At 66.4% G+C, this 55799-nt stretch carries 55 protein-coding genes and 1 tRNA gene (1 of these 56 cut by a window edge); 21 read left to right on the top strand and 35 right to left on the bottom strand.

Annotation, left to right across the window (positions count from 1 at the left end):
- From ACQ5SA_RS00555 to hisS, 13 genes are all read right to left on the bottom strand, one after another.
- Positions 1-249: the 5' portion of a hypothetical protein gene (locus tag ACQ5SA_RS00555; RefSeq protein WP_025874818.1), read on the bottom strand. Its footprint begins 36 nt before the window's first position; the window shows 249 of its 285 coding nt (coding positions 1-249); its start codon is at positions 247-249; its stop codon lies beyond the left edge, outside the window.
- Between the two features lie 35 nt (positions 250-284).
- Positions 285-1874 (bottom strand): calcineurin-like phosphoesterase C-terminal domain-containing protein, encoded by a 1590-nt coding sequence (locus ACQ5SA_RS00550; RefSeq protein ID WP_499312031.1) that lies wholly within the window; start codon positions 1872-1874, stop codon positions 285-287.
- Between the two features lie 158 nt (positions 1875-2032).
- A complete protein-coding gene (gene hisIE, locus ACQ5SA_RS00545; RefSeq protein ID WP_353099059.1) occupies positions 2033-2653 on the bottom strand; it encodes a bifunctional phosphoribosyl-AMP cyclohydrolase/phosphoribosyl-ATP diphosphatase HisIE in 621 nt (206 codons plus the stop codon).
- On the bottom strand, positions 2643-3419 hold the full coding sequence (gene hisF / locus ACQ5SA_RS00540; protein WP_499312029.1) for an imidazole glycerol phosphate synthase subunit HisF: 777 nt from the start codon (positions 3417-3419) through the stop codon (positions 2643-2645). Before hisF ends, hisIE begins: the two co-directional genes overlap by 11 nt.
- Positions 3413-4147 (bottom strand): 1-(5-phosphoribosyl)-5-[(5-phosphoribosylamino)methylideneamino]imidazole-4-carboxamide isomerase, encoded by a 735-nt coding sequence (gene hisA, locus ACQ5SA_RS00535; protein ID WP_499312028.1) that lies wholly within the window; start codon positions 4145-4147, stop codon positions 3413-3415. The genes hisF and hisA overlap by 7 nt, the downstream gene beginning before the upstream one ends.
- The gene (gene hisH, locus ACQ5SA_RS00530) at positions 4144-4746 is read right to left on the bottom strand and encodes an imidazole glycerol phosphate synthase subunit HisH (RefSeq protein ID WP_312110295.1); all 603 of its coding nucleotides are present in this window, start codon (positions 4744-4746) and stop codon (positions 4144-4146) included. The genes hisA and hisH overlap by 4 nt, the downstream gene beginning before the upstream one ends.
- Positions 4743-5816 carry a bifunctional histidinol-phosphatase/imidazoleglycerol-phosphate dehydratase HisB gene (gene hisB, locus ACQ5SA_RS00525; RefSeq protein ID WP_499312026.1) on the bottom strand — a complete coding sequence of 358 codons (1074 nt, stop codon included), beginning with the start codon at positions 5814-5816 and terminating at the stop codon, positions 4743-4745. The genes hisH and hisB overlap by 4 nt, the downstream gene beginning before the upstream one ends.
- Entirely contained in the window at positions 5813-6907 is a 1095-nt protein-coding gene (gene hisC, locus ACQ5SA_RS00520; RefSeq protein WP_499312025.1) for a histidinol-phosphate transaminase, read from the bottom strand. The genes hisB and hisC overlap by 4 nt, the downstream gene beginning before the upstream one ends.
- Positions 6904-8199 carry a histidinol dehydrogenase gene (gene hisD, locus ACQ5SA_RS00515; protein WP_499312023.1) on the bottom strand — a complete coding sequence of 432 codons (1296 nt, stop codon included), beginning with the start codon at positions 8197-8199 and terminating at the stop codon, positions 6904-6906. Before hisD ends, hisC begins: the two co-directional genes overlap by 4 nt.
- On the bottom strand, positions 8196-9107 hold the full coding sequence (hisG, locus tag ACQ5SA_RS00510) for an ATP phosphoribosyltransferase (protein WP_499312021.1): 912 nt from the start codon (positions 9105-9107) through the stop codon (positions 8196-8198). The genes hisD and hisG overlap by 4 nt, the downstream gene beginning before the upstream one ends.
- Positions 9108-9141: 34 nt before the next feature.
- The gene (locus ACQ5SA_RS00505) at positions 9142-9450 is read right to left on the bottom strand and encodes a YerC/YecD family TrpR-related protein (protein ID WP_230111754.1); all 309 of its coding nucleotides are present in this window, start codon (positions 9448-9450) and stop codon (positions 9142-9144) included.
- Between the two features lie 419 nt (positions 9451-9869).
- Positions 9870-10139, bottom strand: coding sequence for a hypothetical protein (locus ACQ5SA_RS00500; protein ID WP_353101382.1), 270 nt, complete (start codon positions 10137-10139; stop codon positions 9870-9872).
- A 23-nt stretch (positions 10140-10162) separates the two neighbouring features.
- Positions 10163-11560: a histidine--tRNA ligase gene (hisS, locus tag ACQ5SA_RS00495; protein WP_499312018.1), complete on the bottom strand. Its 1398-nt coding sequence runs from the start codon at positions 11558-11560 to the stop codon at positions 10163-10165.
- Between the two features lie 139 nt (positions 11561-11699).
- On the opposite strand from hisS, the gene ACQ5SA_RS00490 reads away from it, so the two are divergent.
- Positions 11700-12452, top strand: a complete 753-nt coding sequence (locus ACQ5SA_RS00490; RefSeq protein WP_230111758.1) for a Crp/Fnr family transcriptional regulator — start codon at positions 11700-11702, stop codon at positions 12450-12452.
- Positions 12453-12553: 101 nt separating this feature from the next.
- Here ACQ5SA_RS00490 and thrC read toward each other — a convergent pair whose 3' ends face one another.
- The 8 genes from thrC to ACQ5SA_RS00450 form a co-directional block, all read right to left on the bottom strand.
- A complete protein-coding gene (thrC, locus tag ACQ5SA_RS00485; RefSeq protein WP_499312016.1) occupies positions 12554-13840 on the bottom strand; it encodes a threonine synthase in 1287 nt (428 codons plus the stop codon).
- Between the two features lie 29 nt (positions 13841-13869).
- On the bottom strand, positions 13870-14784 hold the full coding sequence (locus tag ACQ5SA_RS00480; RefSeq protein ID WP_230111762.1) for a homoserine kinase: 915 nt from the start codon (positions 14782-14784) through the stop codon (positions 13870-13872).
- Positions 14781-17285, bottom strand: coding sequence for a bifunctional aspartate kinase/homoserine dehydrogenase I (gene thrA, locus ACQ5SA_RS00475; RefSeq protein WP_499312014.1), 2505 nt, complete (start codon positions 17283-17285; stop codon positions 14781-14783). The genes ACQ5SA_RS00480 and thrA overlap by 4 nt, the downstream gene beginning before the upstream one ends.
- A 361-nt stretch (positions 17286-17646) precedes the next feature.
- Positions 17647-18597 (bottom strand): DMT family transporter, encoded by a 951-nt coding sequence (locus tag ACQ5SA_RS00470; protein ID WP_499312013.1) that lies wholly within the window; start codon positions 18595-18597, stop codon positions 17647-17649.
- A 70-nt stretch (positions 18598-18667) separates the two neighbouring features.
- Entirely contained in the window at positions 18668-19366 is a 699-nt protein-coding gene (locus ACQ5SA_RS00465) for a helix-turn-helix domain-containing protein (protein ID WP_499312011.1), read from the bottom strand.
- 42 nt (positions 19367-19408) lie between these two features.
- Positions 19409-20461 (bottom strand): linear amide C-N hydrolase, encoded by a 1053-nt coding sequence (locus tag ACQ5SA_RS00460; protein WP_499312009.1) that lies wholly within the window; start codon positions 20459-20461, stop codon positions 19409-19411.
- A 63-nt stretch (positions 20462-20524) separates the two neighbouring features.
- Positions 20525-20938: a DUF6691 family protein gene (locus ACQ5SA_RS00455; protein WP_499312007.1), complete on the bottom strand. Its 414-nt coding sequence runs from the start codon at positions 20936-20938 to the stop codon at positions 20525-20527.
- Positions 20935-21372 carry a YeeE/YedE family protein gene (locus tag ACQ5SA_RS00450; protein WP_499312005.1) on the bottom strand — a complete coding sequence of 146 codons (438 nt, stop codon included), beginning with the start codon at positions 21370-21372 and terminating at the stop codon, positions 20935-20937. Before ACQ5SA_RS00450 ends, ACQ5SA_RS00455 begins: the two co-directional genes overlap by 4 nt.
- Before the next feature lie 87 nt (positions 21373-21459).
- On the opposite strand from ACQ5SA_RS00450, the gene ACQ5SA_RS00445 reads away from it, so the two are divergent.
- A complete protein-coding gene (locus ACQ5SA_RS00445; protein ID WP_499312003.1) occupies positions 21460-21777 on the top strand; it encodes an ArsR/SmtB family transcription factor in 318 nt (105 codons plus the stop codon).
- 3 nt (positions 21778-21780) lie between these two features.
- Here ACQ5SA_RS00445 and ACQ5SA_RS00440 read toward each other — a convergent pair whose 3' ends face one another.
- The 5 genes from ACQ5SA_RS00440 to ACQ5SA_RS00420 form a co-directional block, all read right to left on the bottom strand.
- Positions 21781-22209 (bottom strand): BLUF domain-containing protein, encoded by a 429-nt coding sequence (locus ACQ5SA_RS00440; protein ID WP_499312002.1) that lies wholly within the window; start codon positions 22207-22209, stop codon positions 21781-21783.
- Between the two features lie 82 nt (positions 22210-22291).
- Complete coding sequence (locus tag ACQ5SA_RS00435) at positions 22292-23431, bottom strand: hybrid sensor histidine kinase/response regulator (RefSeq protein ID WP_499312000.1); 1140 nt, start codon at positions 23429-23431, stop codon at positions 22292-22294.
- Entirely contained in the window at positions 23428-24003 is a 576-nt protein-coding gene (locus ACQ5SA_RS00430; RefSeq protein WP_499311998.1) for a chemotaxis protein CheB, read from the bottom strand. Before ACQ5SA_RS00430 ends, ACQ5SA_RS00435 begins: the two co-directional genes overlap by 4 nt.
- Positions 24003-24827 carry a CheR family methyltransferase gene (locus tag ACQ5SA_RS00425; protein WP_230111786.1) on the bottom strand — a complete coding sequence of 275 codons (825 nt, stop codon included), beginning with the start codon at positions 24825-24827 and terminating at the stop codon, positions 24003-24005. The genes ACQ5SA_RS00430 and ACQ5SA_RS00425 overlap by 1 nt, the downstream gene beginning before the upstream one ends.
- Entirely contained in the window at positions 24824-27931 is a 3108-nt protein-coding gene (locus tag ACQ5SA_RS00420) for a response regulator (RefSeq protein WP_499311996.1), read from the bottom strand. Before ACQ5SA_RS00420 ends, ACQ5SA_RS00425 begins: the two co-directional genes overlap by 4 nt.
- Before the next feature lie 151 nt (positions 27932-28082).
- On the opposite strand from ACQ5SA_RS00420, the gene ACQ5SA_RS00415 reads away from it, so the two are divergent.
- Positions 28083-29243 (top strand): two-component system sensor histidine kinase NtrB, encoded by a 1161-nt coding sequence (locus ACQ5SA_RS00415; protein WP_499311995.1) that lies wholly within the window; start codon positions 28083-28085, stop codon positions 29241-29243.
- Entirely contained in the window at positions 29233-29592 is a 360-nt protein-coding gene (locus ACQ5SA_RS00410) for a response regulator (RefSeq protein ID WP_353099819.1), read from the top strand. Before ACQ5SA_RS00415 ends, ACQ5SA_RS00410 begins: the two co-directional genes overlap by 11 nt.
- 132 nt (positions 29593-29724) lie before the next feature.
- Here the strand turns inward: ACQ5SA_RS00410 and ACQ5SA_RS00405 are convergent, their stop codons facing one another.
- Positions 29725-33426, bottom strand: coding sequence for a TonB-dependent receptor (locus ACQ5SA_RS00405; protein WP_499311994.1), 3702 nt, complete (start codon positions 33424-33426; stop codon positions 29725-29727).
- Positions 33423-39599, bottom strand: coding sequence for a CshA/CshB family fibrillar adhesin-related protein (locus tag ACQ5SA_RS00400; protein ID WP_499311992.1), 6177 nt, complete (start codon positions 39597-39599; stop codon positions 33423-33425). The genes ACQ5SA_RS00405 and ACQ5SA_RS00400 overlap by 4 nt, the downstream gene beginning before the upstream one ends.
- A gap of 792 nt (positions 39600-40391) precedes the next feature.
- On the opposite strand from ACQ5SA_RS00400, the gene ACQ5SA_RS00395 reads away from it, so the two are divergent.
- A complete protein-coding gene (locus ACQ5SA_RS00395; RefSeq protein WP_499311990.1) occupies positions 40392-40766 on the top strand; it encodes a hypothetical protein in 375 nt (124 codons plus the stop codon).
- A 536-nt stretch (positions 40767-41302) separates the two neighbouring features.
- On the opposite strand, the gene ACQ5SA_RS00390 is transcribed toward ACQ5SA_RS00395, so the two are convergent.
- The 3 genes from ACQ5SA_RS00390 to ACQ5SA_RS00380 all read right to left on the bottom strand — a co-directional run bounded on the left by ACQ5SA_RS00390 (position 41303) and on the right by ACQ5SA_RS00380 (position 42747).
- Positions 41303-41836, bottom strand: a complete 534-nt coding sequence (locus tag ACQ5SA_RS00390) for a hypothetical protein (RefSeq protein ID WP_499311988.1) — start codon at positions 41834-41836, stop codon at positions 41303-41305.
- Positions 41837-42034: 198 nt separating this feature from the next.
- Positions 42035-42496 carry a RusA family crossover junction endodeoxyribonuclease gene (locus ACQ5SA_RS00385; protein WP_499311986.1) on the bottom strand — a complete coding sequence of 154 codons (462 nt, stop codon included), beginning with the start codon at positions 42494-42496 and terminating at the stop codon, positions 42035-42037.
- The gene (locus ACQ5SA_RS00380) at positions 42493-42747 is read right to left on the bottom strand and encodes a hypothetical protein (RefSeq protein WP_499311984.1); all 255 of its coding nucleotides are present in this window, start codon (positions 42745-42747) and stop codon (positions 42493-42495) included. Before ACQ5SA_RS00380 ends, ACQ5SA_RS00385 begins: the two co-directional genes overlap by 4 nt.
- Before the next feature lie 110 nt (positions 42748-42857).
- Between ACQ5SA_RS00380 and ACQ5SA_RS00375 the strand changes: the two genes are divergently transcribed.
- Positions 42858-43469 carry a hypothetical protein gene (locus ACQ5SA_RS00375; RefSeq protein WP_499311982.1) on the top strand — a complete coding sequence of 204 codons (612 nt, stop codon included), beginning with the start codon at positions 42858-42860 and terminating at the stop codon, positions 43467-43469.
- A gap of 29 nt (positions 43470-43498) precedes the next feature.
- Here the strand turns inward: ACQ5SA_RS00375 and ACQ5SA_RS00370 are convergent, their stop codons facing one another.
- Positions 43499-43738, bottom strand: a complete 240-nt coding sequence (locus tag ACQ5SA_RS00370; RefSeq protein WP_499311980.1) for a hypothetical protein — start codon at positions 43736-43738, stop codon at positions 43499-43501.
- Positions 43739-43857: 119 nt separating this feature from the next.
- On the opposite strand from ACQ5SA_RS00370, the gene bet reads away from it, so the two are divergent.
- The 5 genes from bet (at position 43858) to ACQ5SA_RS00345 (ending at position 45542) form a co-directional block, all read left to right on the top strand.
- On the top strand, positions 43858-44376 hold the full coding sequence (bet, locus tag ACQ5SA_RS00365; protein WP_499311979.1) for a phage recombination protein Bet: 519 nt from the start codon (positions 43858-43860) through the stop codon (positions 44374-44376).
- A complete protein-coding gene (locus ACQ5SA_RS00360; protein WP_499311978.1) occupies positions 44367-44546 on the top strand; it encodes a hypothetical protein in 180 nt (59 codons plus the stop codon). The genes bet and ACQ5SA_RS00360 overlap by 10 nt, the downstream gene beginning before the upstream one ends.
- A 275-nt stretch (positions 44547-44821) precedes the next feature.
- Positions 44822-45037, top strand: a complete 216-nt coding sequence (locus ACQ5SA_RS00355; protein WP_499311976.1) for a hypothetical protein — start codon at positions 44822-44824, stop codon at positions 45035-45037.
- Positions 45038-45039: 2 nt separating this feature from the next.
- A complete protein-coding gene (locus tag ACQ5SA_RS00350) occupies positions 45040-45288 on the top strand; it encodes a hypothetical protein (RefSeq protein ID WP_499311974.1) in 249 nt (82 codons plus the stop codon).
- A complete protein-coding gene (locus ACQ5SA_RS00345; protein ID WP_499311972.1) occupies positions 45285-45542 on the top strand; it encodes a hypothetical protein in 258 nt (85 codons plus the stop codon). Before ACQ5SA_RS00350 ends, ACQ5SA_RS00345 begins: the two co-directional genes overlap by 4 nt.
- On the opposite strand, the gene ACQ5SA_RS00340 is transcribed toward ACQ5SA_RS00345, so the two are convergent.
- On the bottom strand, positions 45532-45765 hold the full coding sequence (locus ACQ5SA_RS00340) for a hypothetical protein (protein WP_499311971.1): 234 nt from the start codon (positions 45763-45765) through the stop codon (positions 45532-45534). The two genes, ACQ5SA_RS00345 and ACQ5SA_RS00340, sit on opposite strands and share 11 nt — an antisense overlap.
- Positions 45766-45993: 228 nt before the next feature.
- Here ACQ5SA_RS00340 and ACQ5SA_RS00335 point away from each other — a divergent pair, with 228 nt between their 5' ends.
- The 6 genes from ACQ5SA_RS00335 to ACQ5SA_RS00310 all read left to right on the top strand — a co-directional run bounded on the left by ACQ5SA_RS00335 (position 45994) and on the right by ACQ5SA_RS00310 (position 49707).
- Positions 45994-46266, top strand: a complete 273-nt coding sequence (locus ACQ5SA_RS00335) for a hypothetical protein (RefSeq protein ID WP_499311969.1) — start codon at positions 45994-45996, stop codon at positions 46264-46266.
- Entirely contained in the window at positions 46259-48007 is a 1749-nt protein-coding gene (locus tag ACQ5SA_RS00330) for a DNA cytosine methyltransferase (RefSeq protein ID WP_499311967.1), read from the top strand. Before ACQ5SA_RS00335 ends, ACQ5SA_RS00330 begins: the two co-directional genes overlap by 8 nt.
- A 75-nt stretch (positions 48008-48082) precedes the next feature.
- A complete protein-coding gene (locus tag ACQ5SA_RS00325) occupies positions 48083-48415 on the top strand; it encodes a DNA cytosine methyltransferase (RefSeq protein WP_499311963.1) in 333 nt (110 codons plus the stop codon).
- The gene (locus ACQ5SA_RS00320; protein ID WP_499311960.1) at positions 48412-48747 is read left to right on the top strand and encodes a hypothetical protein; all 336 of its coding nucleotides are present in this window, start codon (positions 48412-48414) and stop codon (positions 48745-48747) included. The genes ACQ5SA_RS00325 and ACQ5SA_RS00320 overlap by 4 nt, the downstream gene beginning before the upstream one ends.
- Positions 48744-48908, top strand: a complete 165-nt coding sequence (locus tag ACQ5SA_RS00315) for a hypothetical protein (protein ID WP_499311957.1) — start codon at positions 48744-48746, stop codon at positions 48906-48908. The genes ACQ5SA_RS00320 and ACQ5SA_RS00315 overlap by 4 nt, the downstream gene beginning before the upstream one ends.
- Positions 48877-49707 carry a phiTE_015 family protein gene (locus ACQ5SA_RS00310; protein WP_499311954.1) on the top strand — a complete coding sequence of 277 codons (831 nt, stop codon included), beginning with the start codon at positions 48877-48879 and terminating at the stop codon, positions 49705-49707. Before ACQ5SA_RS00315 ends, ACQ5SA_RS00310 begins: the two co-directional genes overlap by 32 nt.
- Position 49708: 1 nt before the next feature.
- Here the strand turns inward: ACQ5SA_RS00310 and ACQ5SA_RS00305 are convergent, their stop codons facing one another.
- The gene (locus ACQ5SA_RS00305) at positions 49709-50572 is read right to left on the bottom strand and encodes a hypothetical protein (RefSeq protein ID WP_499311952.1); all 864 of its coding nucleotides are present in this window, start codon (positions 50570-50572) and stop codon (positions 49709-49711) included.
- Here ACQ5SA_RS00305 and ACQ5SA_RS00300 point away from each other — a divergent pair.
- Both ACQ5SA_RS00300 and ACQ5SA_RS00295 read left to right on the top strand, forming a co-directional pair.
- Positions 50571-52175 (top strand): DNA-methyltransferase, encoded by a 1605-nt coding sequence (locus ACQ5SA_RS00300; protein ID WP_499311948.1) that lies wholly within the window; start codon positions 50571-50573, stop codon positions 52173-52175. The two genes, ACQ5SA_RS00305 and ACQ5SA_RS00300, sit on opposite strands and share 2 nt — an antisense overlap.
- A gap of 8 nt (positions 52176-52183) precedes the next feature.
- Complete coding sequence (locus ACQ5SA_RS00295; RefSeq protein WP_499311946.1) at positions 52184-53023, top strand: tyrosine-type recombinase/integrase; 840 nt, start codon at positions 52184-52186, stop codon at positions 53021-53023.
- Between the two features lie 93 nt (positions 53024-53116).
- On the opposite strand, the gene ACQ5SA_RS00290 is transcribed toward ACQ5SA_RS00295, so the two are convergent.
- Positions 53117-53193: transfer RNA gene (locus tag ACQ5SA_RS00290), tRNA-Arg, on the bottom strand.
- Between the two features lie 185 nt (positions 53194-53378).
- Here ACQ5SA_RS00290 and amaB point away from each other — a divergent pair.
- Both amaB and ACQ5SA_RS00280 read left to right on the top strand, forming a co-directional pair.
- Positions 53379-54911 carry an L-piperidine-6-carboxylate dehydrogenase gene (gene amaB / locus ACQ5SA_RS00285; RefSeq protein WP_191077805.1) on the top strand — a complete coding sequence of 511 codons (1533 nt, stop codon included), beginning with the start codon at positions 53379-53381 and terminating at the stop codon, positions 54909-54911.
- A 23-nt stretch (positions 54912-54934) separates the two neighbouring features.
- Entirely contained in the window at positions 54935-55762 is an 828-nt protein-coding gene (locus ACQ5SA_RS00280) for an SDR family NAD(P)-dependent oxidoreductase (protein ID WP_499311940.1), read from the top strand.
- Positions 55763-55799 lie beyond the last annotated feature (37 nt).

The raw sequence follows: 55799 nt of genomic DNA, 5'->3' as shown, positions 1-55799 counted from the left end.
CACCAGCACCCGCAGGCGCTGCGGACGGAACCCGGCGAACAGCAGCGGCCGGGTCCGCTCCACCAGCACTTCATGGCCGGCGATGTGGCGCTGCCACGACTGTACCAGCGAGAACGAGAAGTGCGTGCCCGGATGCAGCGGGTGCTGCACCCAGACCTTCTCGCTGGCGCTCTGCAGCATCATCGCGCCGGTGAACCAGTGGCGGCTGAGGGTGACCGGCGTGGTGCCGGCCATGAAGCGGATATCCATGCTGCGTCCTTTCGTGATGGAAGCGTGGCCCGCGCTCAGGGCTGCGCGGTCTGCAGGCTGTAGCTGGTGCTGGCGGTGAACACCGCGCCATCGGGCTGGGTGGACCGCACTTCGACCTTGTGGCTGCCCACGGCCAGATCGGTCGGCAACGCGCCACGCCACAGGTGCGGCGAGGCAGTGGCTTCCGGCGAACGGTCGTAGCCGCGCAAGGTGGCGGCCAGATCGTCGGCGACGTTCTCCACCAGCAGCCGCGGATCAGGTTGGCTGACCTGCTTCATCGGCTGCCAGGCGCCGCCATCGACGCGGTACTCGACCACGCTGGCGTCCTCGCCCATGTAGACGTTGGCGTAGATGCCCCATGCCGGGTACGCGCCCTTGCGCAGCACCTTCGGCGCATGCAGGCCGATCTGCTCGCTGGCTGCCGCACCGGCCACGCGGTACTGCAGGCGGTAGCTGCCATTGCCGGCCACGTCCAGCAGTGCATAGCCCTTCGGCGTGCCATCGCTCATGGTGCTGTCCGGCACGCCGGCGACATTCTTCACGCCCGACCAGAATGCACCGCAGTTGGCACCAACGTTGTACTCGTGCAGCGGCCTGGCGCCCTGCCAGCCGTCGGCCTTGCCGTGGTAGACGTGCTGCTGTGTGTGGCTGTGGCCGCTGAGCACCAGCACGTTGCGGAAGTCCTTCAGCAGGTCGAACAGTCGCTGGCGGTCGGCATGGCGGAAGGTCTCGCGCCCCGGTGCCGCATCGAACAGCGGGATGTGCATGCCCAGCACCAGCAGGCGGTCCTTGTGCAGGCCCTTCAGATACGCAGCCAGGAAGGCGAACTGATCCTCGCGCAGGCCACCGACATACTTCGGCTTGGCATTGGGGTCGTACACCACGTCGTCGAGGAACACGAAGCTGGCGCCGCCCTCTTCCACCGCATAGGTATCGGGGCCGTAGATGTTGCGCCAGCTGTCCAGCGAATGCGCGTCATTGGCCGCGTCGAAGTCCAGATCGTGGTTGCCGGGCACGTGGAACCACGGCACACCGAGCTCGGTGGTGACCTTGTTGATCGCCGGATACAGGGTCAGATCATCGTTGACGATGTCACCGAGCGTGGTACCCAGGCGCGCCTTGGTCTGCCCAACCAGCGGCGCCACAATCGACTGCTGGTAGTAGCCGATGTCCTGCAGGCTGGCGGTCTGCGAATCGGTGAACATCAGCATCTGGAAGCCGCGGCGGCTGTCATGCCGGTCGTTCTGCAGGGCGAAGTCCCAGTTGCGGGCAACATCACTGGTGGCCGCGATGCCGCCGTACTTCAGCGTCGGCGAACCGTTCGGCCGGTAGTGCCGCCAGAACGACGGCAGGCCGTCGGCGGCCTTCGGAAACGTATAGGCATCGGGCTTGATGACGAAGACCGTCTGGCCGTCACGCACCGGCAGGCTGTAGCTGCCGTCGGCAGCGGTCTTGACGATGGTTTCGCCATTGGACACCTGCACGCCGGCCAGACCCGGATCGGTCGCACCGCGGCCTGGCTTGGCGTCACGCTCCAGATACACCTTGCCGCTGACCACGGTGTCCGCGGCCCAGGCCGGCGAGGTCAGCAACAGGCAGCACAGCCAGGCGGCAGGCAGTTTCATGGGGGCGGGTCCGGGGAAAAGAGACCGCCTATTGTAGATTCCGCCGATGACATCGCGCACGCGTTGCCGCCTTTCCGGTAGTGCCGGCCGCTGGCCGGCAACCTCATGGTCGTCGGCAACCAGCCGGGTTGCCGGCCAGCGGCTGGCACTACCGCACATCAACGATGGCGCTTTTCCAGCACGTCGCGGGCATCTTCCAGCGACAGCCCGCGCGCGCGCAGCAACACCAGCAGGTGGTACAGCAGGTCCGAGGCCTCTCCGAGCAGTGCATCATCGTCCTGTGCCACCCCGGCCAGTGCCGTCTCCACGCCTTCCTCGCCCACCTTCTGCGCGATGCGACGGATGCCGCCCTCGAACAGGGATGTCGTATAGCTGCCGGAAGGACGCAGCGCCTCACGCACGGCGACCAGCTGGTCCAGGCCACCGAGGAAGTCCTTCGGCGCACCATCGAAGCAGCTCTCTGCCCCGGTGTGGCAGGTCGGGCCTGCCGGTCGTGCCAGCACCAGCAGCGTATCGGCATCGCAATCCACGCTGATCGACTGCACCGCCAGCACATTGCCGGACTGCTCGCCCTTGGTCCAAAGACGCTGCTTGCTGCGGCTGAAGAAGGTCATGTGGCCGATCGCCAGCGTCGCTGCCAGCGACTCGGCGCTGACGTAACCCAGCATCAGTACCTGCAGGGTGTCGGCATCCTGCACCACGGCCGGCAACAGCCCATCACCTTTGTCCCAGTCCAGCGTTTCCAGCGCCTGCGGCGACGGCCGCACATCAATAGACATCTCGTACCTCGATCTGCTGCTCGCGCAGGTAGCGCTTCAAGTCGGCAATGGCGATGGCGCCACTGTGGAACACGCTGGCCGCCAGCGCACCGTCAACGTCGGCCTGGTCAAAGGCCTGGGCGAAGTGCTCCATGGCACCCGCACCACCGGAAGCGATGAGTGGCACCTGGCACAGCGCACGCGCCTGTCGCAGCTGCTCCACGTCATAGCCTCGGCGCACGCCATCGCTGTCCATGCAGTTCAGCACGATCTCGCCGGCACCCCGGCGCTGCGCCTCGACGATCCAGTCCAGCGTGCGCAGCGGCACCGCCTGGGTCTTGTCCGGGTCGCCACTGAATCGGCGCACACGCCACTGGCCATCTTCCTCGCGCACCGAGTCGACACCCACCACCACGCACTGCACGCCGAATTCTTCAGCCAGTTCGGTGATCAGTTCCGGGCGGCCCAGCGCGGGCGAGTTGATCGATATCTTGTCCGCACCAGCGAACAGCACGCGACGCGCCGTCTCCACGCTGTCGATGCCACCGGCCACGCAGAACGGGATATCAATCAGGCGCGCGATGCGTTCGATCCAGGCCACGTCCACCGACCGTGCCTCCGGGCTGGCGCCGATGTCATAGAACACCAGCTCGTCGGCGCCCTGGTCGCGATAGCGCTGGGCCAGTTCGGCGATGTCCCCCATGTCGACGTGGTCGCGGAAGCGCACGCCCTTGACCACGCGGCCATTGCGTACGTCCAGGCAGGGGATGATGCGGCGGCTCAGCATGCCAGCGCCTCCGCCAGGTCCATCCGCTGTTCCAGCAGAGCCTTGCCGAGAACCGCACCACCACAACCGGCAGCCTGTGCTGCAGCCACATCGGCCACATCACGGATACCGCCCGACGCCTGGACGGCCACGCCGGGCAGCAATGCTGCGAGGTGCTGATACAGGCTGATGTTGGGGCCGGCCAGCATGCCGTCGCGGGCGATGTCGGTGCACAGCAGATGGCGCATGCCCGCCTGTGCGTAGCGTTCGGCCAGGGCATCCAGGGTCACCCCCGCGTTTTCGGTCCAGCCATGTACCGGCAACTGCCACTGCCCCTGCGCGTCCTGGCGTGCATCGAGGGCGATGGTCAGCCGCTCCGGGCCGAACTCGGCCAGCCAGCCGATCACCTGCTCCGGCTCGCGCACCGCCAATGACCCGATCACCACGCGGCTGGCGCCGGCATCGAGGATGCGCGCCACGTCGTCGCGGCCACGCACGCCGCCACCGGTCTGCACCTGCAGCGGGGTCTGCGCACGGATCGCCGCCAACAGCGGCGCCAGCGTATAGCCACCGGCACGTGCAGCATCCAGGTCGACCAGGTGCATCCACTGTGCGCCCTGCGCGGCGAACGCCTGCGCACGCGGCAACGGGTCGTCACCATAGTGGGTTTCCTGCGCGTAGTCGCCCTGACGCAGCCGCACGACGCGGCCATCACGGATATCCAGCGCGGGATAGACGATGAAACTCATGCAGCGGTGCCCTCAAGGAAATTGCGCAACATCAGCGAGCCGGTATCGCCGGACCGCTCGGGATGGAACTGGGCGCCGAAGTAGCGGCCCTGCTCGACCACGGCGGTGAACAGGCCACCGTGGTCGCAGGCGGCAACGGTATGACTGTTCAGCGGCGCGGCGTAGCTGTGCACGAAGTACGCACTGGCACGCTCGGGAACCCCCTGCAGCAGCAACGACGGACGCAACGGCAGCAGTCGGTTCCAGCCCATGTGCGGCACACGGATGCCACAGGCCGGCACCAGCTTGCGCACCACCCCGGGGATCAATCCAAGCGTATCCACGCCGGCTTCCTCGGAGCGATCGAACAACAGCTGCATGCCCAGGCAGATGCCCATCAGCGGCACCTGCAGCTGGCGCAGCGGCTCGACCAGTCCCTGCGCATGCAATCGCTGCATGCCGGGGCCGGCCGCACCCACGCCGGGCAGGATCACCCGTTGCGCGCCGGCCAGGCCAGCGGGGTCGCGGACCAGGCGCACCGTGGCACCGAGCCGTTCCAGTGCGTAGCGCACCGAACCCAGATTGGCGCCGCCGGCATCGATCAGCACGACCTCGCTCACAGCGCCCCCTTGGTGGTCGGCAAGGCGGTGCCCTGCCGTGCAAGCGCAGGCCGCAACGCACGTGCCAATGCCTTGAAGCAGGCCTCGACCTTGTGGTGGTCGTTGTCGCCACGCACCTGCAGGTTGAGGTTCAGGCCGCTGGCATCGCACAGCGAGCGGAAGAAGTGCGGGACCAGCTCGGTCGGCATGTCGCCCACACGCTCGCGCTTGAACTCGCCGTCGAATACGAAATACGGGCGGCCACTGAAATCCAGCGCAGCGCTGGCCAGGGTTTCATCCATCGGCAGGGTGAAACCGTAACGGCCGATGCCGCGCTTGTCCCCCAGTGCTTCGCGCAGGGCTTGGCCCAGCGCCAGACCGGTGTCTTCGATGGTGTGGTGTTCATCGATGTGCAGGTCGCCCTCGGCGCGGATGTCCAGCGCGAAGCCACCGTGCTTGCCGATCTGTTCCAGCATGTGGTCGAAGAATGGCAGGCCGGTGTGGATGTGCGCATCGCCGGCGCGATCCAGATCCAGTTCGACACGGATCTTCGTTTCCTTGGTATTGCGCTGGACCAGCGCCGTACGCGGCGCATCGGCCAGAGCGTGGGCGATGCCGGGCCAGTCCCACTCGCCGCCAAACTGTTCAGTGCGCAGCTGGAAGCCACGGATGTTGAGGTTGTCGGCGAACTGCAGGTCGGTGATGCGGTCGCCGACCATACCAGAGCGCGCCCAGTCGATGCTGCGATCCTGCAGGTAGGCGGTCATCAGGCCGATGCCGGGCTTGCGGGTCGGCGCATTCTCGTGCGGCCAACTGGCGTCGACCAGCACATCACGGAAGACGATACCCTGGCTTTCGAAGATCTGCAGCATCAGGTCGTTCGGGCCATCGAAGCTCGCGCGCGGATAGTTTTCGCTACCCAGGCCGTCCTGGTTGGTGACGATCACGAACTGGTAGCCGGCATCGCGCAGTTTCAGCAGCGCCGGGATCACCTGTGGCACGAAGCGCAGCTTCTCGTAGGCATCGATCTGGAAATCCGCCGGCTCCTCGATGAGAGTGCCGTCGCGGTCGATGAACAGGATGGGCGTCATGCCGCAGCCCTCCGTGCCGACAGCGCCGCAAGCACGCGGTCGTTCTCTTCCGGGCTGCCGATGCTGATACGCAGCGCATCGTCCAGCTGCGGCGCAGCACGCTGGTCGCGCACCACCACGCCGGCAGCAAGCAGCGCGTCGAACGCAGCCTGCGCATCGGCGAAGCGGACCAGCAGGTAGTTGCCGGCCGATGCGTACACCCGAAGGACGCCAGGCAGGCCCACCAGCGCTTTGCCCAAGCGCTCGCGCTCGGCAATGACCGTCGCCACGCGTTCGGCGGTGCGTGCCAGCGCGGCCGGCTGCAGTGCCTGCACCGCCAGTTCAGCGCACGGCGTCGGCACCGGGTACGGCGCTTGGCAGCGACGCAGCACGGCAATCAGTTCCGGTGCGGCGATCAGGGTGCCGATACGTGCGGCCGCCAACGCATGTGCCTTCGACAACGTGCGCAGCACCGCCAGGTTGGCGTGTGCGGCAAGCAGCGTGGTCGCCGATGCGCGCTGCGCATACTCGACATAGGCCTCATCCACCACCACCAGCGCCTGCCCACGCAGGGCAACGGCTACGCGCTCAATTTCCGACAGTGCGATATCGCTGCCGGCAGGATTGGACGGCGCGCACAGGAAAACGAGCGTGGCGCCCTGCCCCTTCGCAGCGGCAATCACCGCATCCGGGTCCGTGCGCAGGCCCTCGCCATCGTCAATGAGCGGCACTTCAATCAACGACGCACCCTGCAGGCGCGCGCAGACCGCGTACATGCCGAACACCGGCGGCGTCACCAGCACGCCATCGCGACCGGGCACGCACAGGGCGCGCACCAGCAGATCGATCGCTTCGTCGCTGCCACGGCCTACCAGCAGCTGTTGCGGCTGCACGCCGTACAGCGACGCCAGCGCTTCACGCAGCGCACCTGGCTGCGGCTCCGGGTAGCGGCGGCTACCACCCGTGGCGTCGGCCGGATTGGCCCACGCCGATTCATTCGCGTTCAACCACACCTCACCCTGCACAGCGCTGCTGCGCGCCGAACTGTAGCCGGCAAAGGCCTGCAGGTCTGGCCGTACCAGGGCCAGCACGCCGTCGATGTCCGCGCTCATGCGGCCACCTCCATGCGCAGGGCGACCGCACGTTCGTGCGCATCCAGCCCTTCGGCGCGGGCGATGATGCGCGCGCAGCCACCGATCGCGGCCAAGCCGGCGGCACTGGCGCTCTGCACGCTGATCAGGTTCTGGAAACTGGCCACGCTGACACCGCTGTAGGCACGCGCGGCACCGGCGGTCGGCAGCACGTGGTTGGTGCCGCTGCAGTAATCGCCCAGTGCTTCCGGCGTGTAGTCGCCGAGGAACACCGAACCGGCCGCCTGCACCTCGCCCAGCCAGTCGCGCGGTTCACGCAGGGCCAGGATCAGGTGTTCGGGGGCGTAGCGGTTGCTGATCGCAAACGCATCCAGCAGTGACTCCACCAGGATCAGCTGCGACGCCGACAGCGCCTGGCGGGCGATGTCCTGACGCGACAGCAGGGCTACCTGGCGTTCAACTTCAGCCTCGACGGCAGCCAGCATCGCCGCGTCATCGGTCAGCAGCAGTACCTGCGAATCCGGGCCATGCTCGGCCTGCGACAGCAGATCGGCGGCGACGAAGGCCGGATTGGCGCCGGCATCGGCAATCACCAGCACTTCCGACGGACCGGCCGGCATGTCGATGGCAGCGGCGCCGTCCTGCGCCACCTGCTGCTTGGCCTCGGTGACGAAACTGTTGCCCGGCCCGAACAGCTTGTCGCTCGCCGGGATGCTGGCGGTGCCATAGGCCATCGCTGCGATCGCCTGCGCACCGCCCAGCTTGAACACACGTTGCACGCCGGTCAGGCGCGCGGCCACCAGCACCGCCGGATCGGCCGTACCGTCCGCACGTGGCGGTGTGCACAGCACTACCTGTGGGCAACCGGCCAACTGCGCCGGCACGCCCAACATCAGCGCGGTGGACGGCAATGGCGCACTGCCGGCCGGTACATACAGGCCAACCCGGCCGATCGGCCGCAGCATGCGCTCGCAGACCACACCCGGCGCGGTTTCCACTGCATAGCCTTGGCCCATCCCGGCCTTGTGGAAGCGGGTGATGCGCTCGGCCGCTTCGACCATGGCCTGGCGCAGCGCGGCCGGTACGGCGGTTTCGGCGGCAGCGAACTCGCTGTCGGAAACTTCGAAATCCTGCAGGTCCACGCCATCGAAGCGCGCGGTGATCGCGCGCAACGCGGCATCGCCCTGCGTGCGTACCTGCGCGATCAGCGTTGCCACCGCATCACGGGTCTGCTGCGCCACGGTCTGCACCGGGCGGGTCAGCGCCGCGCTGCGCGCGGCCTCATCAAGTTGCGACCAGATCAGACGATTCATGCCAGCGACCGCTCCACGCTCAATACCATCAGGCCCTGGGCGCCGGCGCGCTCCAGTTCTTCCATGCGCTGCCAGGTCAACGGACCGGGGCACATGGTCTGCAGGCGCAACGCACCGCCATCGGCAGGCAAACGCACCAACGGTTCGGCATCGGCCAGCAGTTGCGCCAGCGCATCCACGCGGTCCTCGCTGGCACGGAACATCAGCAGCTTGCGGTCCTGGCGCTGCACCACACCGTCCAGACGACGCAGCAGCATGCTGCGCAGGGCGCCGCGCGCATCATCGGGAACGCGCACCGCACCGGCCAGCACGGCCTCACTGTCGAGCAGGTTGTGCACCGGGGTGAGCTGGTTGGCACGCAGGGTGGCGCCGCTGGAGACCAGGTCACAGATCAGGTCGGCGGTGCCCAGGCGCGGCGCGATCTCCACCGAACCGGACAGCTCCACCACCTGCGCATCCACACCCTGCGCGGCCAGCCACTGCTTGAGGATGGCCGGGTAGCTGGTGGCGATACGGGTACCGGCCAGCTGTGCCGGCCCCTGCCATCGCCACTCTTCCGGCACCGCCAGCATCAACCGGCACTGGCCGAAGCCCAGCCCACGCAGCGCGTGGTAGGTATCCGGCAGGCCGATCTGGCGACGCGCAGCGGCCTGCTCGTCCAGTTCGTTGCGGCCGACGATGCCGAGGTCGCAGACGCCATCGGCGATCAGGCCGGGGATGTCGTCGTCGCGCACCAGCAACAGGTCCACCGGCAGCGACTCGCCGTAGCAGAACAGCTTGTCGCGGCTCTCGCGCCAACTCAGGCCACAGGCGCTGAGCAGGTTGCGGGCGGGCTCGGCCAGCCGGCCACTCTTCTGTATGGCGATACGCAGCCGGTCTCGCGCCGGCGCTGCCTGGGTTGCACTCATGGGGGAGGTCTCGAAGTTCGGAACGGGGCGCGGATCAGCGCGAAGCAAGGCGGTCGACGGCGGCGGCATAGCCTCGATGGCCATGCTCGAGCGTGCGTGCCACCCGTCCGGTGGTGGTCACGCTGACGCCGGTGCGCTCGTGGATCTCGCGGTATGGCACGCCCTGCTGCAGCAGCGGCACTACCTTCCAGCGGTCGGCCATGGCTTCCAGCTCAGCCGGCGTGCACAGGTCACGCAGGAAGGCGACCACCTGTTCCGGCTCGCGCAGGGCGGCAAAGGCCTGGGCCAGGGCGTCCAGATCAGCGGTGGAGTCTTTGGCGGCGATGTCGGGGCGGGCTTTCACGGGCAGGGCTCTTGCATCAATGTAATAGCGTGTTAGTACATTAACGCATTCTTGCGCAGTGCGTCAAATCGAGGGTTGGGGGAGGTTGCGGCAGGGCTCCCGCCCTGCACCCGCAGAAGCAAGAGCCAGTGCAACAGCAGCAAGAGCCTGCATTCCGCGGGATGACGGGGAGGGTCCGGTGGCAGGGGGCGCCGTAAACCCGTCCATGGGGGCTTGGTCGCGGCATCCATGCCGCTCACACCCCTGCCACCGGACCCTCCCCGCCTTCGACAGCTGGCTGCGATCTGCTGGATCTCGCTGGAAAGCTGATCGGAACCGGCTTTTGTCGAATCGAGCCATGGTCGACTGCTGTTCTCCGGAAACGCAGAACGCCCACCAAAGGTGGGCGTTCTACTTTGAAATCAATACGCTGGCGACGCTCAGGGCTGGCAGTGGACCTCCGCCTGCAGCGCGCCGCGCCGCAGGCATTCGCCGAACAGGCTGCCCTGCCGGCTCGGATGGGACTGCAGGTTCTGCAGCGCCCCGGCCCGGCCGCGGCACGCCCGCGCAGCCAGGACCTGCAGATCCCGCTCAAGCTGCGCCCGGTCGATCACATGGCAGCGATCAACCACCAGCTGGTACTGCGCCGGGCCGATCCGGGTGCTGCGCAGCGCTGGATCGCTCTGGCAGCCCGCCAGCAGGAGCAGCATCAGCGCCCCTGCGGCGGCGGGCTTCACGCCATGACCCGCGACTGCTCCAGCTCTACCTGCAGGGTGCTGGCCAGTTCGTCGCGCGAGATCTCGAACTGCTGCTCGCGCAGCAGGTCCTTCACCGCCACCACGCCGCGCGCCAGTTCGTCCTCGCCAGCCAGCACCACGAAACGGATACCCGCTTTGGCCGCGTACTGGAACTGCTTGCCGATCTTCTTCGGCTCCATCTGCACTTCGGTGTTGATGCCACCAGCACGCAGGCGACGGGCGATGTCCAGCGACTGCGGCATGCCCTGCTCGTCCATCAGCGCCACCAGCGCCTGCACGCTGCTGGACTCGATGCCCTCGATCAGGCCGGCTTCGCGCAACTGCCAGAACAGGCGCGACAGGCCGATGGAAATGCCCACGCCCGGCAGCTTGGACTTGCTGTAGTGGCTCGCCAGGTCTTCATAACGGCCACCGGAACAGATCGAACCGATCTGCGGGTGGTCGGTCAACGTGGTCTCGTACACGGTGCCGGTGTAGTAATCCAAGCCACGTGCGATGGAGAAGTTCAGGCAATACGCGGTTTCCGGCACGCCCAGTGCCTGCACCAGCTGCAGCACTTCGCGCAGCTCGGCCACGCCGGCACGCAGGATCTCCGACGAACCGGCACCAGCTTCCAGTGCCGCCAGCTGCGCCAGCGCATCGGCATGGCCCTGCGAACGCACGGCAACGAAGGCAAGAATCTTCTCGACCTGTTCGGCCGGAATACCGAAGCCCTCGCCCACCAGCGTCTCGCGCACGTAGTCGGGGCCACGCTTGTCCAGCTTGTCCACTTCGCGCAGCACCGCCAGCTGGCGCTCGCCCTCGGCAACACCCAGGCTTTCGAAGAAGCCGCGCAGCAGCTTGCGGTTGTTCAACTGGATGCTGAAGTCACCAATGCGCAGTTCGGCAAACACTGCGTGGATGACCGCCAGCACTTCGGCGTCGTAACGCACGCTCAGGCTGTCCTTGCCGATCACGTCGATGTCGCACTGGTAGAACTCGCGGAAGCGACCGCGCTGGGCACGCTCACCGCGGTACACGCGCTGCATCTGGTAGCGGCGGAACGGGAAGGTCAATTCGTGTTCGTGCTCGGCCACGTAACGCGCCAGCGGCACGGTCAGGTCGAAGCGCAGCGCCATCTCCGGCAGCGAACGGTCACCGGACTCGGCGGCGTTGGCAAGCGCGCCGGTGGACTGCACGAAATACACCTGGCGCTCGGTCTCGCCGCCGGACTTGGTCAGCAGCACGTCGGACAGCTCGAACACCGGCGTTTCCACCGGCAGGAACCCGAAGCGCTCGTAGTTGCGGCGGATGACGTCCAGCATGCGCTGGAACGCAATCTGCTCGCGCGGCAGCAGTTCAAGGGTGCCGGGCGGGGTACGGGGCTTGATCACGGGCGGAGCTCCTGCGGAATCGGGGACGTGGGAGGGGGCGACATTCTAGCGCCCCGCATCGCTCAGCCGCAGATAAGGGGTCGAACGGCCGCTTGAAGTATCATAAAGCCCTCCCCCGCCCGCGATACGCCCACGCAACATGTCCCGGCCTTCCGGCGCTCCGCCCGCCACCAACGACCCCGCCGCGCCGTCCTGCGCCACGCTGGACTGCCTGCACTGCTCGGTACGCCACCTGGCGGTGTGCTCTGCGCTGTCGCCCGATGAGGTACAGGCGCTGGAACAGGTCACCGTGTCGCAGCAGCTGACGATGGGCAGCACCCTCGCCCGCAGCGGCGAAGAGCGCCAGCATGTCTATACATTGACCGGTGGCGCGTTGCGGCTGGTGCGCACGCTTGCCGATGGCCGCCGCCAGATCAATGGCTTCGTGCTGCCCGGCGATTACCTGGGCCTGAGCGGCAGCGACCACCATCGCTACGACATCGAGGCGATTGCCGACAGCCGCGTCTGCCGCGTTGCCCTGCCGCAGATGAAGGGCCTGCGTGCCCGCTATCCGCACCTCGAGCGCAAGCTGCTGCAACGCGCCTGCCAGGAACTGGATGCCGCGCAGGATGCCGCACTGGCGCTGGCACGCCTGCAACCGGCGGAAAAACTTGCTGATTTCCTGCTCCGTCTGGCTGCGCGGGAGGCCAAGCTCGGTGGGGATGGCCTGCGTGTTTCGCTGCCGATGGGCCGCGGCGATATCGCCGACCACCTCGGCCTGACCATGGAAACGGTCAGCCGCACCTTCACCAAGCTGCGCCAGCAGGGGTTGATCGCCCTGCCCCATCTGAACGTCGTCGAGATCCTCGACGAGGATGCGCTGCGCAGTCTGGCCGGTGAAGTGCAGGGCTGAGCGCCTGATCGGTATCGGGTTGCCGGCCAGCGGCCGGCACTACCAGAAGCACGCATCACGGGTAGTGCCGGCCGCTGGCCGGCAACCACCCGGATCTCCGATCAACGCATCAACACCTCACGCAACGCCGCGTAATCGGCCGCCAGTGGCTCGGCATGCGCTGGACGCTGCAGCAGCGCCTCCAATGCAGGCGGCACCGCCACCGCTTCGCCGATCAACGGCTCCACCACCGCCTCGAACTTGGCCGGGTGCGCGGTAGCGACCACTGCCCAGTCGCCCTTGGCGCCGCCCGCGCGCAGGTCCTGCAGCACCTTCACCGCCGTGGCCGTGTGCGGGCAGAACAGTTCGCCATCACTGGCATGGGCGCTGGCAATGGTCGCGCGGATGGTCACGTCATCCACTGCAAAGGCACGGAATGCCGCACGCAACTCGGCATCGTCACCCTGGTACAGCCAGCGCAGCCGCTCGAAGTTGCTGGGGGCGCCGACATCCATGGCGTTGGCCACGGTCGCAATGCTGGCCGCCGGCTGGTACTGATCGCCACCGAAGTATCGAGGCAGCACCGCGTTGGCATTGGTTGCCAGCACGATCTGCCCGATCGGCACGCCCAGCGCGCGTGCCAGCACCGCCGCCATCGCGTTGCCGAGATTTCCGGTCGGCACCACCAGGTTCAAGCGCCGGTGATGCTGCGCGTGGTGGGTCAGCGCCGCATGCGCGTAATAGCTCATCTGCGGCAGCAGCCGGCCCAGGCTGATGCTGTTGGCTGAACTCAGCGGCACCTGCGCCTGCAGGTCGCGGTCGGCCAGCGCTTGCTTCACCATCGCCTGGCAATCATCGAACGAGCCCGCCACCCGCAGCGCCTGGATGTTGTCGCCGAAGCAGCCGAGCTGATGCGCCTGTCGCGGTGACACCCGCCCATCCGGATACAGCACCACCACGCGTACACCGGGCTGCCGATGGAAGGCCGCCGCCACAGCCGCGCCAGTGTCACCGGAGGTGGCCACCACGATGGTCAGATCGCGGTCCTTGCCGGTCTGCAGCCGCGACAGCACACCGGCCAGGAAACGCGCACCGATGTCCTTGAACGCCGCCGTCGGCCCATGGAACAGCTCCAGTACGTGATCACCGTTGCCCAGCGCACGCAATGGCACGGGGAAATCGAAGGCCTCACGGCAGATCGATGGCAAGGCATCGGCCAGCACGTCACCATCGAAGAACGGCGCGAGCAGGTCGGCGGCGGTCTCGGCCAGGCTCGCACCGGCCTGTAGCGTGCGCGGCGCCGGCAGCGCCTGCGGAACATACAGCCCGCCATCAGGAGCAAGACCGGCGGCGATGGCCGCACTGAGTCCAACAGCCGGCGACTGGCCACGGGTCGAAACGAATTGCATGGGATCGATATCCGGTAGAGAGGGAGAATTCAGCACAAGCGGGCTCCGGGTGCATCGAGTGGCGAGACCCAGGCATCGCTGTCGAAACCGGCAGCGGCGAAGGCCGCGCGCACCGGTTCCGCTGCCGCGCGCGCCTGATCGGCATCTTCAAACCAGGCAAATACGCTGGGCCCTGCGCCGGAAATGCCTGCGCCCATCGCGCCTGCGGCCAGTGCGGCATCACGCGCCGCGTCGAAGCCAACGATCAGGCCCGCCCGCCGCGGTTCGACCAGCACGTCGCGCAGGCCAGCGCGCACCAGCGATGCATCACTGCGATGGCAACCACTCAGTACCAGTGCCAGGTTGGCACTCTGCGCAACGAACTCGCTCAGCGCATAGTTGCCCTGCAATGCCTGCCGCGCGCGCCGGGTCTCCAGCACCGCGTGCGGATGCACCAGCAGGCTGTGCCAGCCGGCCGGTACCGGAATCGGCAACACGCGATCGGCGGTGCACAACGCCACGCCGCCCAGCAGCAGCGGCCCGACGTTGTCGCCGTGGCGGCCACCGCTGGCCACCGCTTCGCCATCCAGTGCGAACGGATACAGCGCTTCGCGCGACAGCGGCACATCCAGCAGCGCATTGGCCGCCACCAGCGCGGCAACGCAGGAGGCGGCCGATCCGCCCATGCCGGAGCCGAAGGGAATGCCCTTGTCGATCTCGATGGCAAAACCGAAACCCAGCCCCAACGCTGCGTGCAGTGAGATCAGCGCGGCACCGGCGGTGTTGCCGGCCGCCTCCAGCGGCAGCTCGACTGCACTGCCACGGATGGCGTCGATGCGTACCCGTGGTTCGTCGATGCGGCGCACGCTTACCGTATCGCCGATACCGGCGATGGCGTGGCCCAGGATGTCGAAACCCACGGCCACGTTGGCCACCGATGCGGGCGCGAAGGCGCGTGCGATCACAGCCGCGCTCCTTCGCCGGCCGCCACCCGCAGCAGATCGGCGAACACACCGGCAGCGGTGACTTCCGGACCCGCGCCCGGACCCTGCACCACCAGCGGGTTGTCGCAGTAGCGGCGGGTACGGAACTGCACCACGTTGTCGGTCAACCGCAGGTTGGCGAACGCGTGGTCGGCCGGCAGTTCCTGCAGGCCGACCGAGGCACCGTCCGGCCCCAGCCGCGCGACATAGCGCAGCACTGCACCGCGCTCGCGGGCCTCATGCAACCGCGCCGACAGCGCGTCGTCCGATTCGCTCAGGCGGCCCATGAAGTCGTCCACGCTACCCTCGCGCAGCAGCGCCGGCACCAGACTCTCCACCTGCACCTGCTCCAGGCTGAGCGCGTGACCGGCCTCGCGGGCGAGGATCACCAGCTTGCGCGCGACGTCCACACCGGACAGGTCATCGCGCGGATCCGGCTCGGTGTAGCCCATCGAGCGCGCCTGCGCGACCAGTTCCGAGAAGGGCTGGCTGCCGTCGAAGCGATTGAACAACCAGGCCAGCGTGCCGGAGAAGATACCTTCGATCGCCAGCACTTCGTCACCGGTATCCACCAGATCACGCAGCGTGGTGATCACCGGCAGGCCGGCACCCACTGTGGCCTCGTAGCGGAAGCGCGCACCACTGGCGGCCGCCGCCGCGCGGATGCGCTGGTAGCGTGCGAGCGGCCCGGCGCCGGCCTGCTTGTTCGGGGTCACCACATGGATCCCTGCGGCCAGCCAGCCTTCGTAGCGCTCGGCAACCTCGGCGCTGCCACTGCAGTCGATCACCACCGCGTGCGGCAGGTGGGCGGCCAGCAGGTGCTCGGTGAAGTGATCCAGATCGCTGGTCTGTCCGGCGTCCTGCAGCGCTTGGCGCCAGTCTTCGTGCAGGCCATCGGCCTCAAGGCGCATGCGCGAGCGTGATGCAAGTGCACGCAGGCGCAGATCGACGTTGGCCTTGGCCAGCAGCTGCGGGCGCGCGGCCAGCAGCTGGTCCAGCAGCGCGGCACCGACATTGCCCGGCCCGATCACGCCCACCGCGAACGTCTGCGGCGACAGCCAGAACCCCGCATGCGCGGCACGCAGCGCGCGGGTGGCATCGGCGCTCGCCACCGCCACCGAGATGTTGCGCTCGGACGATCCCTGCGCGATCGCCAGGATGTTCACCTGCGCCCGGCCCAGCGATTCGAACAGCCGTGCGGCCACGCCCGGCTGGCCCGCCATGCCATCGCCGACGGCGGCCAGCACGCTGACGCCCTCGCTGACCTGCACGCGCTGAACCTGGCCAGCAGCCAGCTCGTGCGAGAACGCCTGCACCACGGCATCGCGACCACGCGCCGCTTCGCCCGCACGGACAACACAGCAGATCGAATGTTCGGAAGACCCCTGCGAGATCATCACCACCGAGACCTGCGCCTGTCGCAGCGCGGCGAACACGCGTTCGGCGGTACCCGGCACGCCGATCAGACCGGTGCCTTCCAGATTCAGCAGGGCCAGATCCGCGCTCAGCGTCAGCCCCTTCACCGGGCCGCGTGGCGAGCGCTCGGCGCTGATGCGGGTACCCGGATGGCTGGGGTGGAACGTATTGCGGATGAAGATCGGCAGGCCCAGCCGGATTGCCGGTGACATGGTCTGCGGATGCACCACCTTCGCCCCGAAGTACGCCAGTTCGCAGGCCTCGTCGTAGCTCAGCGCGTGCAGCTGCACGGCCTCCGGCACCAGCCGCGGGTCGGCCGACAGCACGCCGTCGACGTCGGTCCAGATATGCAGTTCATCGGCATTGAACAGCGCGGCAAAGATCGCACCGGAGTAATCGCTGCCGTTGCGGCCCAGCGTGGTGACGCGATCCTGGCGGTCGCGGGCGACGAAACCGGTGGCGACCACGCGCAGCTGCGGATGCTGCAGCCGCCACGCGGCAAGGCGGCCGGCACTGGCATCCCAGTCGACATCCACGCCCAGCTCGCCATGGCCGACCACCAGCACATCGCGCGCATCCAGCACCGCGCAGTCCTCACCCAGCGCACGCAGGTGGGTGCCAAGCAGCTGTGCGGAGAACACTTCGCCCAGGCCCTGCACGCGGTCGAGCACTTCGCGCGGCAGTTCGCCGATCACCGCCAGTGCGGCCAGCACCTCGGCCAGCTGGTCGAAGCGCGCGTCGATCCAGTCCACGGTGTCGCCCACCTGCTCACCCAGCAGCGCTACCGCGGCACCGCGATGGCGTGCGCGCAGTGCATGCCAGGCTTCCTGCCAGCCGGCATCGCCCTGGGCTGCCAGGTGCGCCAGTTCGATCAGCGCGTCGGTAACGCCCTTCATGGCCGAGACCACGCTGACCTGCAACGACTCGGGGCGGGCCAGCAGCAGACCGGCAACATGGCGATAGCGCTCGGCGTCGGCCACCGAAGTGCCACCGAACTTGTGCACGACAGTGGACGGCGCAGCCAGAGCGGACGCAGCAGGCGAATGGGCGGGGGCAATGGAAGACATGCAGACCTCGGTTGGAGGCCCCGTCGCATGCAGGTGGTCGAGTTTCCCCGTCACCTGGATGGTGCGGGGCCGTTGTTTTCGGGAGTTACACGAAGACGACGGGCCGCACCAGGGCAGTGGTGACGGTGGTGGTGGTAATGGTGGTGGTGATGGCGACCGGCGCAGTCGATCGGCCCGCGGTAGCGGGGGCGATCAAACGGGCGTTGGCGGCATCAAGGACCATGGCGTACAGAAAACACCGGCGCGATGGCCGCTGTCAAGTGTTGCGGCGCAATATCCCCTTGCCCCGATCATCGGCCAACGTGCCGGCATTTGGTTGCAATTGAGACAAACCGGTGATCGTCGGCTTCAATGCGTCGATTCAGCCGACATGTTCGGTGATCGCGCGTGGCGTGCGGTGCGCATGCGCGCACAACAGCACGCCGCCGACCAGCAGCACGATCGCCAGCAGTTCCAGCAGGCTTGGCCAACGTCGCTGCCAGGCGAAGGCATACAGCAGCGCGAACAGGGTTTCGAACACGATCATCTGCCCGGTCAGGGTCAGCGGCAGCAGGCGACTGGCGCGGTTCCAGAACGCATTGCCAAGGATCGAAGCGACCACCGCAACGCCCGCACTGATGGCCCAGAACCCACCCCACTGCGCGGTCGTATGAGACCCGGCGTGTCCGATGAACGCCATCGGCACCAGCAACAGTGACAAGCCGCCGGTGGTGACGCCGGTCAACAGCGACCAGTCGTGGCTGGAGAGATCAGGCCGCCGCGCCAACCAGCGGCTGTTGCCGATGGAATACAGCGCCCACGAGAACAACGCACCGAACGCGCACAGCAGGCCGATCAGGCGCTGCCGCCAAGGGGTGCCCAGGTGTTCGGACATCAGCGCTTCCCAGCCCACCATCGCCACCCCCAGCACGCACAGGCCCAGCGCCGGCAGTAGCGGCTTCAACGGCACCGCGCCCTGCTCGCGTACTCCCACCAGGGTGACCACTACCGGAATCAGGCCGACAATCAACGAAGCAGCGGCGCCACCGGCCCACTGCACCGCCGTGGCCAACAGCAGGAAGTACACCAGGTTGCCGGCCAGGCTCAGCCACAACAGGCCGATCCATTCGGCGCGGCCGAGCTTCGGCGCCAAGCGCTTCCAGCGCGGCAGCAACAGAGCTACCGCAATCAGGCCATAGACCAGATAGCGACCAGCGGAGAGCTGCAGTGCGTTGAAGGTGTTCAGCACGGCAGGCGCGAGGAAGACCACGCCCCACAGCGCACCGGCGGCAATGCCATTGGCGATGCCCAGAGCAATCGGGTTGTTGCGCATTACAGGTTCTTGGTGGGAGAGCACAGGCCGCGAAGTGTAGGCGACAGAGAGCGCGGCGTATTGACCGAGGCTACTGGCCGCCCGCCCGCCGCCATGCTGCCGGGGTCTGCCCGCATTCGCGGCGCAGCGCACGGGTCAGTGCACTCTGTTCGGAATACCCAGCGGCCAGTGCGATGTCGCTGATCGAAGCCGGGCTGACCCGCAACTGGTGCTTGGCCCAACGCAGGCGGCTGGCACTGAGCCAGGCCTGTGGACTGACGCCGAACTCACACCGGAACACCGCATGCAGACGGCTTTCGCTGATGCCTACGAAGGCGGCCATGCGCGCGACCGACCACCCCTGCCCCGGCATCGCCTCGACGGCAGCGCACAGGCCTTGCAGACGCGCCCCGCTACCCGCCGGGGCGAACATATGCAGCAGGTCCGGCAGCAGCGCCGGCACCGGCTGCCCTGTCTGCACCCGGGCAAGCCGCTGCCTCAGTGACAATGGCAGGTGCAGCCAGCGTTGCCGGCACAGGTGCTCCTGGGTCGCGTCATCAAGCACGCCCGGCCCGCAATCGACAATCACGAAACCGTTGGGCCCATGGGCCAACTGGTCATGCGCCTCGCCGGCAGCCACGAAGGCACCCTGCAACAGGTCAAGACGCCCGCCCCTGCCCTCCATCTCGAACTGCAGCTCACCCTGCAGGGGCAACACCCACTGCGCGTAGTCATGGCGATCCAGGCCGGTGGCCTGACCGTAGTGCCGTAGATGGAAAATGGCGCCCATTCGCCCAGTGTGCGCGCGCCGCTGCCGGGCCGCAATGTTGCGCTAACCCTCCACGCCGAGGAAGGTGAACGGTGCGCTGGGCACGAAATGACCCAGTGCATCGCCGGCGAACGTATTGCGCTGGTCTCGGCCAAGATCGAGCTTGAGCACCTTGCCGCCGAAATCGACCTTGGTCAGGTCGACCCAGAAGGTGTTCGGTGTCAGCGCCGACTCGAAGAAGTACAGGCGCCGCTTGTGGTCGGCGACCGTGCGCCAGCGGGTGGACGAAATGTTGGGCTCGCCCGGCGTGGTGATGCCGAACGGCACCGACACGTTGCGGATCACGCTGAACACACTGGCCAGCGCCTCCACCGGATCTTCCGCTTTCGGAATCGCATTGATGTAGAACGACGCGCGCGCGAAGCGGTCGGCCGAACGGTTGGTGCCTGGCAGCATCACCGTGCCACCGATCTGCTGCCAGTAGCTGTTCAACGCCAACTGCTGGTCGAAGATCGGCGAATTGGTCATCACCTGGTAGCGGCGATCGTGGTGGATCACCTGGCGTCCGCCGATGTACTCGACGATCGCGCTGTCACCGCTGGCATCGGACAGCGACAGATGCAGCGTCGCTTGGCGGTCTTCGCCAGGCACCTTGTCGGTGACGATCGAATACGGCTCGCGCTGCAGGGCGGTCACGGCCTCTTCCACCGTGGCGAAATTGTCCAGCACGTACTGCGCCCACAACGAGATCGACAGGCCGGGCTTGCCGCTGCGCTGAGCCGGGTATTCCGACTCGACCAGCCACAGCAGGTTGGCGACCAGGCCCTTCTCGTTCATGCCATCGGTAGTGGAGATGTCATAGCCGGTGGCCACCACGCTGCCGTAGCGCGCCGTCCACGCGATCGACGCCGGCCCGGCCTTTCCGGTGCGGGCAATGCCACGCGGCAACACGTAGAGATTGGTGGCCACGTCCACTTTCCAGTCCATCGAGCGGGCGGTGATGACATCGCCGTTGTCGCCCAGATACACCGCGCGCGTGCAGGCCATCGCCGGCATCGCCGCCGTCGCCAGTGCCGCCGCCAACAACGCGCTGCCGTTCCACTTCATCCGTGCCATGTCGCGCTCCGTTCCCCGGGAAAAGTGATCTGAACCCTGCACCGGTGAGGCAAACGTGAAACCTCAGCGCAGCCAGCGGTCATGCAGCCAGAAACCAGCCGCCATCGCCGGCACGAACCAGAGGGCTTCGCGCGCGCCTACCGCCAACGCGGCCAGCGCGGGCCCAGGGCAGTAGCCGACCCAGCCCCAGCCGATGCCGAACACTGCCGCTCCCAGCAGCAAGCGCCTGTCGACCACCTGCGCCGTCGGCAGCTGGAAGCGCTCGGCGCAGCATGGGCGTTGCCACCGCCGCAGCCAGAACTGACCCAGTGCACTGACCAGCAGCGCCGACGCCAGTACCCAGGCCAACGTGGGATCGAAGTCGCCGGCCACATCGAGGAAACCCAGCACGCGACGCGGGTCGGTCATGCCGGCCAGCGCGAGGCCGGCGCCGAACAGGCCACCGGCCGCGCCTGCGGCCCACAAGCTGCGGCTCATGACAGGCCTCCGCCGTGGCGCACCAGGAACGTGGTGACCATCGCGCTGGCCATGAATACCAGCACCGCCACCAGTGAACGCCGTGAACCACGAGCGAGGCCACAGACACCGTGGCCGCTGGTGCAGCCATTGCCCAGCCGCGTACCGAAGCCCACCAGCACACCGGCACCGATCAATTGCCAGGCCGGCAGTGCGTCACGCAACAACGCGCGCGGCGACAGTCCTGCGCCCGCCTGCCAACTCAGCACCGCCGCAGCAGCAAACATCAGTCCGAGCAGGAAGGCCCAGCGCCAGCCACGATCTCCGCGTGGCGTGGCCACGGCGCCAGCGGTGATACCGCTGATGCCGGCCACCCGCCCCAGCGTGGCCAGCAACACCACTGCCGATGCACCGATCAGGCCGCCGCCTGCAATTGCCGCCCATGGCAGGTTCATGCCCTGCCCCTCTGCATCGTGCGCATTGGCTTGCCCTTCAATTTAGATTTCTCTAAATTAGACTTTCCTTAACTTCCCGGTCAAGCCATGCCCAGCATCACCACGGACAGTACCGCGATGGCGACGCATGCAGCACAGGCGGCCGCCCTGCTGAAATCGCTGGCACATCCGGCGCGATTGCGCGTGCTGTGTCGTCTGGTGGAAGGCGAAGCACCGGTGCAGGAACTGCTGACCGTCACTGGCCTGAGCGCGTCGGCGCTGTCACAGCATCTGGCTGTGCTGCGCAATCTGGATGTGGTGGCAACGCGACGGCAGGCACAGACACTGCACTATCGGCTGTTGGACGGTCCGGCGCTGGGGGTGCTGCAGGCATTGCACGCGGCGTACTGCGCGCCGCAGCGCTAACAATCAGCCCGCGCTGAGCGCCGGCCGCACGACCTCGGTCAACAGATCCACCGCGGTAAACGATGCACTGTCACCGTTCACCGTGCGGGCGAACCCCGCCCAGTCACCTGCAGAAAGCTGGCGCAGCAGCGCAGCGTCCACCGGCAACACGCGCATCGCCCAGTACGGAAACTGGCGCTGGCCAACCCGGCCGCGCGCCAGCTCGACGATGTCGACATGGCTGCTGGCCTGCAGGATGCGCTCATACACCGAATCGATGCCATCGGGTGGGCCTTCGATGTACTGCAGGAAGCGCTCGCCGTCATTCAGCAGCACGCCGGTCACCCCTGCCAGCTTGTTGAAGCGCGCGGCATCCTCGACCAGCATCTGCAGACGTTCGGCGGACAGATCCGGCTTGGCCTGGCTGACATAGGCGATGGCACGCAGTGGCATGGAGCTTCCTTTGCAAGAGTGGTGCCACGGTAGCAGTTGCGGACGAGTCCGTCTCAGTACACCCGCGCGTTAACTGAAGAATTCAGGAAACGGCCACGCTGCGTCCATCATTGCGACGAGGCAGCAGTGCCTCGAACACCACCTGCCCGGCGTCGTTGCGCGCGCTCAACTGCCCGCCATGGGCGCGCACGAACTGGTCAACGATGTACAGGCCCAGGCCCAAGCCGTTGCTCTGGTGGAAGCTTGCCTTGAACGGTTCGAACAATCGCGGCAGCAACGCTTCATCGACATGGCCTGCGTTGCTTACACGCAGCGCGACAACGCCTGCATCGCCACCATCGACCTGCACCTGCACCGCCGCCTCAGCGCCATGGGTAAGTGCGTTGCCGACCAGATTGGCGATCACCTGCCCCAGGCGATCCATGTCGCCCTGCAGGGTCGCATCACCCCGGACGTCCAGCGCGATGCGATCAGCTCGATGACCGGCACCGGCCTCCACCAGCACCGCACGCGTCACCTCGGCCAGGTCGCAGGCACCGGTCTGCAGACGCAGGCCACCACTGCGGATCCGCGAGAAGTCCAGCAACTGCTCGACCATGCGCGCCATCCGCAGCGTGCTGGCTTCCAGGTAAGTCAGCGTCTGCTGCGCACCGGCACTATCGGCCGGCAGCTCCAGCGACAGCTTGTCGGCACACAGCAGGATCGCCGACAACGGCGTGCGCAGGTCGTGGGTCAGCACCGCGGCCATGGTTTCGTTGAGCTTCAGCGCGCGCTCCAGCGCCTCGTTGCGCGCCTTCAGCAGCTGTCGCTGCTGGTAAAGCTCGATAAACACGTTGACCTTGCTGAGGATCACCGGCGGCGCCACCGGCTTGTGCAGGAAATCCACCGCGCCGGTCTCGTAACCCTTGAAGACCCGGTGTGGATCGTCCGGCGAGGCGGTCAGGAAGATGATCGGCACATCGCGGCTGCGCTGCGAGCCGCGCATCAGCTCGGCCAGCATGAAGCCGTCGATCTCCGGCATGTGCACATCCAGCAGCGCCAGCGCCACCTCATGCTCCAGCAGCAGTTCCAGCGCCTGCGCGCCGGAATCGGCCAGCAGCAGGTTGACGCCCTCGCGTCGCAGCAGCGCCTCCATGGCCACCAGGTTCTGCGGTACGTCGTCGACGATCAGCAGGTTGACCGGGGCCTGCGACTGGGCAGGGTCCGGCGGCAGCAGGTTCATGCAAACAACTCCTTCAGGCGACGACACATCAATTCAAGGGGCAGCACGGCATCGGCGCCGGCACGCTGCAGGGCGGAGGCCGGCATCATCGATGCCTCGGCCTCCTCGGGGCATTGCAGCCAAGCTTGGCCACCGGCGGCGCGCACCGCGGCCACGCCGTCACTGCCATCGCTGCTGGCACCGGTCAGCAGGATCGCCAGCACGCGCGTGCCGAACACGGCTGCGGCAGATTCGAACAGCGGATCGATGGCCGGCCGCGAGAACAGCACCGGATCGTCCATCGACAGTGCGATGGCCTGCGTGTCCTCCACCAACAGGTGGTAATCGGGCGGCGCGAACGTCACCGTTCCCGCCTGCAGGGGCTGCTTGTCCTCCGCTTCGCGCACGGTCAGCGCGCAATACGGTGCCAACACATCGGCGATGCGACTGGAACGGTCGCGCGGCAGATGCAGCACCACCAGTACCGGCACAGGCAGGGTGGCCGGCAACGCGCCAAGCACGATCTGCAGGGCGGCCACGCCACCGGCCGATGCACCGATCACCACCACTTCAGGGCGGGACATCGCCACCATCAGGCCACCTTCCGGTACAGGCGGTGCTCCCGCGAACAGGCTTCGAACGCATCGTGATGGCGACCGAACTGCAGCGACTCCTTGCTGCCCAGGCCGAGGAAACCGCGATGCACCAATGCTTCGCGGAACAACCCCACCGCCCGATCCTGCAGGTCGCGGTTGAAATAGATCAGCACATTGCGGCAGGACACCAGGTGCACTTCCGAAAACACCGTGTCGGTGGCCAGGCTGTGGTCGGCGAACACCACGTTGCGGCGCAGCTGGCGGTCGAAGACCGCCCCGTCGTAGGCGGTGGTGTAATAGTCCGACAGTGAACCGGTGCCGCCAGCGGCAAGGTAATTCCGGCTGAACTGGGCCAGGCGGTCGATGCTGTAGGCGCCGGCCTCGGCCGTGGCCAGTGCCGCAGGATTGATATCGGTGGCGTAGACGATGCTGCGCTCAAGCAGGCCTTCCTCATGCAGCAGGATTGCCAGCGACCACACTTCCTCGCCGGTACTGCAGCCGGCCACCCACAGCTTCACCGAGGGGTAGGTGCGCAGCACCGGCACCACCTGTTCGCGCATCTGCCGGAAATACTCCGGGTCACGGAACATCTCCGAGACCTGCACGGTGAAGAACTGCATGGCCTGGGCGAACAGCTCCGGCTCGTGCAGCAGCCGATGCTGCAGGTCCGACAGGCGCTCGCATTCGTAGCGCTGCATGGCCTGGCTGACGCGACGGCGCAGCGAGGACACCGCGTAACTGCGGAAGTCGTAGTGGTAGCGCTGGTACAGCGCTTCCAGCAGTACCTTCAGCTCCAGGTCGAACAGCGCCTGCTCGTTCATTGCCGCGAGCACCAGACCCGGCACAGCGATACCAGCTTGTCGACGTCGATGGGCTTGGCGATGTAATCGTTGGCACCGGCCTGCAGGCAGCGCTCACGGTCATCGGGCATGGCCTTGGCGGTCAGCGCGATGATCGGCAGGTCCTGCAGGTGGCGCTGCGCGCGGATCTCGCGCATCGCCTGCAGGCCATCCTTCTCCGGCATCATGATGTCCATCAGCACCAGGTCCACTTCACGCTGGGCAAGGCGATCAACGGCCTCCTGGCCATTGCGGGCGATCTCCAGCGTCACCCCCAGCGGCTCCAGCACGCTGGACAGCGCAAAGATGTTGCGCACATCGTCCTCGGCCAGCAGTACGGTACGTCCGTCGAGCACGGTATCGCGGCGGCGCGCTTCGCGCAGCAGGCGCTGCTGGTCGCTGGGCAGGTTGGCCTCCACGCTGTGCAGGAACAGCGTCACCTCGTCGAGCAGGCGCTCGGGCGAACGCGCGCCCTTGATGATGATGCTCTTGGAGTAGCGGCGCAGGCGCTGCTCTTCTGCGCGGCTGAGGGCACGGCCGGTGTAGACGATGACCGGCGGGAAGCCGACGTCATCATTGCCCGCCATGTGCTCAAGCAGGTCGTAGCCACTGCCGTCGGGCAGCGACAGGTCCATCACCATGCAGTCGAAGGTGACCGTGCTCAGCTGTTCCACCGCTGCCGCCAGCGTGCCGACAGCAGCGATCTGCAGCTGGTCGCGGCCCAGCAGCAGTTCCAGGTTGCGGCGCAGGTCGTTGTCGTCCTCCACGATCAGCAGGCGACGCACGTCGCGCTGGCTGGTCTGTTCAAGCTGTTCGATGGCAGCCACCAGCCGCTCGCGCGTGGTCGGCTTGATCGCGAAACCAATCGCGCCCAGCTCGCGCGCCACCTGGCTGCGGTCCATGCCCGAGACCACGTGCACCGGAATGTGCCGGGTGTCAGGGTTGCGCTTGAGTCGTTCAAGCACGGTCAGGCCGGAGACGTCCGGCAGGCCGATGTCCAGCAGGATGCCGTTGGGACGCAGGTCTGCCGCCAGCGCCAGCGCCTCTTCCGCCGTGGTAGCCACCACGCAGTCGAAATCGAGTTCGTGGGCCAGCGTCACCAGCGCTTCGGCGAAGACCGCATCATCTTCCACGGCCAGGATCAACCGCCCTGCGTGGTGGCGGCGGCCACGGTCATCGGCCACCGTGGCGACCGGCGCGACCGGGGCAGCACTGAACCGCTGGGCAAGAGGTGCAGGTGCCGTCGTCGCGGCGGAAGCCCGCTGTACGGGCACGGCCATCGCAGCGTCTGCGGCGGCCTCAGCCGTCGGCGCGCCCTGCAGCGGCAGCTCCAGAATGAAGCAGCTGCCACGGCCCGGCTCGCTGTCCACCTGGATGTCACCGCCCATGCGCACCGCCAGGTCGCGCGAAATCGACAGGCCCAAGCCGGTACCACCGTAACGACGACGGGTACTGCCATCGGCCTGACGGAACGCTTCGAATATCAACTGCAGCTGGTCGCGCGCGATGCCGATGCCGCTGTCGGAGACCTCGAAGCGGATGCGGCCGTTGCCGCCGTTGCGCACCTGCAGGCTGACCTTGCCGTGCTCGGTGAACTTGACCGCGTTGGCCAACAGGTTCTTCAGGATCTGCTGCAGGCGCTGATTGTCGGTCACCAGCTGACTGGGGGCCAGGCCATCGGCCTCGATCTGCAGCACCAGGCCCTTCTGCCGGGCCATCGGCTCGAAGGTTTCACGCAGCCGCTGCAGCACGCTGTCGACCACCACCACTTCATCGGCCAGTTCGACGTGTCCTGCTTCGATGCGCGACAGATCGAGGATGTCGTTGATCAGCGCCAGCAGGTCGTTGTTGGAGGACAGGATGGCGCGGGCGTACTTGACCTGCTCATCGCTGAGCGTGCCGTCCTTGTTGTCGGCCAGCAGCTTGGCAAGGATCAGCGAACTGTTCAACGGTGTGCGCAGCTCGTGCGACATGTTGGCCAGGAACTCGGACTTGTAGCGCGAGGTGGCGGCCAGTTCGTTGCTGTTGCGCACCAGCTGGCCCTGCGCGACCAGCAGCGCCTGCTTCTGCGCCTCCAGCTCGTGGGTGCGCTCTTCCAGCTGCACATTGCTCTGCTCAAGCTCGGCCTGCTGCTGTTCCAGATGGCTCTGCGACTGCATCAGGCTGCGGCTCTGCTCTTCCAGCTCTTCGTTGGCAACACGCAGTTCTTCCTGCTGTGCCTGCAGTTCTTCGCCCTGGCGCTGCGACTCCTCCAGCAGCACCATCAGCTGCCCGCGCAGCAACGAGGTGCGCAGTGCCATGCCGATCGTTTCGGCGCAGCGCTGCAGCAGTTCGTCATCCAGTGCACGCTGCTCACCGGCGACCGCGCGGCCGAGCTCGATCACACCGACCACGGCGCCGTCACTGCTGACCGGGGCGAGGATGCGCTCGCGCACAGGCACACGTCCCAGGCTGGTCTGCAGTTCCAGCGGCGCCGCGTCACCACCCTGCAGGTGCCGCGCCAGCTGGTCGCGGGCCACCTGCCCTGCCACCCCTTCCTGCAGGCCCAGTGTCGCCGGGATGCCAGCCGGCAATGCCAGTCCACCGGTCAGCTGCAGGCGGCCGCCCTCAAGCCGATAAAGCGCTCCGACGTCCGCACGCAGATGGGTTGCCAGTGCCGTCACCGCCGCCTCGGCGATCTGTTCCGGCGCCAGCTCGCCGCGCAGGCCCAGCGACACGGCATTTTCCGCCTCCTGCAGCCACAGCGCGCGCATGGCCTCCCGGCGCGCCTGGATGGCACGCGATGCGATCAGCGCGATCATCAGGAAGGCGGCGCCACCGATGCTCCGGTTGACGAACGAGAAGGATGAATTGGTACTGGCCGGCGCCACGTTGTAGCCCACCGCCAGCAGCACGCAGGCGCTGACGGCCACCACAAACGGCACCCGGGCACTGCGCTGGAACACGGTGACGCCGATGGCCATGAAATAGGCCAGCCATACGGCGTAGCCCAGCGGCACCACCAGTTCCGCCGCGGCCGTGGCCGCCACCAGTACCGCCGACGCCATCCAGATCCAGCGGTCTCGCGTAGTCGCACCAGGACGCATGCAGGTCGGTTCCACATTGGAAAAGGGGGCTGATGTTACTCCGTGTCGCATTCAGCCGCATACGACCTATGGCACGGGCGTTGCGTGCACATCTTCTTCACACTCCACTGCCTACGTTCTCGTGCCTCACACAGGTAATACGCATTTCATCGTGGTCGCTGCCGCTTCGACGCCGTCCGTGCTGACGGACCCTTCCCGACAGCTGCGACTGCTGATCGACAGCGTGCGCGACCATGCGCTGTACCTGCTCGGCCCTGATGGCATCGTCTGCAGCTGGAACCCCGGCGCGGAGCGCATCAAGGGCTATCGGTCGGAAGAAGTCATCGGCACCCATTTCGGACGCTTCTACCTGCCGGCCGATCGTGATGCCGGCGAGCCACAGCACCTGCTGCGACTGGCGGCGGAAAGCGGGCACCACGCCGCCGAAGGTTGGCGGGTGCGCCGCGACGGTTCTCCGTTCCGTGCCAGCGTGGTCATCGAGTCGGTGCTCGAGAACGGCGAACTGGTGGGCTTCGTCAAGATCACCCGCGACATCACTGAACAGTGGCAGGCACAACGGCTCCTGCGCGATGCCCAGCGGGCGCTGCGCCAGACCCAGCAGTTCGAGACGGTCGGCCAGCTCAGCCGCGGCCTGGCCCATGAGTTCAACAACCTGCTGACCACCATCGTCAATGCGCTGGACCTCCTGTCCGCGCGCATGGGGGATGATGAGCGCGCCAACACCCTGCTCACCACTGCGCAGGCAGCCAGCGATCGGGGCGCACTGCTGACCCGGCAGCTGCTGGCCTTCAGCACCGGGCAGACATTGATCCGTGAAACGCTGGACATCAATGCGCGGATCAGCGACTGGTTGCCCGCCCTGCAGGCCACCTGCCCTGCCGGCGTCACCCTGGAAACCGCGCTGGCTGCCGGCCTGCCTGCGATACTCAGCGACACCGTGCAGCTGCAGACAGCGCTTGCCAATCTGGTCGGCAACGCCGCGGATGCCACCGTTGGAGGCGGCCGGGTAGTGATCGCCACCGCGCTGGAACACCGTATGGACCCCGACGCCGACACATCCCGGCAACGGACCTATGTGACGTTGAGCGTCTGCGATGAGGGCCATGGCATGGCCCCGGACATCGCCGAGCGCGCGACCGAACCCTTCTTCACCACCAAGGACATCGGCAAGGGCAGCGGTCTGGGCCTGAGCCAGGTGTTCGGATTCACCACCCAGAGTGGCGGTTTCGTTGATGTGTCCACCACGCCCGGTGTCGGCACCACGGTCAGCCTGCTGCTCCCTGCTACCGAGGACCCCGCACATGACCGATGATCCGATCCGCGTATTGATGGTGGAGGACCAGACCGATCTGCGCGAGATGATCGGGCTGGCCCTGCGCGACTTCGGCATCGACGTGGCGACCACGGCGGATGCGCAGGAAGCAGTCGCCCTGCTGCAGGGTGGCACGCGCTTTGATGTGGTGTTCAGTGACATCAGCATGCCCAACGGCATGTCCGGCATCGAGCTGAGCGAGCATGTGGCGCGGGACCAGCCGCAGGCGCGGATGATTCTGTCTTCCGGCTACGCGCGCTCGCAGTTGCCGCCGCTGCCCGAGCAGGTGGAGTTCCTGCCCAAGCCCTATCGGTTGAGGCAGCTGGTGGAGCTGCTCAAGCAGGAGTGAGCGGTTGCTGCCTTGCCAGGCATGGCCTGGCACTACTGGGTAGCGACCGTGACTGCTCTGCCAGGCATGGCCTGGCACTACTGGTAGCGACCGTTGCGGGCCCGCCAGGCATGGCCTGGCGTTGCACGGCCCTCAATAGCGACCCACCAGGTTCAGGTACCAGCCGCGGTGCGTGTAGTCGAACTTCGTCAGGTCGTCGCTGAAGTCGGTGAAGTTGTAGCCCACGCCGACCCGGAAGTTGCGGCCGACATCGCGGTCCACACCGGCCAGCCAACCCTGCCGGCGACCGCCATCACGCACGTCCAGCAGGCGGTACTCCAGCAGGCCATGCCATTGGTAGTACAGGTCATAGCGCAGCTGCGCGGCACCGAAGTTCGTCGCTGAATCGAACCACGGTCCGGTACCCCGGCCATAGCGCACCTCGCCTTCGCGGCGGGCCAGCTTGGCCGCTACTTCCCAGCGCTGGTCGATGCGGTACACGCCTTCCAGCGACAACACCTGGGTTCGCTGGTCGTAGTCCACGCCGTTGACCTGGCCCATCGTCGACAGGTCGTACAGATAGCTGTAACGGCCGAACAGCGCCCAGCGATCATTGTCCCAGGGGCGGTAGGCGAAGCCGAGATTGCCTTCGATGAAGCGTGCACCGGCCACCGGGTTGATCGCATCGTCGGTGTCCGCATAGTTGAACCGCGCGGCGATCCGCCAGCTGTCATTGAGGCGATGGCTGAGGCGGTTGGTGCTGACCCACTGCGTGCGCCGTTCCGCACCGGTGTCGCGACGCCACTCCACCTTGCTCTGCCACTCGGTACCCGGCGACGTACGGCCGCCGGACAGGCTGACGGCCTTGCGGTCGACCTGGCCACTGCTCGCATCCAGCTTGCCATCGCTGAGGGTGAAGCCCGCGTTCCAGCCCACCGCCGGATAGAAATCCATGCCGAAGGTGTTCGCCAGGCCGGACTCCTGGCCGGACTTCAGGAACTGGCTCTCATTGAACACGTTGACCTGGTCGGACAGGCGCCAGCGCTGGCCCAGCGTCCAGCCATCCTGCGCGTTCGGGCTGAACAGCGGGTCGTACTCGCTGCGGTCGGTGGACTGGGTGAACGCACCATAGAAGCTGTGCTGCGGGGTCAGCTTGTACTCCGCATTGACCTGCGCGGCGCTGCCACGATCACCATCACTGACCTCGGCACCGATCGTGGACAGGTTGGCAAAGGTGTAGGTACCACCGGCGACCACCGCGTCATTGTCCGCATAGCGGCCATGATCGTCATCGACCGTCAGCTGGCCACCGCCATAGATGTCCAGCGCGGTGCCGATGCGATGGGTGTAGCGCGCTGCCGCCAGCACACCGGCATTGCTGCCGATGCCGCGGTCTTCCTGCACCCGACGCAGCTCGGCCGACACGCGGTCGTTGTCGCCGATCCGCCATTCGGCGGTGGCCTGCGCCTGGATCAACGATTCATTGCCACGCCGTGCTTCGCTGTAACGCGCATACAGACTGAAATCGTCGGTCACGTAGCCCAGCAGCTCGGCGCCCTGCTCACGCACGCGCTGGCCGGTATCGAAGCGGCCCACCGAGTAACCACCCTCGACCTGCCGCCACCAGGCGCCGGCACTCCAGTCGCGCTGGGTCCAACCCAGCTCGCGCAGGTTCACCCGTGCCTCCACCGCGGTCGCCTCGCCTTCGCGTGGCCCCTCGGGGTTGAGGCGGGTGAAGCTCAGGCCACCGTTGTCGGAGAAGAACACCGGCGCGCTGGTCGCCTCGCTGCGGCTGTGCTCGACCTTCAGGTAGGTACCACGCCCGGCCTGCAGCGTCAGGTCCGCACCGCGCAGCGAATAGTCCTGGCCGGCGCGCTGTTCGTCCACATAGGTGGCGCCCATCGCCACGTGATCGCCGAACCAGTGCTTGCCACGTACGCCAGCGGTGATGTCGTCATTGTCGAAGCCGGTCGGTACCCATTCGTAGTCGACGATCAGGCGCTGCTCGTAGCCGTCCAGCGGCACGTCGCGGCTGATCCGGCGCAGGTTCTCGCGGCTGACCTGGGCCAGTGGCCGGGTCAGCAGGATGCGTCCCTGCAGTGCGTCGATCTCGTAGTCGGCACCGCGCACCAGCGACACCCGCTGCTCGACGCGGCCGGTGGTGCGGTCACGGATCTCCAGTACCACCTGGTCCGAGCCGCGCAGGATGCTCGCGTGGCGCAAGTAATACAGGCTGCCGCCGGTGCCGATGAACTCGCTGTGGCCCGGCGCGGTCTCGGCCTGTGAACCGAACAGGCGCAGTTCGGTCTGCGCATCGCCCCAGGCATTGGCGCCGCGTGAGCGCCACGACAGCGCCGCACCGTACAGCGAACGCACGTACTGGGCGTATTCGGTACCGCTCAGGCCGGTGTTGTAGTTGCCCCACAGTGCCTGGTTTTTGTCCCAGTCCATGCGCAGGTAGAAGCGGCCCATGCTGTCGACGTCACGCTGGGTCAGCGAATCGTCGCCATAGGTGGGGTAATACAGGTCCGGGTCCAGGCTGCGGAACAGATCCTGCGGATCGGCGGTGGTGAAACCGCTGAACAGTTCGTCCAACGGCCGGTTCTGCGTATCGGCCTGCGCGGTCAGCAGATAACGGCCGCGCGTCTTGGCCTTCAGATAGAACGCCAGGCGCCCGTCACTGAGCACATCGTCATCGCGCTCGCCACGGGCGACATCGCGGCCTGCACCGCTGGCCTTGTTCTGGTACACCGTGACATCGGCCAAGCCGACACCGAACAGATAGCTGCCGCTGACATCCACCTCCAGCGTGCGCGCGATCGCTGGTGCGTCCGGGCGCTCGACCCGCACATCGAACGCGTGATGACCGATCGGCATCAGGTACTCGGCGGCGAACTTGCGGTCCTGGTCCAACGGGTAGCTTTCGCCATTGATCTTCAGTGCCGCGCCAAGCGGCAGGTCACGGCCCCGCAGGCGCACGCGCGAGCCGTACACCGGGATGTTCTGCTGACGCAGGCCGTTGCTGTCGAACACCTGCTCCAGCAGTGACAACGAAGCGGCCTGGTTCGCATCGACGGCAGTACCGCGGCGATCTTCCAGGGCGTCACGCAACTGCTGGTTGCCACGCTCCACTTCGGCCAGCGTCACCAGCTGCATGGACTGCGCCGATGTCTCATCGACATTGCCCTCGGCATCGTACGCACGCAGCAAATAGACCAAGCGGTCGCCACGACGCAGCGGCGTGGATGCCGGCAGCGCACCATCCCAACTGCCCTGCCCGACCGCAGCCACAGGCAGTTCAAAAGTCGCCAAGGGCGCGACCCGGTCGCTGTCGCTACCGCGGTAGATGCTCACTTCCAGGCGCTTGATGAACGCTGTGTAGTTGCCACGCACGAAGAATTCGACCGGACGCACGATGCGGCCCTGATCGAACGCCACCATGCCCGGCGCCGAGATCGACAGCTCGGGCAGGCCCATGGCCGGGTCTTCGGTGGCCCAGATCGCGCCGCCTTCCGGCAGGCGGATCATGAACTCACCGCGCACGGTCGCCTTACCCGGCTCGTCCAGCGCCACGCTTACGCGACGGTCCGGCTGCAGCACCTGCGACGACGAGCGCGTCGACGTGCCGTCGGTCACCGGCTCATCGAAGCTGCGCGAGCGCAGGGTGAACAGCAGGTCGCCCTCAGCACTGCACTGGTTGCCCTCGCAGTGGATGGGCGTGCCGCCGGTGGGCGTGTCGTTGGCTGGCGGCGGGGCCGCCTGCGCGGTTGCTGCCAGGCCCAACAGCAGCGCCTGGTACAACGCAGCGCGGTGCAGGCGGGCGGGACGCCGCGCGACAGAGTGATGGGCGCTCATCGGCGGACCTCCTGTTGGCGGGCCGCCGCGCGGGTGGCGGCGGTCTCCTCGTTGCGCACGCGCAGACGCTGCTGCACGGCGGGGCTGAGCTGGACGCGCAGCGCTTCGAATACAGCGTTGGCACGGCGCAGGCCCAACGCCTGGTTGTAGACATGGCTGCCCCGCACATCGGTATGGCCGACCAGGCTGACCTGACCGCCCCCCATCTGCTCCAGGCGCGCGGCGATGGCGGCCAGCAGTGGCTTGAACTCCTCGCGGATCACCGCCTTGTCGGTGTCGAACAGCACGTTGCCCAGCAACGCACCACCGGCATCAACGCCAGCGACCACCGAGTGCGGATCGCGCACGTCGGTACGCAGCTGCACGGTCAGGCCAGCGCGCGCCCCTTCGGCCACCTCGGCCTGCAGCGCATCACGCACGGCTACCGCACGGGCGAAAGCCAATGCCTGGCTTTCGCCGTTGGCGGCAATCACCACGTCACCGCCCTGGTAACGGTCAACCACCTCGGCCATCTTCGCCAGCACCGGGCGATAGCTGGCGCGCAGTTCGCTGCTGCCCGGGGCGAACAACACCTCGCCCAAGGCCAGCTCAGCACGCTCGGCAGCCGCCTGCGGCGACGGCGGCAGGCGCACGCCGAAGCTGAAGCGGGTCGGCACGCCTTGGGTGACCCGTCGCAGCAACGGATTCTCGGTGGTCAGCTCGGATCCACCCGGTACCGTTGCCGGGTCCAGCTTGACGATGAAGTTGCGACCCAACCGCGCGTCGCCACCGTGCACATCGGCCAGGTGGTAACGACCGAACGGATCGGTTTCGATCAGCAGGCCTTCCACCGTGGCCAGGCGCACGCCAGGAATGCCCTGCTCCTGGATGCCGTGGTTGCGGATCACATAGGCCACTTCATAGCCCTCAACGACACGCGCGATCTCACGATGCACGACCGGCTCGGCCGCGGTCAGGCCCTTGGCCGCCTCGCCACTGCGCTGCACGGACGCCACACCCTGCGCATCCAGCTGCAGGCGATGGCCCTGTGCGCTTTCCAGCACGAAATCATCGGTGAAGGACAATTCGCGCAGGCGCTGGCGGATCACCACCTGGTGGCTCTCGACCGTGTCCGAGGTGGACGCAAGCCCATGAACCACGCCCACCTGCACGCCATGCAGCAGCGGCGCGCTGGCATCGGCCAACGGCTGCGGCCCATCACCACGATCCAGCGTTGTCGAGCCCGGCACGTAGGCCGCCGGTGCGAAGCCGCCCTGCACGCGCACACCGGTCAGTTCTGCACTGTCCTGCCAGCCGTCACCGTCGCGGTCATCGAACACGGTGCCGAACACGAGGCTGTCTTCCAGCAACGGATCGGCATCCATGCGCACTTCAGCGGTCGCCACGTTCGACAGCGGGGTGCCGTCGTCGGCAGTGGCCACGGCCTGGTTGACGTGGTTGCCGGCGCGCACGCCCGCGCCCACCCGCAGCAGGTAGGTGATGGTGGCACTGCGGCCCACGGCAATGTCGACCGCGCCAATGCGCAGTGGGGTCTGGCTGCCGCCCAGCGAGAACGCACCGTCGTCGTCAGCCACCCGCATCGAGCCATCCACATAGCTGAAGCCCGGCGGCGGCGTATCGACCACCACACCATTGCGCCAATGGCTGCTGCCGACGTTCTCGACCACCAGCTGGTAGCGCACCAGGTCGCCGACCTTCACCAGGCGCGGGTTGGCGGTCTTGGTGATGCGCAGCGCGAAGTCCGAGATCACCTTGTGCCGCGTTTCGCAGGTGGTGCACTCCGGCGGCGGCGAGCCATCCGGGTACTGGCCGCGCAGGCGGTTGAGCACTTCCGTGCGTGCTTCCTGGTTGACGATGGCCTGGTAGACGAATTCATGCTGTCCCACCGGGGTACCGGTCGGCAGCGTGCAGACGATGTCGGTGCCCTGCTGCACGCAACCTGCCGGCAGCGTGTCCACGCTCAGGCCAGCATCGGGCGTATCCAGCAGCTGCAGCGGCTGCCGCAGCGACGCGCGCTCGACGGTGGCCCGCAGGGTGTAGCGCAGCCGGTCACCCGGGCGCACTTCACTGCCACTGGCGGGGCCGGACAGCTTTTCCAGCACCACGCGCGGCTCGGCGAGCACGTGCTCGGTACTGCAGGTACCCGTGCAGCTCGGGGTGTCGCCGCCACGGCCCAGCACCGCGTTGCGGACGCTACCACTGGCCTGCGCATTGACCTGCGCGCGGTAGCCCAGCGTGTAGGTACCGGGTGCGGTACCTGCCGGCAGCGTGCATACCAGCGGATTGCTGGCGTTGCAGGTGAAGGCACCCGACTGGGTCACCGCCTGCAGGTCCAGGCCTGTGCCCAGGGTATCGGTGAGGGTGAGCACATCGGTGGTCTGCGAGTTGGCGACCACCACTTCGACGCTGTAGTCCACCGCATCCCCCATGTTGACCGGCGATGCGGTGCTGGAGGACTTGCGGTAGGTGACCATCGCCGCCAGCACCGGGGTAGTGGTGGTGCAATCGGTGGTGCAGGTATTGGTACCGGTGCCGCTGCCAAGCACGGCATTGCTGACGCTGCCCTTGGCCTGTGCATTCACCGTTGCGGTGTAGTTGACCGTGTAGGTGCCCGGTGCGGTGGCGGCCGGCAACGTGCACACCAGCGGATTGGCGGCATTGCAGGTGAAACCGGTGGTGGCGGTGACTGCACCGAAGTCCAGGCCCTGCCCCATGGTGTCGGTCAGGCTGAACACAGCCGTGGTGCGCGAGCGGCTGACCACCGCGGTCAGGGTGTAGGCGATGCTGTCACCCACCTTGACCGGGCCGGCGGCGGCCGAGGTCTTGCGGTAGTCGATCTGGCTGCCTGCCACCGGCGTGGTGGTATCGCAGTTGACGGTGCAGCTCGGGTTGTCACCACCGCTGCCCAGCACCGCATTGGTCACCTGGCCGGTGGCCTGGGCGTTGACCACAGCGGTGTACGACAGGCTGTAACTACCCGGTGCGGTACCCGCCGGCAATGTGCACACCAGCGGATTGGCCGCATTGCAGGCGTAGATGCCGGCACTGGTCACGCTGCCGAAATCCAGGCCACTGCCCAGCGTGTCGGTCAGCGTCACCACGTCGGTGGTGCGCGAGTTGGTGACCACCGTGGTCAGGGTGTAGGTCAGGCTGTCACCCACCGACACGGGACCGGTGCTGTTCACCGACTTGGCATAGCTCACGCCCGGCGTCGCCACCGGCGTGGTGGTATCGCAGTTGGTCGTGCACGAAGGCGTGTCGGTGCCGGTGCCGAGTACGGCATTGCGTACCGTGCCGCTGGCCTGCGCATTGACCGTGGCGGTGTAGCTCAGGCTGTAGGTACCCGGCACCGTGCCTGCGGGCAGCGTGCACACCAGCGGGTTGGCCGCATTGCAGGTAAAGATGCCCGCGCTGGTCACACTGCTGAAATCCAGGCCGCTGCCCAGCGTATCGGTGAGGGTGACCACATCGGTGGTGCGCGAACGCGCAACGGTCACGCTGAGCGTATAGCCGATGCTGTCGCCCACCCGCACCGGTCCACCGGTGGACGCCTGCTTGGTGTAGCTCACCTGCGGGCTGGCCAGTGGCGTGGTGGTATCACAGCTGCCGACGCACGACGGATTGTCGGGACCGCTCGGCACGACGGCATTGCGCACCTGGCCAACAGCCTGTGCGTTGACGATGCCGGTATACGAGAACGCGTAAGTTCCTGGCACGGTACCGGCTGGCAGCGTGCACACCAGCGGATTGCCGGGCACGCAGCTGAAGCCGCCGGCATTGGTCAGGCTGCCGAAGTCCAGGCCGGTGCCCAGGGTGTCGGTCAGCGTGGTCACAGCGGTGGTGCGCGCATCGGCCACGACCACGCTCACCGTGTAGGCAACGCTGTCGCCCACCGCAACCGGACCGGCCGTAGCGCTGGCCTTGGAGACCGAAATGCGCGGCGCCGCCACCGGCGTGGTGGTGGTGCAGTTGCTGCTGCAGGTGGGAGTATCGGTGCCGGTACCCACCACCGTGTTGACCACCTGGCCACTGGCCTGTGCGTTGACGGTGGCCGCATAGGTCAGGCTGTAGGTACCCGGCACGGTGCCCGCTGGCAGCGTGCACACCAGCGGATTGGCCGCATTGCAGGTGAAGGCGCCGGCATTGGTCACGCTGGCGAAGTCCAGACCGGTGCCGAGGGTATCGGTCAGGGTCAGCACGTCGCGGCTGTTGCCATCGGCAATGGCGACATCGACGGTGTAGCTCACCGTCGCCCCCACCGCCACCGGACCTGTGGTGTTGGAGCGTTTCGCGTAGCTCACCCGGGTCACCGGCACGGTCACATCGCTGCGGGTGCAGTGGTCGGTGTCAGTGCAGGCCTCGCCCGGTGCGGGCGGATTGCCACCATTGAACGGATCGTAGCCGCCACCGACGCTGGCGTGGTTGCGCAACAAGCCGCTTGCCGATGCGGACACGGTCACCGGCAGGGTGAAGCTGCTGCTGCCCCCGGCGGTGCCGGCTGCCGACAGCACCTGGCTGCTGGTGCAGGTCACGGCCTGGCCGCTCGCCGTGCAGCTCCAGCTGCCACTGGTGAGGGTGCCGGTCCAGTTCGGCACGATGCCGGTCGGCAACTGGTCGCGCACGGTGATCACACCCGCCGGCACATTCGGCGGATTGCCGGTCGGTACGTTGGTGGTGTTGCTGATCGTCAGCGTGTACTGGGTACCGGTCTGGCCGTAGTTCCAGATGCCGCCGGTGGCATTGTTGCTCTTCACCACCTTCAGCGCGGGTGCGGTGATGGTGATCCGGTGGTCTTCCACTTCACCGTCGTCGGCCACACCGGTCGGTTGCTGGATCTGCGCTGCGTTGGTTGCGTAGCGCAGGCGCACGTAACTGGTGCCCGCGCTTACCTGCGCGGGGACTGTCCAGCTCAGAGTGGCGCTGCCCCCACTGCATGCAGCCGTGTTGCTGCGCTCGCCCGGGTCGAATGTGCCGTTGCGGTTGAAGTCGATCCAGCCGGCCACGCTGCCGTTGCCGACGCATGCCACCGGTTGGCCGATCTGGGTACCGGCCTGCATCACCGTCAGGACGTAGCTCGTCGGCCAGGCGTTCTCTTCGTTGGGATTGCCTGCGGGGAAGTTGTCGTCACCCTTCGCATCGGCGCTGTAGCTGCTCTTCTGCTCGGTGTCCGGGCCAACGGTGCCCAGAAAGTCGGTCAGCGGCGGCGCCAGGCCACCCGGCGTGTAGCCGGCGGTATTGATGTTGGTGGGCGTTGCGTTGACCGGCAGGCCATCGGGGCGGAACTGCAGATCGTCCACCACGTGCATTGCGTCGCCATAGCTCTGCGGCGCATCGCCGAAGTCGGCGTACGGCACCAGCAGGCCGATGGCGATCGCAGTGGTGCCGCCGCCGCGCATCGAGAAGCCCATGTTTACCGCAAGGTTGCCCGGCGCATGTGCGGCATTGTCGAAATTGAGGAACGTCACCGCAGCGGTGTTGTTGTCGTTGCCCGGCCCGAAGCGGATCACGCTGTTGCTGCCGCTGCTGGACTTGGTCACGTTGTAGGCACCTGCGCCAAGGTTCTTGCGCATCTCCACCACGTTCCAGGTGCCCAGTGCACTGGCTTCGACGAACTCGCCGCTGTTGTTGATCGACTCGGCATCGGCCATCACCACGCCGCGCAGGCGATACGGCGCGCCGCCCAGCGTCGAGACGCAGTTGATTTCGAAAGAGGACGTACCGCTGCTGCGCGAGATGCCTGCGATCAGCTGGTTGGCGCCGCCCGCGCCACCGACGTTGTACAGGTCATCCAGGCTGTCGCCGCTGAAGTTGCCGGGACGGTAGCTCTGCAGGATGCCACCACCGCTGATGTTGGCCAGGCTGCAGCTGACGTTGAGGTCGATGCCGGAGGCAACGGGCATGGAGATCGACGAGGTATCGCCGTTGTTCAGCGTCACCCCATGCGTACCCAGCGCCGATCCGCCGCCCCAGGTCAGCCACAGCACCGTGTTGCGGTACGGGCTGGTGCCGCCGGTCGCGTAGGCCGCGGCCCAGGCCGACGATGGCAGCACCACCGACAGCAGCAACAGCAGGCCGGCGGCCAGCCATCGTCCGGTCCGGCCGGGGTGTGCACTTTTTTCAGGATGAACGGATTCACCGCACGCGCTGATGCGCGACGTCGTCGACTGCCACATGTTGTTTTTCCCCGTCATCAGCCCCGCGGGGGGCCGCTGTTCAGTGGGTGGCCGGGGATGGTTCTCCCGGACCCGGAGACGCGTACGAATGCGTGTCTGCCGGCTCCGTGGCGACTACAACCGTCCCTGGACCCTGTTGGTCAGGTTCGCAAAACTGTGACGAAGATAACACAATTCAAACAATTGTGTGATGTGCGTCACATTTAAGTTTGCCAAATCTGGCGCCGGCCCCACGAGCACAGTTGTAGCAACCGGCCTCCGGTGGCTCGTGCACGGATCCGGCAGCCGGACCGCCCTTTCCGGCAATTCGTCACGCATTTTCGGAGCCCGGGCGAGGCGTCTAGCGGGCGCGCACACAAAAAAACCGCCGGGCCATGGGCTACCGGCGGTATCGAAGTGGAAGGGGAATCGCGCCGCGCCTGGCGGCCGCCGCGCTGCTACCAGGGGACGAAGAGCAGGATCAGCACGATCACCAGCAGCACGGCGGCAACGGTCAGCAGCACGTTGCGCTGGCGCCAGGAAGGCTTGGGGGTGCCGGGGGTATTCATGGGGGCGCTCCTAGGCAACCGATGGGGACAGCACCAGACTGCCGAGTCCGCTTGCAGCAGGGCGTGCAGGTGATGTGCAGCGGGAGTGGAGAACGACTTGGAATCGCCTGATGCTCCGCACGCAGTTGAGTATCCGGGCACACATCGTCGTTGCGAATACCTGCACGCGGCCTGCGCCCTACATTCTTATGCATGCCGGCCGATATGTGCAGAACGCAGCACCGCATGCGCACAAGGAGCCGGAATGAAGATGGATGCAGGAAACTGCGTGCCAGCGGGCGCGAGCCATCAGTTGGCAACGCCACCGACGTCATCCGCCGTCGCACCGGTTTCGGTCCCACACGCACTGGCGGTTGCCGCATCGCTGATCGCGCTCTTCGTCTTCTGGTCGGTCGCCATGTTCGGTGGATTCCTCGCAGTATCCGCCATGGAAAACGAGATCTCAGCCGGCTTCATTGTGGGCTTCACCGTGGGCTACGGCCTGCATGAGGTATGCGCCCTGGTGACACGGCAACAACCCGAGTTCACGCGCTACTTCGTAGCCATCGATCACATGCGCCAGCTCGAATTGCTGGCGGCCGCGACTGTTTCAGTGATCACCATGTTGTCTCCGGCATAGGTGCCCGCCCCGCTACCGGCTGGTGCGTGGTTACGTGGTTGGTCCGGGGGGCCGCGGGCGTAGAAGGCCGATCACCACCGCTGGATAGACACCTTGGCCGGGGTCATGGACCCAGCCGCTCTCCGCCCAGGAGTAGGTGCCGGCCCGTGTCGCCTCTCGGCGAGGTACTCAGGCCTGGTCGCTCGGTGGTCGATCGGTGTAGGGGGCCCCGAAACGCAGAAGCCCCAGCGCAGGGCCGGGGCTTCAGGTAGAATTCTTGACAGTTGCCGAATTAGACAGTTCGCGTGTGCAACTTGTCAAGAGGCTTCACCATTTTGAGGTAGATCCACTCACCATCCGGCGAAGCTTCACAGGTCAAACTCGCGCCCTCCTCCTCATTGCTCCAGATCGCAAAACTAAACTCAAGTTCCTGTCCATCACGGCAATCAGTCACGTCAGGGAACTCTGCCGTGAGGATCGCAGCGACGTGAGAGCCGTCGGCCTGAGGCTTCCAATCAAGGCGATCCATCCATGCATAGGGGTACATAGGTCTTCCTTCAGGCGGCGATCCTGCCGCCCATGAAGTCTACCCCGCCCTGCAGCTCGCGGCGGTACTGCCAGATGGAGAGCTCCCCGCCGTACTGCTCGGCCACCATCCGGGCCTTCACCGCCTGGCTGGCCGACACGGTGAACTCCGTGCGTAGGATCACCGCTCGAAGCGGGTATTGCCGTGCCATCGACGCCAGCGCCCGATCCACCCAGCGCAGTTCATCGGGGATGCCCACGTCCACCGCAATCTCCGGCAGATCTTGGGGATGGCTCGCATCGTTGGCCGCGCGGATCGGGTCCACCGCCCAGGTCGGCAGGAGCTGCATGCCCTGCACCCCCGAACGAGCGGCCATGAAGCGGCGGCGGGATTCCCCGACGCGCCCGACCAGATCCTGCAGGGCCCGCTCCCTGGTCAAAGGAGCATGGTCGCGGACCTTGTCCAGCACGTGGACGCTGCGGTCGGCACGGCTCAGGGCGAACCGATTTGCCTGGGCGTGCCCCCAGCGGCGCAGTTCTTCGGTCAGCGGATCAGTGTTGCGCATCGCGCATGCCCTCCAGTACGGCGTCATCGAATCGGAATGCCGGCAGCTTTCTGTCGGTGTCACAGATCCCGGCCCGTTCGGGCCAGCCTTTGCAGTGGAAGCCCGCAGCACCGGCCTGTCGGAACTGGCAGACGGAGCAGCGGCCATGCTTCTGAACGTAGGACCGGTACCGCTTCTGCATGCGCAGCTCGGCGCCGGTCACGCGGCGAGACCGTCAAGGAGTGAAGGCGCCGCTGCGAGATACTCGATGGCCACCTCCAGCCTTGCGCCCTTCTCGTCCGGCTCCATGCGTTCCAGCAAGGTCCGCCGGATCTGCTTGTCATCCACCCAGGCGATGCCATTCAAGGCGTCGGACAACACCTTTTCGCAGTTGCCGAGGTCGATGCACTGCACAGTGTCGTCCCAAGTGTACGGATCCTTCCGTGCACGCTTCGCCCAATCCTGCGGCCGGTGCGGGAACAGCTTGATGTAAAGCCCCACGCGGCCGGTGGAAGGAGCGCGGAGGCCGGCGGCTTTGGCCAGGTGGCCGACCGCCGCCTTGTAGGCCTTCGCGTCCTCGGTCACGTAGGTGATCGCCAGCGGCTTCGGCTTCTTCGGAATCACGCGCACGGCCCAGTAGCAGTTCGCGCTGATCGGATACGGGAGGGTCAGGTGGATCATCGTGCGGCCTCCTTCAGCTGCAGCCTGGAAAGGGTGACGTTGAGGGCGCCCAGCTCGTCCATCTTCATGACGAGCCACATGCGCTTCTGACCGTGAATTCCGTTGAAGCTGCCCTGATGGCAGTCCTTGCACAGGGCAACGGTCGTGAAGTGCTGGCCCTGCTTGATATGGTGGGCGTCGCTGGGTCCTGGTCTGCTGCAGACGCTGCAGGGCAGCAGCTTCACCGCGTCGACGTGGCGCTTCTCTGCCATGGTGAATGCCTTGGCATTCTTGGTCCTCACGCAGCCACCCCGGACGGTAGAATCCGTGCCAACAACAGGGGGCATGTATGAAGCAAGGAAGGACTGATAGGGATTGGACCGTGGTCGCGGTGATGGCATTCATGGCTGGCGCGTTTTTCGTGTGGGCGCTGATGAGCCAACACGCGACGGCCATCCCGATTTCCAGAGGCGAATGGCCGGCCTGGGTTCAAGCTTTCACGTCGTTCATAGCGATCCTCATCGCGATGTTCGTTCCGACGAAGATTGCTTGGGATGAGAGAAGGCGCCTCTCCAAGGAGAATCATTACAAAGCCATGAGCTTGGCGTTCGTACTGCGCCCAGCTATCGGAAGTCTCATCTCCAGGGTGGATAGTGCCCGCAGACGCTGGCAGCTGTGCCCCAATCAATATGATGACAGTGGCGTAGTAGCACCCTTGGTTATCCCTGATGCAATCAATGAACACCTGTTGGAATTGCATGTATTGGGGGAGTCTGGAGTCGCCGTACGTCGATCCATCAACGCTATTCACGCGTTGCGAGCTGAGATTTTCACTGACTACGCCAATCAGTTTCATGGTGGCGTCTACATCGATCCGGATGATGGTGAGACCATCGATCTCCCAGTCAACACGGACGTAGAGGGTCAAATCATTCGAACAACGCAGGTATTGCGCGAAGCGATGAAATCTCTGAACGAGCTCGTGGCTGACTGAGCCCATGTTTCTTGCAGAGATAGTCCACATCACGCCGCCCTCCCCTGCTGCCGGCCATTCACCATCCGCCAGTAGTCCGCGCGCACGTCGTCCAACATGACGTGCGCGTAGTGGTCACCGATCCAGGCGGTGATGCCCTTGAAGAAGGTGGCGAAGTCCTCCTCCTCCATCGAATCGAAGGCCAGGGACTGGGCCACCTTCACCGGGATGGTCCGGATCTCCGGCAGCACCGCCGCCAGCACCTTGCGCGCGCCAGCGCCCAGTACCACAAGGTCGCCGAGCAGCAGCAGGCCGCCTGACCTACTACGGAGAGGAATGCGCAGGCTGATGCGCAGCTACGGTCCGCCTGATTTGCCCCCGGCACCAGATCGAGCCGGGCCACTGCCGAATGGGTGACGTCCCACCGGTCAGGACCAAGAAAACACCGCAGGCAAGCCGGGGATCAGCACCGGCCCTCTCCGCCCCTATTCCAAGCACGCCGGCCGAGCAGGCCGAAGCCATCCGCACTGCCCTGAAAACCAGCCTGTATCCCGGCGCCACCGATGACTCCGTCGACATGGTGCTGGCCTACTGCCGTGCCGGCGGCCTCGACCCGATGACCAAGCCCGTGCACATCGTCCCCATGTGGGTGCCGGAGAAGAAGCAAGGAAACCGCGTCGTCAGCCCGGCCGGCATGCGCGACGTCATCATGCCCGGCATCGAGCTGTACCGGACCAAGGCACACCGCACAGGCGAGTACGCCGGTCAGGATGAAGCCACTTTCGGTCCAACCATCGAAGACACCCTCAGCGGCGTGCGTGTTCGCTACCGGTGCGCACCGCGCCGACGGCAGTGGCCAGCGTCCAGGCACCGAGCGCCGCACCGCGCGAGGTCGTCAAGATCAAGCTGGGCCAGGTCGTGGACCTGATCGCCCCGCTGAAGATCGACGCCGAAGGCCTGCGCCAATTGGGGTTTGAGCCGGTCTCGACCGATCGGGGATCGAAGCTCTACGACGCCAGCCAGATCGATGCCATGCGCGGCGCGATGATCCGCCACCTGCAGCAGCCGCTGCCCGACACCTACGCGCAGGCCGCGTGATGCACCAGCGAACTGCGGGCCCTGCGCCAGATGGAGGGCCGCGACGCGATGACCGTCGCGGCTACCCTCGGGCGCTCGCACCGCGCGGTCCAAGACATGGCCCGCTGCCAGGGAATGCTGGTACCGCGCCAGCCTCACGCCCGGTACTGGCCTGCCACCACCAAACGCCGCGCCCGGCAGCTGCGGGCCAGCCGCAACACCGTCAACCAGACCAGCGCCGCGCTGGGTGTCCCGTTCGGGACCGTGCGCCGCTGGGTCTACGAAGGAGCAGCAGCATGTCCAGCATCCACGTGAAGCCCGTCTTCAGCGGCGCCACTGATCGAGAAAAGGAGCAGGACCGGCAGAAGCTGGCCAGCGACATAGCGCGTTTCGAGGCCGGCGGCGGCAAGGCCCAGGTGCTGGGCACCACCGGCATCGACAAGAGCACGATCAGCCGCCGGCAGGTGGTCGAGGGTGGCCATGGCCGACGCGCTGGGAAGAAGGCAGGCTGACCATGCGCATTCAACCCATCGCCACCACGGTTTACCTCGCGCCCACCAAGGGCCGCCGCTACCTGTCGAAGCGCTCCGCAGTGCGGGCCGAAGCGCGTGCACTGCTGGACCGTAAATACCCCGCTGAAACGGGAGACGAGTCAGATGGCTTCCACAGCTGGCACTGGTCCAGCGATGAGCACCTGCAGCGGGTCTATGACCGGTTGGCGCGCTTCATCGGTGCTTCCGCTCGCCGAGAGGTGCAGCCATGAGCCGCCACATCGCCCGCCGCGCGCCCAAGGAAACGATGGGCTTCTTCTGGGGCCGGTTCCCGACCGTAGACGGTAGCGCCATCACCTGGCGCCTGTACCGCCGTGACCACCGCCGTGCGCTGCACATGCACGTGCTGACAGTTTTTGCCCATGACGACCGCGCCGTGATCGCCGGCCACCTGCGCCGCGCTCGACGGTTCCTGCGCGAGAAAGTGGATGACATCGATCTGGTGGCGATGGGGGTTACGGCGTAGGTGGAAGTACGTAAGTCAGCACCGCCATGACGGCCTGCACGGCCGTGGCGAGGGCAGCAAGGACTGCTGCTGCATTCACCCATCGGCTGAAGGTGAGTCGCTGCTTCAACTCGATGGGCTTCTTGTCCCAGTAGAGATTGCCATCTTCATCAACGCCTATCCCCTTCAGTTCACCGTCCTTCATCGTGAACTGAAAGCCCTCATGGATTTTCTTATCTGCCACGGCAACACCCACCAGTTGAAGAGTTAGAGGATTCTGCCATGACCTACATCCACCCAAACGACCGCGTCTACGCGCTCGAACGCGGCTTGGCCGCAGCCATCGCCCAGGCGAGGACCGCAAGGTGCTGGACGACCTGCGCGAGATCCTGGCTGAAGCCCGCCGCGAGGCACGGGGGTGAGCGGTTTGGTGCTGGTGCCAGCGCCGGAGGTGCCCGGCATCCCTGCCCGCATGCGGCAGCCCACGAAGGACGCCTACCGGCAGTGGCTGACCCAAGCCAACGAGCGCATCGAGCAACTGCAGGCCGAGGTGGCAGAGCTGCGCACCGGCGGCAGCCGCAGCGCCAGCACCACCCGGCTCGCACTGGTCGCTGACCTGGTCACCGCCGCAACGGCCCTCGGGCACCACGAAGCGCTGCATAGCAGCAGCGACGAAACCATCGACTACTGGCGCACGCGCGTTGAGCAACTGCGCGCCGAATTGACAGGAGAACACCATGGCTGACGGTTCCCGCTCTTTCAACTTTCCACAGCCGCAGCAGTCCCGCCTGCGCCCAAGCGAAATAGTGGTTGACCTGTTCGCCGGTGGGGGCGGCGCCAGCGAGGCCATCAAGAAGGCGACCGGCGTCGATCCGCACCTGGCGTACAACCACGACGAGCTGGCCATCGGCATGCACGCCGCGAACCACCCGCTCACCCAGCACCACCGCGAGGATATCTGGCACGCCGACCCGCGCGTAGACGTGGCCGGCCGGCCCATCGGCTGGTTCCATGCCTCGCCGGACTGCACGCACTTCAGCCAAGCCAAGGGCGGTCAGCCGCGCAGCAGGAAGACCCGCGCCCTGTCGTGGGTCGTGCTCAAGTGGATCGGCATGCTGCAGCGCGCGGATCGGCTCAACGGCACCAACACCGCGCCGCGCATCTTCTCCATGGAGAACGTGTGGCAGATCCTCACTTGGGGCCCGCTGGTGGCGAAGCGCTGCAAGGACACCGGCAGGGTGTTCAAAGCGGTGTTCGAAGATCGCGAGGTGACGCGCAAGAGCGGCAAGGTGGAGACGGAGCGCGTGCACGTGCGCACCGAGGTGGCCGCGCCGGGCGAGCGTGTTCCTGTCTGGAATCAGCTGCTGGTGCCCGACAAGCGCCATGCCGGCCGCACCTGGCGCCGGTTCGTTGCCGCGCTGCGTGCGCTCGGCTACGTGGTCGAGTGGCGCAAGCTGGTGGCCAGCGACTACGGCGCTGGCACCAGCCGCGAACGCCTGTTCTTGCTCGGCCGCCGTGACGGCGAGCCCATCGTGTGGCCCGCTGCCAGCCACGGCCCCAATCCGGGCCAGACGCCGCGCGTCACCGCTGTCGACTGTCTGGACTTCTCCATTCCCTGCCCGTCGATCTTCGGCCGTAAGCGCGACCTGGCCGACGCCACCATGCGCCGCATCGCCAAGGGCGTCATGCGCCACGTCATCAACTCGGCCGATCCATTCATTATCCCTGTGACGCACCAGGGCGGCGACCGCGTGCACGACGTGCGGGAGCCGATGCGCACGATCACCGCCGCCAACCGCGGCGAGCTGATGCTGGCAGCGCCGGAACTGGCACCCTTCATCACCGAGCATGCCAATGCCAGCACCCAGCGCACGATGGCTGTGGACGAACCGCTGCGCACGCTCTGCGCCGAGGTCAAGGGCGGCCACTTCTCCGTGGTCACCCCGATCCTTGCCGGCGTCGGCGGCCGGGCCGGCCAGTCGGAGCCGCGCTCCGGGGACGACCCGCTGTATACGATGACCGCGAAGGCGGATACCGCGCTGGTCGCGCCGGTCCTGGTGCAGAGCGGCTACGGCGAACGCGATGGCCAGGCACCGCGCGCATTGGACCTACAGCAGCCGCTGGGCACGGTGGTGGCCGGTGGCGTCAAGCACGCGGTCGCCGCGCCTCACCTCGTGAAGTTCCGAGGCGACAGCATCGGCACGCCGGCAACCGAGCCAGTGCCGACGATCACCTCTGGTGCCGGTGCCGCGCGCCCTGCTGGCGCGGCGCACGCGCTGGGCGTGTCTGCCGCTACGCTGGTCACCCTGCGCAACAACATGGCCGGCGCGTACCCGCAAGAGCCGCTGTCGACCATTGCCGCGCAGGGTGAGCACCACGCGCTGGCCACTGCATTCCTGGAGCAGCCCAACGGTGGCTTCTACGAGGGCGGCGGGCGCGATGCGCGCGACCCGGTCAGCACGATCACCGCCACCGGCAGCCAGTAGCAGCTGGTAGCCGCAGACCTGGCGCAGCTGTCGCCGGAGCATCAGGAAGGCGCGCTGCGTGTTGCCGCGTTCCTGGTGAAGTACTACGGCAGCGGCATCGCTGTGGATCTGCGCGATTCCCTGGACACGGTCACCACCAAGGACCGTCTGGCGCTGGTCACGGTGGTGATCAAGGGCACGCCCTACGTCATCGTGGATATCGGCCTGCGGATGCTCAAGCCGCACGAGCTGTTCCGTGCGCAGGGCTTCCCGGCGAGCTACATCATCGATCGCACCGCCGACGGCACCGTGCTGACGACCACAGCGAAGGTCTGCATGTGCGGCAACAGCGTCAGCCCGCCGCCGTTCTACGCGTTGATCGACGCCAACCTAGACCCGGTGGCCGTGCCGCTGGCGGAGGCTGCATGAGCATCCGACGCCAGCACGCCAACAACGGCATGGCAGCCGGCGGGCGCCCCATCCGCGTGCCGCGCTCGGTGACCAGCGTGCGCGCGCTCCTGAAGCGCCACCTGCTGGAGGAAGGCAAGCGCATGCAGGACCTGGCCGAGGTCTGGGGCTGCTCCAGGCACAACGTCTACGACCTGTTCTACGAGAGCCGTCCCATTTCCCCTACCCACATCGACCTCGCTGCCAAGTTCCTCGGTCTGGACGAGTTCGACACGAATGAACTGCGCCTGCTCGGTGCCCGCGAGGCCGGCTGGCAGATCGATCCCACCTTCATTCTGGAGCACCACGCATGACCACCGACAAGATCCCGGCCACCCTGGACGCGGTCCGCAACCTGATCGTGTGCGATACCCAGTTTGGCTGGAACGGCGAAACCACCCTGAAAGCTGCCCGAGCTGCTGGACCTGCAGGAACGCGGGTGGATGATCGAGGGCGACGACAACAGCGAGTTTGAACTGACCAGCGCAGGCCGCGAGGTGGTGGCACGTGCGCTGGAAAGCGTCGCCCCCGCCACCCTGGCGACCGTGAAGCACGGCGGATGCGTGCAGTTGCCTACCTCGGAGCGCGAGCGGTTCGAGGCATATCGCGGCGGTGATTTAGAGCGTGACGCGCAGGGCTATTACGTGAACGCTCCTACCGCTCAGGATTGGGCCATGTGGCAAGCCGCCCTCTCCGCCCAGCCCTCACCGGGTGGTCAGGGGGATGCTCGCTTGCTGGCCGACGTAGACGAACGCATCGCAACCGCCAAGGCGCTCGGTTACGAGAATGACATCGGCGTGGGCATCGGCCTTCTGCAATGCGTCCGAGCAGCCCTCGCCGCCCGCCAGCCGGTGGGGTGCGGGGCTTGCGGCGATGGATGCGACGTGCGTGGTTCGTGCCGACACGCTGAAGAAAACCCGCCCACGCAGGCCGTGGACCTACCCTACCCGCTTGATGCCGATCCCGCAGGCATCCGCGCTCACGTGGCTGATGTAATCACCGGCACGCTGATGGTTGGCGCCCAAGGCCATATGCCGCCACCGACTGGTCACTGGGCAGAGCCATTCTGGCAGGCAGCCCGTGCCGACGCCCGAGTGCAGGAGAAGACGCAAGCAGCGCTGCAGGCTGCGGCGAAGTCGCTCAGGACGATTGCCAACTCGACCAAGGACACCGAGTTCCTTGAAACCGCCAGTGAGATCCGGGCGTATGCCAACAGCCGCGCGAACTGCGCCGAGCAGGCCCTGACGGACAGCCAAGCGGTGGGCAATGGCTAACTCACTTGTCCGCCGCATTCTCTTCGGCCGCATTTTTGAGGCGCGTCGCTTCCTGCGCCCTCCTTTCCTCAGCAATATTATCTCGCAAATTCTTCAGACGCCCCTCAGTGCGCCCCGAGAGCTTTCTCGACTTAATTGCATCAACCTCCGGAATATCAACGTAGTAGGACTCCATCCTAGCAATCGCAGAGTCAATATTTTCCAGAAGCTGGAGGCCAAACTCCACCCTTGGCAACGACAGCTCTTTCCACCTAGCTTTGGACATACGTTCGATGGAGGCGCGGGAACGCCCAGGATTCGAATTGAAAAACTGCCAGGTCGTAAGAACATTCAAAAGCGCAAACGCATCGTCGTCAGCAAAACCCTGCAACCGGCCAGCGCAACTCCTGATAAAAATGAGGTCATTAAAAGGCTTATCACTCGCGTAGCTCTCGATTATGTCGACAGGCATTGGCTTGGAGCTGAATGGATTCCAATTACAAAGTCGTGGCGCCAACTGACGCCTCGCATAGTCGAGCTCCTTCCTAAATGCACGTGCCAGCTGCTCAGCTGTCCTGCGGTGCGCCTCTTTTGCAGCATTCCACTCCCTCTCTTGAATATGCTCCGACTTCTCCCTCTCCGCGATGACCGCGCCAGCAGCGGCTTTGGTCTGTTGGAATGCAGCCATCAAAGCCACGACCACGGCGATGAAAGTTGCTACTGCGGCTGCCCACCCGCCAATAGCCGCGACAGCAGCCCAATCGAGATTACAGGTATCACTTCGTTCAAAACATGGAGTCAAGTATTGAAACCCTGGCATGTGCATTCCCCCCTGAGGACTGGACCGCATTCTGCCACGGCTTGCCATCACCAGGAGACCGAGCATGGGTAACCCTGTCCCCGGAAGCACCCTCCACGTCGGCGATTGCCTGGAGGTGATGCGCGGCATGGCCGAGAACTCGGCCGACGCCATCGTTACCGATCCGCCCTATGGCCTGTCCTTCATGGGTAAGCGCTGGGATTACGACGTGCCCAGCACCGAGATATGGGCCGAGTGCCTGCGCGTATTAAAGCCTGGCGGCCACCTGCTGGCCTTCGCCGGCACCCGCACGCAGCATCGCATGGCCGTGCGCATCGAGGATGCCGGCTTCGAGATCCGCGACATGATCGCGTGGGTCTACGGCAGCGGCTTCCCCAAGTCGCACAACGGCCCCTGGGGTGGAACTGCCTTGAAGCCCGCGCTCGAGCCGATCACCGTCGCCCGCAAGCCACTTGTCGGCACGGTGGCAGCGAACTGGCATCTGCACGGCACGGGTGGCCTGAACATCGATTCCTCCCGGATCGAAACGATCGACAAGCTCGGTGGCGGTGATCAGTCGGCCGCGCCGAAGGTCGGTCCCGATGGCTGGCACCGGCCGTGGATGCAGGACGAGCAGGCAAATGCCGCGCACGCCGACCGTTGCAACGCAAACGTAGCGAAGGCCGAAGCGCTGGGCCGCTGGCCTGCCAACCTGATCCATGATGGCAGCGAGGAAGTACTCGCGGCATTCCCTGCAGCGCCGGGACAGAAAGCTGACCTGAGTAATGATGGGGAAAGCGCACGGTTCTCGGCCGTGTACGACGGCGGCCCGCTCCCGCGCAGCAGCGAAGGAAGCTCCAACAGCGCCAACAATGGAGCGGTCGGTTTCAAGATGCGCACTGGTGCACGCCGTTTGGATAGCGGCAGCGCTGCCCGGTTCTTCTACTGTGCCAAGGCCACGCGCGAAGACCGCAACGACGGCCTCAATTCTGGCCCGGCGCCGGCCACCGCCGCGGGAGCGACGATGCGCGATCCCGAGACTGCCAACTGGCCAGCGCGAAACGGCAACCACCACCCGACCGTGAAGCCGACGGATCTCATGCGCTACCTGTGCCGTCTGGTCACCCCAGCTGGCGGCCTGGTGCTGGACCCGTTCATGGGAAAGGTAGCACCGGCAAGGCCGCATTACTCGAAGGCTTCCAGTTCGTCGGCATCGAGCTCGACCCCGTCTATGCCGCGATCGCCGAAGCACGCATCCGCGTTGCCCAACCTGGACTGCCCTTGGAGGCAATCGCATGAACACCGCCACCGAGCAGCTGCGCGCTGCGCTGAGCACGAACTGAAGGAGGACACGATGGGAGCTGCTGAAAAGCTGGACATCGTCGGAAAGGACTGGCTGACCGTAGACGAGGCCGCGCACTACTGCGGCGTATCCCGAAGCCAGTTCGATTCGAACATCGCCGACGACGGCATCGAACCCCGAAATTTCACGGGCAAGAAGCTCTACGAGAAAGCCGCCCTCTACTCTGCAATCTACGGCTCCACACAATGGTCAAGGTCACAATCTTCTGGCGGGACGGCGCCGCGTACCTCAACTGGCGGGAAGGCGGCAAGCGAAGCCGTGTCACCATTGGTCGCGTCAGCCCACGCGAAGCTGAGGGCGTACGAGCAGCGAAAGAAGCGGAACTGACCCATGGAGTGCGCATCCTGCCCCGGCTGCCCACGGTAAGGGACTTCCTGGAGGCGTATCTGGATTGGTACAAGGCCGAACACCCCGCCACGCACGGCAAGGCAAAAAGCGAGGTCCGGCTGTTCATTGCACGCTTCGGCCATCGACCGATCGACACCCTGCGCCCGATGGAAATGGAGTCCTACAAGACGGACCGCCTGACCAAGGACAAGGTGGCCCCGGAAACCGTAGGCAAGGAAGTGCGCAGGCTGCAGGCGGCGTTCCGTCGAGGAGTGAAATGGAAGGAGCTGGACTTCAACCCTCTGGAGGAAACGCAGGCACCGCGCGGGGTTCGGAGCGTGGCGGTGCGGTTCTACGACCGGGCGGCGATGCGCAAGCTCTATCGTGCCAACCCTGCACGGGCAGCGCTGTGGCTGTTCATGGCGCACACGGGGTTGCGCCGCGGCGAGCTGGTCGGACTGGGCAAGGATTCGGTGGCCGGACGTAGGCTCAGGGTCGAGAGCGACCCAGACGAGAATGGCCAGGGGCGCACGAAGTCGGGCAAGTGGCGCGAGGTGCCGCTGAACCGATATGCGCGCTGGGCGCTGCGCCACCTACCCGATCCGCTGGTGGCCGTGCACAAGGACACGGTGTCCGACTGGTTCGCATCGGATGCCAAGCGGGCGGGGATCGGCGGCAGCCTGCATCGGCTACGGCACACCTTTTGCGCTCATATGGTCATTGCGGGAGTGCCGCTGCGACGCGTGCAGATCCTGGCCGGGCACGCTGATTACGCCACGACCGAGAAGTACTATGCCCACCTGACGCCTGAGGGCGACGATGGCGCCGTGGCGAAGCTCACGTACTAATCGGGGCTGCTGGGACCACTGGGACCAAATCCTGTGGATATGCGGGAAACAGTGGGAATTGCCCGCCACTGCGCTGACCTAAGTCATTGATTATGGTGACCCCGGCCCGATTCGAACGGGCGACCTTCCCCTTAGGAGGGGGACGCTCTATCCAGCTGAGCTACGGGGCCATGCAGCCGCCGAGTTTACAGGCAAGCCGCCCTGCCCTCCAAGCATTCATCCACCACACCGCTGCCACTGGCGCGGCGCACCATGGCGGTTCCGGTCGCTCTGCTACCATCGGCGGCTCAGTTCGTCGCGCCCCCACCTGCCCGCGACGACACCAAACACAACGTAACGAAACACAGGAGTCTGCATGTCTTCCGAGCTGCTCAAGTCCCTTGGTCTGGACGCGATCAACGCTGGCACCTACCTGGGCAACGGGGAGTGGTCGAGCGCTACCGGCGGTGAGCTGATCACCCCGATCAACCCGACCACCGGCGAGCCGATCGCGCAGGTCCGCGCCACCACCGAAGCCGAGTACGAAACCGTCATCGCTCGTGCGCAGGAAGCCTTCAAGGTCTGGCGCACCACCCCGGCCCCGCGTCGCGGTGAAGCCGTGCGCCTGTGTGGCGAAGCGCTGCGCAAGCACAAGGACGCGCTGGGTTCGCTGGTCGCGCTGGAAATGGGCAAGAGCAAGCCTGAAGGCGACGGCGAAGTGCAGGAGATGATCGACATCGCCGACTTCGCCGTGGGCCAGAGCCGCATGCTGTACGGCTACACCATGCATTCCGAGCGCCCCGGCCACCGCATGTACGAGCAGTACCAGCCGCTCGGCCTGGTCGGCATCATCAGCGCGTTCAACTTCCCGGTCGCGGTGTGGGCATGGAATTCGTTCCTGGCCACCATCTGCGGCGACATCTGCCTGTGGAAGCCGTCCAACAAGACCCCGCTGACCGCCATCGCCTCGATGCGCATCTGCAATGAAGCGCTGCGCGATGCCGGTTTCCCGGACCTGTTCTTCCTGATCAACGACGCCGGCACCGCGCTGTCGGAAAAGATGGTGGCCGACAAGCGCGTGCCGCTGATCAGCTTCACCGGCTCCACCCAGGTCGGCCGCACGGTCGCCGAGAAGGTTGCGCACCGCCTCGGCCGTTGCCTGTTGGAACTGGGCGGCAACAACGCGATCATCCTCGACGAAACCGCCGACCTGAAGCTGGCGATCCCCGGCATCGTATTTGGTGCGGTCGGCACCGCCGGCCAGCGCTGCACCACCACCCGTCGCCTGATCGTGCACGAATCCATCCATGACGACGTGCTGGCCACGCTGGTCAAGGCGTACAAGCAGGTGGAAGGCAAGATCGGCGATCCGACCGACCCGGCCAACCTGATGGGCCCGCTGAACAGCGACGGCGCCGTGCAGCAGTTCTTGGCCTCCATCGAAAAGGCCAAGGCCAGCGGCGGCACCATCGAAACCGGCGGCACGCGCATCGACCGCGCCGGCAACTTCGTGCTGCCGGCCATCGTCACCGGCCTGAAGAACAGCGATGAAGTGGTGCAGCACGAGACCTTCGCGCCGATCCTGTACGTGATGAAGTACAGCACGCTGGACGAAGCCATCGACATGCAGAACGGCGTGCCGCAGGGCCTGTCGTCCTCGATCTTCACCACCAACCTGAAGACGGCTGAGCGCTTCCTGTCGGCGGCCGGTTCGGACTGCGGCATCGCCAACATCAACATCGGCACCTCGGGCGCGGAAATCGGTGGTGCCTTCGGTGGCGAGAAGGACACCGGCGGTGGTCGCGAGTCCGGCTCGGACGCATGGAAGGTCTACATGCGTCGTCAGACCAACACCATCAACTATTCGGATTCGCTGCCGCTGGCCCAGGGCATCAAGTTCGACCTGTGATGGCAAACGGTCCGGCCATGCACATGGGTCAGAGCCCCTCCGGGGATTCGACCCATGCCGTGCCGACCACTCAGGGTCGGATCCCCACAGGGGCTCCGACCCTCGATTTCAGCGGCCGCCGGGTGTTGATCGCCGGCGGCAGCAAGGGCATCGGTCGCGAACTGGCGCTGGCATTCGCCGGCGCCGGTGCGCAGGTTTCGGCCTGCGCCCGCGGCCAAGCCGGGCTCGACGCCCTGCAGGCCGATGCACAGGCACAGGGCACGCAACTGCACACCTTCGCCGCCGATCTGGGTGATCCTGCCCAGATCGGCGCCTGGCTGCAGGCCGCCGCCGACTCGCTCGGCGGCATCGATGTGCTGGTCAACAACGCCACCGGCTACGGCATGGCCGATGACGAAGACGGCTGGGCCGCCAGCCTGCAGATCGACCTGATGGCCGCTGTCCGCGCCTCGCGCCTTGCGTTGCCGTGGCTGCGCGCCTCGTCGGACGCCTGCATCCTCAATCTGTCCTCGATCGCCGCGCAGCAGCCGCGTCCCGGCGGTGCGCCATATGCGGCGGCCAAGGCCGCACTCTCGCAGTACACCACCTCGCAGGCCTTGGCGCTGGCGCCGGACCGGATCCGGGTCAACGCCATTGCACCGGGTTCGATCGAATTCGCCGATGGTCTCTGGGATCGCCGTCGTATCGAAGATCCGGTGCTGTACCACGGCACCCTGGCGAAGATCCCGTTCGGCCGCTTCGGCCAACCGCGCGAGATTGCCGACGCCGCGTTGTTCCTGTGCTCGCCGCTGGCGCGCTGGATCACCGGCCACGTGCTCAACGTCGATGGCGGCCAGGTGTTGATGGGCTAGCGCCGATACCTCGGTAGCTGCCAACCTGGCTTGGCGC

The organism is Stenotrophomonas indicatrix, from assembly GCF_050573115.1.
GTDB lineage: Bacteria > Pseudomonadota > Gammaproteobacteria > Xanthomonadales > Xanthomonadaceae > Stenotrophomonas > Stenotrophomonas lactitubi_A.
This window is presented reverse-complemented; position numbering and strand designations above follow the sequence as displayed.

Bases quoted from the DNA above. Each gene is read 5' to 3' on its own strand.
- ACQ5SA_RS00550 (WP_499312031.1), bottom strand. From the start codon at position 1,874: ATGAAACTGCCTGCCGCCTGGCTGTGCTGCCTGTTGCTGACCTCGCCG.
- hisIE (WP_353099059.1), bottom strand. From the start codon at position 2,653: ATGTCTATTGATGTGCGGCCGTCGCCGCAGGCGCTGGAAACGCTGGAC.
- hisF (WP_499312029.1), bottom strand. From the start codon at position 3,419: ATGCTGAGCCGCCGCATCATCCCCTGCCTGGACGTACGCAATGGCCGC.
- hisA (WP_499312028.1), bottom strand. From the start codon at position 4,147: ATGAGTTTCATCGTCTATCCCGCGCTGGATATCCGTGATGGCCGCGTC.
- hisB (WP_499312026.1), bottom strand. From the start codon at position 5,816: ATGACGCCCATCCTGTTCATCGACCGCGACGGCACTCTCATCGAGGAG.
- hisC (WP_499312025.1), bottom strand. From the start codon at position 6,907: ATGAGCGCGGACATCGACGGCGTGCTGGCCCTGGTACGGCCAGACCTG.
- hisD (WP_499312023.1), bottom strand. From the start codon at position 8,199: ATGAATCGTCTGATCTGGTCGCAACTTGATGAGGCCGCGCGCAGCGCG.
- hisG (WP_499312021.1), bottom strand. From the start codon at position 9,107: ATGAGTGCAACCCAGGCAGCGCCGGCGCGAGACCGGCTGCGTATCGCC.
- ACQ5SA_RS00500 (WP_353101382.1), bottom strand. From the start codon at position 10,139: ATGCTGCTCCTGCTGGCGGGCTGCCAGAGCGATCCAGCGCTGCGCAGC.
- ACQ5SA_RS00490 (WP_230111758.1), top strand. From the start codon at position 11,700: ATGTCCCGGCCTTCCGGCGCTCCGCCCGCCACCAACGACCCCGCCGCG.
- thrC (WP_499312016.1), bottom strand. From the start codon at position 13,840: ATGCAATTCGTTTCGACCCGTGGCCAGTCGCCGGCTGTTGGACTCAGT.
- thrA (WP_499312014.1), bottom strand. From the start codon at position 17,285: ATGTCTTCCATTGCCCCCGCCCATTCGCCTGCTGCGTCCGCTCTGGCT.
- ACQ5SA_RS00470 (WP_499312013.1), bottom strand. From the start codon at position 18,597: ATGCGCAACAACCCGATTGCTCTGGGCATCGCCAATGGCATTGCCGCC.
- ACQ5SA_RS00465 (WP_499312011.1), bottom strand. From the start codon at position 19,366: ATGGGCGCCATTTTCCATCTACGGCACTACGGTCAGGCCACCGGCCTG.
- ACQ5SA_RS00460 (WP_499312009.1), bottom strand. From the start codon at position 20,461: ATGGCACGGATGAAGTGGAACGGCAGCGCGTTGTTGGCGGCGGCACTG.
- ACQ5SA_RS00455 (WP_499312007.1), bottom strand. From the start codon at position 20,938: ATGAGCCGCAGCTTGTGGGCCGCAGGCGCGGCCGGTGGCCTGTTCGGC.
- ACQ5SA_RS00450 (WP_499312005.1), bottom strand. From the start codon at position 21,372: ATGAACCTGCCATGGGCGGCAATTGCAGGCGGCGGCCTGATCGGTGCA.
- ACQ5SA_RS00445 (WP_499312003.1), top strand. From the start codon at position 21,460: ATGCCCAGCATCACCACGGACAGTACCGCGATGGCGACGCATGCAGCA.
- ACQ5SA_RS00440 (WP_499312002.1), bottom strand. From the start codon at position 22,209: ATGCCACTGCGTGCCATCGCCTATGTCAGCCAGGCCAAGCCGGATCTG.
- ACQ5SA_RS00435 (WP_499312000.1), bottom strand. From the start codon at position 23,431: ATGAACCTGCTGCCGCCGGACCCTGCCCAGTCGCAGGCCCCGGTCAAC.
- ACQ5SA_RS00430 (WP_499311998.1), bottom strand. From the start codon at position 24,003: ATGGTGGCGATGTCCCGCCCTGAAGTGGTGGTGATCGGTGCATCGGCC.
- ACQ5SA_RS00425 (WP_230111786.1), bottom strand. From the start codon at position 24,827: ATGAACGAGCAGGCGCTGTTCGACCTGGAGCTGAAGGTACTGCTGGAA.
- ACQ5SA_RS00420 (WP_499311996.1), bottom strand. From the start codon at position 27,931: ATGCGTCCTGGTGCGACTACGCGAGACCGCTGGATCTGGATGGCGTCG.
- ACQ5SA_RS00410 (WP_353099819.1), top strand. From the start codon at position 29,233: ATGACCGATGATCCGATCCGCGTATTGATGGTGGAGGACCAGACCGAT.
- ACQ5SA_RS00405 (WP_499311994.1), bottom strand. From the start codon at position 33,426: ATGAGCGCCCATCACTCTGTCGCGCGGCGTCCCGCCCGCCTGCACCGC.
- ACQ5SA_RS00400 (WP_499311992.1), bottom strand. From the start codon at position 39,599: ATGTGGCAGTCGACGACGTCGCGCATCAGCGCGTGCGGTGAATCCGTT.
- ACQ5SA_RS00395 (WP_499311990.1), top strand. From the start codon at position 40,392: ATGAAGATGGATGCAGGAAACTGCGTGCCAGCGGGCGCGAGCCATCAG.
- ACQ5SA_RS00390 (WP_499311988.1), bottom strand. From the start codon at position 41,836: ATGCGCAACACTGATCCGCTGACCGAAGAACTGCGCCGCTGGGGGCAC.
- ACQ5SA_RS00385 (WP_499311986.1), bottom strand. From the start codon at position 42,496: ATGATCCACCTGACCCTCCCGTATCCGATCAGCGCGAACTGCTACTGG.
- ACQ5SA_RS00380 (WP_499311984.1), bottom strand. From the start codon at position 42,747: ATGGCAGAGAAGCGCCACGTCGACGCGGTGAAGCTGCTGCCCTGCAGC.
- bet (WP_499311979.1), top strand. From the start codon at position 43,858: ATGGGTGACGTCCCACCGGTCAGGACCAAGAAAACACCGCAGGCAAGC.
- ACQ5SA_RS00355 (WP_499311976.1), top strand. From the start codon at position 44,822: ATGTCCAGCATCCACGTGAAGCCCGTCTTCAGCGGCGCCACTGATCGA.
- ACQ5SA_RS00350 (WP_499311974.1), top strand. From the start codon at position 45,040: ATGCGCATTCAACCCATCGCCACCACGGTTTACCTCGCGCCCACCAAG.
- ACQ5SA_RS00345 (WP_499311972.1), top strand. From the start codon at position 45,285: ATGAGCCGCCACATCGCCCGCCGCGCGCCCAAGGAAACGATGGGCTTC.
- ACQ5SA_RS00335 (WP_499311969.1), top strand. From the start codon at position 45,994: ATGCGGCAGCCCACGAAGGACGCCTACCGGCAGTGGCTGACCCAAGCC.
- ACQ5SA_RS00330 (WP_499311967.1), top strand. From the start codon at position 46,259: ATGGCTGACGGTTCCCGCTCTTTCAACTTTCCACAGCCGCAGCAGTCC.
- ACQ5SA_RS00320 (WP_499311960.1), top strand. From the start codon at position 48,412: ATGAGCATCCGACGCCAGCACGCCAACAACGGCATGGCAGCCGGCGGG.
- ACQ5SA_RS00315 (WP_499311957.1), top strand. From the start codon at position 48,744: ATGACCACCGACAAGATCCCGGCCACCCTGGACGCGGTCCGCAACCTG.
- ACQ5SA_RS00310 (WP_499311954.1), top strand. From the start codon at position 48,877: ATGATCGAGGGCGACGACAACAGCGAGTTTGAACTGACCAGCGCAGGC.
- ACQ5SA_RS00300 (WP_499311948.1), top strand. From the start codon at position 50,571: ATGGGTAACCCTGTCCCCGGAAGCACCCTCCACGTCGGCGATTGCCTG.
- ACQ5SA_RS00305 (WP_499311952.1), bottom strand. From the start codon at position 50,572: ATGCTCGGTCTCCTGGTGATGGCAAGCCGTGGCAGAATGCGGTCCAGT.
- amaB (WP_191077805.1), top strand. From the start codon at position 53,379: ATGTCTTCCGAGCTGCTCAAGTCCCTTGGTCTGGACGCGATCAACGCT.
- ACQ5SA_RS00280 (WP_499311940.1), top strand. From the start codon at position 54,935: ATGGGTCAGAGCCCCTCCGGGGATTCGACCCATGCCGTGCCGACCACT.